The following is a 51,370-nucleotide window of genomic DNA, read 5'->3' on the forward strand; positions in this document are numbered from 1 at the left end:
GCCGGGCCGCGGCACGGGCCTCCCGGCGCATCCGCTCGAAGGCGTTGGCCCGTTCACGCTCGGGAAGATGGTCCGGTACGCGAGGCTCCTTGACGGCGACCTCACGATCCACCGTCTCGTCCTTCGCCCGCCACACCGTGCCCATGCCGCCATGGCCGAGCTTGGCGAGCAGCCGGTAGCGCCCGGCGATCAGGCGTCCGGTGCCGGGGTCCTGCGGGGGCTGCGAGGGCTGCGAGGGCGGCGCGGACTGTACTGGTGGCCGCACCGGCGGCTGTACCGGTGACGGCGATGCCGGCTGTGCCACCACCCCCGTCGGCTGCGCATACGGGTTGCCCGGGTACGGCACGCTCGGCTGCGGCGGTTGCAGTCCGAAACTCGTCGGCTCGTCCGACCCGTAGCCGGATCCGTAAGGGGCGCCCCCGTTGCTGCTCATACGGTCATCTGTATCGCGGCGAGCGCGTCGGCATCCACCCCCGTCGCTTTCCGGTCACAGACCCGTGACGCGGAACGCCGCATATATCCGGTTTGACACGAACGGACGTACTGGCCGGCAGCGTACGAGGACGCCGCCCGGCCACGCTCGGGGGCGGCGCGCCCAGCCGCGTGTCGAGGCGCGCCCAGCCACGCGTCGAGGCGCGCTCAGCCGCGTACCGGGACGCGCCCAGCCACGTACCGGGACGCGCCCAGCCACATACCGGCGCGCTCAGCCGCGGGCGAACGTGTCCACCGCCACGTCGAAGTACTCCTTCGCCTCGCTCACCTTCCCGACCGGCGCCGACACCCACACGTCGTACAGCCGCCCGTCCTGCTCCCAGCACAGGTCGTAGGTGTGCCGTGGCCCCTCCGTCGTGCTGAAGCCGTCCCAGGTGAACTCCCAGAGCGCGGCGGGGCGCCCGCCGTGCGTGGTCTCGGTGACCCTGCCGTCGCGGTAGCCGGGATTCGTCGAGGGCCCCTTCTCGTGGGCGCGCCGCATCACGCCGGCCGGTCCGCCCTCCTGCGGGTCGTCGAGCTTGACGCCGATACGGATCACCGCCCCCGGCGACATGTAGAAGACCCGCTCCCCCTGCGGGTCCCGTGTGAAGTCGTCCGGCACGGCGAGGCTGAAGCCCCGCTCGTCCTCGGCGAGCCGGTACCCCGAGGGCACGGCCGGCGCGGTCGCCGCCCGCGAGCGCGTCACCGTGGGCGTGACGTCGGACGATGTGCCCGGCGTGTCGTCCGTCGACGTACCGGGCGTGCCGGACGTGCCGGGCGCGCCGCCGGACGCGCCGGGCCGGCCCGAGGTGGCCGGCGCACCCGTCGTGCGCGACTCGTCCGGCGTCCGCGGTGCCGAACTGCTCGGCGTGCCGCCGCCTCCCCCGCCGCCCCCGTCCCGCATCAGCAGCGCCGCCGCCGAGACGCCCGCCCCGGCCATCGCCGCCACCAGCGCGGCCGCGACCAGCACGGTCCGGGCGGACTGCGGTTGCCGCTGCTGCGCGGGCTGCTCCCGCAGGGACGCCTCGGGGGCGACGGGCGGGGGCGGCCCCGACGGCGACGGTCCGGCCGCCGCCGGCCCGCGCTGGACGGCGTGCCCGGCCGCGGCCCTCCTCAGCGCGTCCCGCCCGGGGCGCGGCACGTCCCGCCGGGTCGGGGTGTAACCGGCCGACGTCCGCGGGGCCTTGGTCGTCCTCGGTGTCCGCCCGGTCTCCCGGAAGGCCCGCAGCAGCCGTTCCGCCTCCGCCGCGTCGAGGCGCCGGTCCGGGTCGCGCTCCAGCAGCCCCCGCACGACGGGGAGGAGCGGCGCGGCCTGCGCGGGGGGCCGGATCTCGTCGACGACGACCGCGTGCAGGATGCCGCCCAACGAGTCCCGCCGGAACGGCGATTCCCCGCTGAGCACGGCACACAGCAGCGCGCCCAGCGACCACAGGTCGGACTCCGGTCCGGTGCGGGTTCCGGACATCCGCTCCGGCGCGGTGTATTCGGGCGAGCCGACGAAGGACCCGCTCTCGGTGAGCGTGGTCGCGCCGGCGACCTGGGCGATGCCGAAGTCGGTGAGGACGACCCGGTCGGTGCCGGTCTCCATCAGGACGTTCGCCGGTTTGAGGTCGCGGTGCAGCACCCCGGCGTCGTGCGCCCGCCGCAGCGCGCCCAGCAGGGCGATCCCGATCCGCGCGGCCTCGCGCGCGTCCACGGGCCCCTCGGCCTCGATACGCTCCGCGAGCGAGCTGCCGTTGATCAACTCCATGACGATGTACGGACGTTCGTCCTGTTCGACGACGTCGTGCACGACGATGATGTGCGGGTGGCCGAGCCGGGCGACCGCCCGCGCCTCCCGCAGGGTGCGCTCGCGCCGCTGCCGGGACCGCTCCTCGGGGAGCGAGTCGTCGAGGGCCAGCTCCTTGACCGCCACCTGCCGGCCGAGGAGCTGGTCGGTGGCGCGCCACACGATCCCCATACCGCCGCGGCCGATCCTGGCCTCCAGCCGGTAGCGGCCGGCTATGAGACGGACGTTCTCCCCCTCGGTCCCCATACGCCCCATCATGCCGCACCGGACCGAAACCCTCCGGTGCCGCGGGACGGCCTGGCCGACAAGCGACGTACGCGCGGCCCGTGCGCGCCGCGTGCGAGGCTCACGCACACCACGGAACCGCTCGGCCCCGCTTCACTTCTGCGGCGGCCGCCAGCTGCGCAGCACCGTGTAGAACCGCTCCTTCGCCGTGTCCCAGTCCCCGGCGGGCGCGGACATGTAGATCGTGTACTCGACGCCGTCCCGGGAGAGGTACATCTGCTCGATCGCCCGGCGCGGCCCGGGGAACTTGGTGTCCTTCGCCGGCGCGGTCCAGGTGAAGTCCCACAGGGCGCCCGGCCGGTCGCGGAAGATGTTCTCCTCCAGACGCACCCGCCGGTACTCGGGCCGCGCCGTTCTCAGCTGCTCCTCCAGGTCGAGCTGGTGATGGTACGGGCTGTCGAAGTCCGGCGCGTCGTCCACGGCGATCCGCAGGAAGTGCTCACGGTCGTCGGGGGTGTAGTCGATCTGCGTGCCCATCACCTGCCGCTTCCACCCCTTGGGCAGGGCGAGGCTGAAACCCTCCGGGTCCTCGACCCGTTCCCACCCCTCGGGCACGCCGCCGTCCGCCTCGCCCGCGCCGTTCGCTCCGGCCGTGGAGCCGCTCCCCGCGCGCCAGGTGTCGGCGTAGTGCATCGCGACGGCACCGCCACCGCCGATCAGCGCGGCCAGCAGGAGTACGGCCACGACCGTACGACCCCGGCCGCGCCGCCCGGCGGTGGGCGTCGGGGCGGGGGCGGCCGGCGCGGGCGGGACGCCCACAGCCATCGGGGCGGCCGGTGTGCCGAAGCCACCGTCCGCGGCCAGGTGGCCTCCGGCAGCGGGCACGTGCCCCCCGGCGGAGCCCGCGCCCACGGTGGGACGCCCCGTCACCCGCGCACCACCACCCGTATGTGAACCGGGAGTGCCGGGCGCGCCGGACGCACCCTGCGCACCACGCGTGCCCCCACCCTCCGCACCGACCGGCGCGACGGCGGCTCCACCCGTGTCGTCCACCGCTCCCGCCGACTGCTGCCGGGTCGGCACATACGCCTGCGCCACCCGGGGCCGCCGCCCCTCCGCCGCCTCGGCGAGCATCTCCTCGATCTCGTCGGCGGGGGGCCGTGCGGCCGGGTCCTTGCGCAGCAGCGCGGTGATGACGGGCCCCAACGGCCCGGCCGCCACGGGTTCCGCGGCCTCCTCGCCCACCACGGCCTGCATCGTGGTGAGCGGTGTGGTGCGCCGGAAGGGCGACTTGCCCTCGACCGCCGTGTACAGCGTGGCGCCCAGCGACCACAGGTCGGAGGCGGGCCCGGGGTCGTGCCCGCGCACCCGCTCGGGCGCGATGTAGTCGACGGATCCGACGATCTCGCCGGTGCGGGTGATGGTCGTGTCGCCCTCGACCTGCGCGATACCGAAGTCGGTCAGCAAAACCCGGCCGTCCTCGGCGAGCAGGACGTTGCCCGGCTTCACATCGCGGTGCAGGACGCCGGCCCGGTGGGCGGCGCCCAGCGCGCGCAGCACCCACATCCCGATCCGCGCCGCCTCCCGCGCCTCGACGCGCCCCCGCTTTTTGACCGCGTCGGCCAGGGAGACGCCTTCGACCAGCTCCATGACGATCCACGGCCGGTTGTCGTGCTCCAGCACGTCGTGCACGGTGACGACGGCCGAGTGGTTGATCCGTGCCGCCGCGCGCGCCTCCGCCCGGGTCCGTTGCAGCAGGACGGCCTGGTCGCTCTCCGAGACATAGAGCGCGGCCGTCAACTCCTTGATCGCGACGGTCCGGTGCAGCACCTCATCGTGCGCACGCCAGACCCGTCCCATGCCCCCGCTGCCGATCGTGTCGACCAGCCGGTAGCGCTCCGCGAGGAGCAGCCCCTGCATCTGATTCACGTTGCCCCGCAATGTTCTTGACAGGGTCACATTAGGGAGCGGCTCGCGCCCCGGGGAACCGGCGGGGCCGCACAGGGACAGCACTGTGACGGTTCTCGCTTCCGCCACCGGAGCGCAACCTTCCGGAGCCCGCGCGACCAAGCACCCGTCCGCCCTCCCGAGGAGCCGGTTCGCCCGCGCGCGGCGCCCGTTCGGCCTGCCCGGGGAGCCGCTATCCGGTCACCTTGTACGTGGCCGCCGCCTGCTCGTACAGCCGAGTGACCTCGTCCCGCTCCGCCTCCGGCCCGCGCAACTGCACCACGTGGTACCGCCCGTCGAGGAGGATCGCGAGATTCCGTACGTAGACGCCGCGCCCCTCGGAGTCCTGCCAGGTGAACTGTCCCTCGGCCGAGGACACACCGCCGACCTCGATCAGTCGCATCCCGGTGGAGGTGGCCCAGGACGAGTCGCGGAACGGCTGCAACTCGCGCTCGTCCTCCCGCTGATACTTCAGCGGATCGCCGCCGTACGTCGCCCTGCTGTCCCGCCCCGGCACGAGTATCAGCTCGAAGTCGCCCTGGGTGTACACGATCTGACCGCGCCCGTTCTTGCCGCTGCGGTCCCAGCCGCTGGCGACCGCGACCTGGAACCCCTCGGGGTCCTTGCGCAGGGTGAACCCCTGGGCGACCTCGGGATCACCGGTCTGCGTCTGCGTCGAACCGGACGACTGCGACGGGCTCGCCTTGCTCTGGTCCTTCTCTCCGCCGTCGGGGGAGTTCGAGTTCCGGTCGGGCCGGGGCTCGTCGCTCGCCGTGGGCACCGAACTCCCCTGCCCGGCACTGTCCGTACGGGTGCCCGTGTCCCCGCCCTGGCTGCCCGGCGCGGCCTTCGGCATGAAGACCACGGCGTACGTGAGGGCCGCCACCAGCGCGAGCAGGATCAACAGGAGCAGGTTCCGGCCCAGTTTGCGGGGCTGCGGGGGCTTCTGGCGGGTGCGCTTGTGGCGGGCGTGCGCACTCGTCGCGGGCAGCCCCGCGCGGCGCCTGCGGACCAGTTCGCCGCGTCGCCGTACGATCGGCAGCCGGCTCGCGTCCACGGGTGGCGTCGGCACGACATGCGTACCGGCCTCGGGCTCGGGCGCCGACCGCACCAGTGAGCGCAGCCAGCCGCGCAGTTCCTCGAAGTCCAGCCGCTCGGTGGGGTCCTGGCGCAGCAGGGACTCCACGACCGGCCGCAGCGGCCCGCACTCCTCGGCGAACGCGGGCGGTTCGGCGCACACCAGCTGCACCAGCTCGGCGGTGTTCTCCTCCGGGTACGGCGCGTGTCCCTGCACGGCCCGGAACAGCAGCGCCCCGAGCGCCCACAGATCCGTCGACGGCCCGATCGGCGCCGCCAGCTGCCAGTTCTCGTGCACCGGCCCGGCCTGCTCCGGCGCCCACCGCTCCGTGACGGGCCCGACCACCGCCATCCGCGCCTGGCGCGCCCGCTCGGCGGCGAGCGCGGTCGCGGGCCCCCGCCGGGCAGCGGCCCCGCCGCCCACGCCGTCCCAGGCGACGCCGTCCTCGCCGCCCCCGGGATACGGACCGGCCGTGTCCCGCACGGAGTCGGTGTGCCCGCCGGCCACCAGGTGCGTGCCGGTGTCGCCGCCGTCGAAGGCGTCATCGGCCCGACCGCCCACGGCCGGGGCTCCGCCGAGCGAACTCGCGGCGTACGGCGAGGAGTTCCCGGCGGCCGGAACCACCCGGCCGTTGCCGCCGGGCGCGGCCGTCGTGCCGCGTGGCCCGGCACCGTGCCAGGCGCTCGTGGCGCCGCCGTTCGCGAGGACGCCGTAGGGGTCGGCTATCCGGCCCAGCGGCACCGGTCGTGTCCCCGCGCCGGAGGCGGGGTCGCCGTCGCGCCCCGGTCCCGTCGCCGAGGTGTCCTGCGGCGCCGGCCGCTGCGCGGGCAACCCGGCGCCCGGCCCGCCCCGTTGGTCGTCCTGCACCCGGGCCGCGGCCCGCGCGCCCGCCCGGTACGCGGCGATCGCGCCCGCCCGCGCCGCCCGGGCGTCCCCGCCCGCCTCCAGCGCGCGCTGCCCCCCGGAGGGATCGCCCGGGGCCGTCGCGCTTCCCGCTCGTGCCTCTATCGCCGCCCGCCGCGCGGCCTCGGGGTCCTCGACGGCGCCCCCGGGCACGCCGGCGCGGGCGCCGCCGAACGTACTCGCGCCGGTGCCCCCGGGCGCCGACGCCCCGCGCGCCGCGGGAAGTCCACCGGGCGGCACCGGGTCACGGTGTGCGAGCCGACCCCCGGCGGGTCCCACGGCAGGCACTCCCGCGCCACCGCCGGGAGCCCCGGGCGGCGTGTCCTCGAACTCCCGCACGGGCACCGGGTCGTACCCGCACAACGCCTCTTCGGCCGCCCCGGCGGCCAGCCCGGTCAGCATCACCCGGCCGTCGTCGCAGATCAGCACCGTACGGGCGGTGATGTTCCGGTGGACCCAGCCGTGGGCGTGCAGCGCCCGCAGCGCGGTGAGCACGTCGGAGGCGATCTCGGCCGCCCGGTACGGGGTCAGCGGCCGGTCCGCGAGCAGTGCGGCGAGGGGCCGCGCGGGCACCAGTTCGCTCACTATCCACAACGAGCCGCCCTCGGCGAACACGTCGAAGACCTGGTCGAGCCGCGGATGGTCGGGGATCTGGGCGGCGGCCTGCGCCGCCTCGATGGCCCGCCGTACGGCGGGGTCCGCGGACCGGCGCGTGGCCCGCCCCGCGCCCCGGCCTCCTCCGCCGTCCCGCGCCACATAGCCTTCGGGCAGCCCGTCCGCGTCGAGCATCTCCGCCTCGACGACCTCGGGCAACGGCACCTGGCGGACCAGGACTTCCTGTCCGCTGTAGGTGTCGAAGGCGCGGAGCTCCGAGGCGGGTTCGTACTCGTCGGAGGGCGGCAGCGGCAGGCGATAGCGGTCGGCGAGCACGCGCCCCGCGTATGCGTCCACAACGCCCTCCCCCGGCCGCCCGGTTGGTCAATTCCGTTCGCCTTGTGTCCCGTTCCGCTCTTGATGCGTACGGTCCGCAGCCCTACACGATACGTGCCGGAGGCAACTCACATTGACTCGATGCGATATCTCGTTCGTCTCGAATGTGCTCGAACGCATCCGATCTTCCCCGGAAGCAGCGCTCCCGAACTCACCAGGCGGGCACAAGTGCCGAAGCCGAGGTCACAGCGGGGAGGCTCACCCCCGGCCCCGAGCCCGCACGCCCCCGTACGGCACCCCGAGCCGAGGCACGAAACCGCACACGGCCCCGGCTCTGAACGCACCGGCGCACAACACCCCACCCGCGCACGCCCCCGCGCGCACCGTCACGGGCGGGGCACCCGGCGCCTCACGACTTCGGCTTGAACGTCTTCGTGAACGTCCGCCACGTGTCCTTGCGCAGCTCACCGCTCCACTTGGACGCCTTCGCGGTGTACATCAGCGCGTAGCCCTGCCGGGAGTCGACGACGAAACCGCGGTCGATCGACCGGTACTTCGTCCCGCTCTCCACGTAGGTGAACTCCCAGTCGGCCGCGTTCCAGCCCCGGTAGTTCACCGCCTCTATTCGGATCCGCTTGTACTGCGAGCGGACCATGTACTGCTCCTGGGTCTTCCAGTCCGCGACCGGGTCCGTCTTCGGCGTGCTCGTCCAGCCGACGAGCAGCCGCTGCCCGTCGGGGCCGGAGAAGCGGGCGCCCGCCGCGTCCGTCGACTGGTACTTCCACCCGTCGGGCAGCCCGATCGAGAACCCCTGACCGCTCTTGTACGTCTCGGTCGCGATGGTGCCCGAACCGGAGCCGCCCTCGCCCACCGAGCCGTTCGACCCGCCCGTGGGGTTCGGTGAACTGCCCCCGGCGCCGCCCGAACCGCCGGCCTCGTCCTTCGTGTCACCGTCCGGACTGGGGTCGGACCCCTTGTCCTTCCCCTTGTCCGCTTCCTTGCCGCCCTCGCCGTCCTTGGTGTCCGCGTCCTTGCCGTCGGCGTCGCTCCCCGACGCCGCCCCGCTGGACGCGGCCGCCTTGGTGTCGGCGCCCTTGCTGTTGTCGGAACCGCCGTCGTCGTTGCCGAGGGTGAGGGCGAGGACGGTCCCGAGGACGACCAGCACCACGGCCACGGCGATGACGGCCAGGGTCCGCCGCGACACCACGTCCGTGATCGGCGCCCGGGGCACCGGACGCGGCGGCAGATCCGGCGGCGGCACCTGGGGCCACCCGGAAGTCCGCTTCGCCGACACGGAGTTCCCCGCACCGTCGCCCGCGCTCGCGCCGGCCGCACGCGGTCCCGGCACCCCTGGCGCCGACGTGCCCGTGGGCTGCTTCGCGCCGCCGCCCTTCGCGGCATCGGCACCCGACGCCACCCCGACGGAGGCGGACCTCGTCGTCACGGCCGCCGAGGACGCCGCCGCAGACGCGGCACCCGCCTTGCCCGAAGCCCCGCCGGAGCGCGCGCCGGACGTCCCACCCGAGGCGGCGCCACCGACACCGCGCGCCACACCGGCACCCACACCGGCGGCAGCGGCCCCCGACGCGCCCTTCCGCATGGACCACCGGGGCGCCCGCGGCCGCTCGCCACCGCTCTCCTTGGCCCCGGCGCCCGCGGAACCACCCTTCTTCGGGCGCTCCTCCGGCACCGGCGGCAGCGGCACGACCCGCGTCGCGTCCACCGGATCGGCGTCCTTCGGATCGGGCGCGTGGATCACGGTGTTGAGCATCGCCCGCGCGCCGGCGTCGTCGAGCCGCCGCTCGGGGTCCTTGGTCAGCAGCCCGAAGATGACGTCCTTCAGGGGGCCGGCGCGCTTGGGCTCCGGCACCGGCTCGGTCATCACCGCGGTCAGCGTCGCTATGGCCGACCCCTTGTCGTAGGGCGGCACCCCCTCGACCGCCGCGTAGAGCAGACCGCCGAGCGACCACAGGTCGGCCGCGGGGCCGGGCTTGTGACCGCGGGCCCGCTCCGGCGAGATGTACGAGGGCGCGCCCACGAGCATGCCGGTCGAGGTGATGGAGGGGTCGCCCTCGACCTGGGCGATGCCGAAGTCGGTGAGGACGACCCGGCCGTCGTGCTTGTCGATGAGGACGTTCGACGGCTTCACGTCCCGGTGCAGGATGCCCTCGCGGTGCGCGGCGCGCAGCACGTCGAGAATGGCGAGCCCCACCTCGGCGGCCCGTTTGGGTTCCAGCACGCCGTCCTCACGGATGGCCTCGGCCAGCGACTTGCCCTCGACGAGTTCCATCACGATCCACGGACGGTCGTCCTCGTGCACGACGTCGAAGACCGTCACCGCGGCGTTGTTGCGGATCCTCGCGATCGCCTTGGCCTCGCGCAGGGTGCGCGTGATCAGGCGCCGCTTCTCGTCCGCGTCGATGCTCGACGGGAACCTCAGCTCCTTGACGGCGACCGTACGGCCCAACGTCTCGTCCTCGGCACGCCACACCGTGCCCATACCGCCGCGACCGAGCACCCCTCCCAGCCGGTACCGCCCGGCGAGGAGACGTGCGTCCTTGTCCTGACGGGATTCCCCAGCCCGCTCCGCCTCCGACATGCGTCCCCTCATACAACCCGCCCTGACAGAGCCTCCATTGTCACCCACCCGCCAACCGCCCCACGCCCAGGGCCCCCTCAACCAGCCACGGCGGCGGCTGAGAGGGCTTCAGAGGCGCATGGGTACGGGGCGGACAGGGACCGGCGGGGGCCGGCGAGGGGGGGCGGACACCGGCCGCCGTCCCCCGCGGCCCCGGCCGCGCGCGACTACAGCGGCACGATGTCCGGCGCCCCCAACCGGGCGGCGTCCGCCGTCAGATCGTCCGGCTGCCGCTGCGATTCCCGCTCCGCCTCCACCCTCTTCTCGTAGTGTTGGACCTCCCGCTCGATCTGGTCCTTGTCCCACCCGAGCACCGGGGCCATCAGCTCCGCCGCCTCCCGCGCGCTGCGCGTCCCGCGGTCGAAGGTCTCGATCGAGATCCGCGTCCGCCGCGTCAGCACGTCGTCGAGGTGCCGCGCCCCCTCGTGCGAGGCCGCGTACACCACCTCGGCCCGCAGATAGTCGTCGGCCGCGTGCAGCGGTTCACCCATCGACGGGTCGGCCGCGATCAGTTCGAGCACCTCCTCGGTCGCCGACCCGTACCGGTTCAGCAGGTGCTCCACCCGCACCACGTGCAGCCCGGTACGCGCCGCGATCCGCGCCCGCGCGTTCCACAGCGCCCGGTACCCCTCAGCGCCCAGCAGCGGCACGTCCTCGGTGACGCACTCCGCGACCCGCTGGTCCAGCCCGTGCACGGCGGCGTCCACCGCGTCCTTGGCCATGACCCGGTACGTCGTGTACTTCCCGCCGGCCACGACCACCAGTCCCGGCACCGGATGCGCCACGATGTGCTCGCGCGAGAGCTTGCTGGTGGCGTCCGACTCCCCGGCGAGCAAGGGCCGCAGCCCGGCATAGACCCCCTGCACGTCGTCCCTGGTCAGCGGCACGGCGAGGACCGAGTTCACATGCTCCAGCAGATAGTCGATGTCCGCGCTGGAGGCCGCCGGATGCGTCTTGTCGAGGTCCCAGTCGGTGTCGGTCGTCCCCACGATCCAGTGCCGCCCCCAGGGGATCACGAACAGCACGGACTTCTCGGTCCGCAGGATCAGCCCGGTCGTGGAGTGGATCCGGTCCTTGGGTACGACCAGATGGATGCCCTTGGAGGCCCGTACGTGGAACTGACCCCGCTCACCCACCATCGCCTGGGTGTCGTCGGTCCACACCCCGGTGGCGTTCACGACCTGCCGGGCGCGGATCTCGTACTCCCCGCCGGCCTCGACGTCCTGCACCCTGGCCCCGACCACGCGCTCGCCCTCGCGCAGGAACCCGGTGACCCGCGCGCGGTTGGCGACCTTCGCCCCGTACGACGCGGCCGTGCGCACCATCGTGGCCACATAGCGGGCGTCGTCCATCTGGGCGTCGTAGTACTGCAATGCCCCGACCAGCGCGTCCTTCTTCAGACAGGGCGCGACGCGCAGGGCGTGACCGCGGGTCAGATGACGGTGGACCGGCAGCCCCCGGCCGTGCCCGCGCGCCATCGACATCCCGTCGTACAGCGCGACGCCCGAGCCCGCGTACCACCGCTCCCAGCCCTTGTGCTGCAAGGGGTAGAGGAACGGCACGGGCTTCACCAGATGGGGCGCGAGCCGCTCCAGCAGCAACCCCCGCTCCTTCAAGGCCTCGCGCACGAGGGCGAAGTCGAGCATCTCCAGATAGCGCAGACCGCCGTGGATCAGTTTGCTGGACCGGCTGGACGTGCCCGACGCCCAGTCACGTGCCTCGACCAGGCCCGTGGACAGGCCGCGGGTCACGGCGTCCAGGGCCGTGCCCGCACCGACCACGCCACCACCCACGACCAGCACGTCCAGCTCGCGCTCGGCCATACCCGCCAGTGACTCGGCGCGCTGCGCCGGTCCCAGTGCCGCTGTCCTCACCGCTGCCTCCTGCTGTCGGTCGCGCCGGCCTCACCTGTCCATACCTCTCGGACGAGACCCGGTACATGTCCCCCTGCCCAAAATTCTGACCGCCCTGCCCGACTTCGGCCACCACCCGCCCGCGGCCTGTGGATAACTCCGCAGGACGCGCACAGAAAAACAACTCCACAATCCCGCATATCGGTCATATTTACGCCTAGTGTGACATTGCGCTCGCTCGTCCAGTCCACAGGGCTTGCGCGTCTGTCCCGCTTCGGTTATTGGGAAGGACGGCCCACGCCATGCCCGCAGATCTCGCCGTCATCGGACTCGGCCAGTTGGGGCTGCCGCTGGCCCAGGCCGCCGTCGCCGCCGGCATCCCCACGCTCGGTTACCGCACCGGCCCCGACTCCGGCTCCCTCACCCCCGGCGAACTGCGCCGCATGCTCGCCCGCGGCTTCAAGCCCACCACCAGCCCCGCCGAACTCGGCCGCGTCCGTACGGCGGTCATCTGCGCGCCCACCCCCCTCGGCGCCGACGGCTCGCTCGACCTCACGCAGGTCGAGGAGGCCGCCCGCACGCTGGCCGCCCGGCTGCGCCCGCACACCACGGTCATCCTGGAGTCACCGGTCCCCCCGGGCACCACCGGGGAACTCCTGCGCCCCCTCCTCGAAGAAGGCTCCGGCCTGCGCGCCGGTCGCGACTTCCACCTCGCCTACTCCCCCGCGCGCGTGGACCCGGGCAACCGCGACTTCGGCCCCGCCAACACCCCCAAGGTGATCGGCGGCCTCACCTCCGCCTGCACGGAGTCGGCGGCCGCCTTCTACGGCCGCCTCACCGACAAGGTGGTACGCGCGCGTGGCCTGCGCGAGGCGGAGACGGTCCACCTCCTGGAGACCAACTACCGCCACGTCAACATCGCCCTGGTCAACGAGATGGCCGCCCTCTGCAACGACCTGAACGTCGACCTCTGGGACGTCATCCGCTGCGCCGAGACCAAGCCTTTCGGCTTCCAGGCCTTCCGCCCCGGCCCCGGCGTCGGCGGCCACGCCCTCCCCCAGGACCTCTCGGGCCACGCCCCCCGCTCGCTCCGCATGGTCGAACTGGCCCAGCGCGTCAACAACCGCATGCCCCAGTACGTCGTCCAGCGCGCCGCCACGCTCCTCAACGAGCACGGCAAGTCGGCCCGTGGCGCCCGTGTCCTCCTGCTGGGCATCACCTACAAGCCCGACGTCCCCGACCAACAGGGCACCCCCGCCGACGAGATCGCCCGCCGCCTCATCGAACTCGGCGCCCACGTCAGCTACCACGACCCGCACGTCCCGACCTGGAGCGTCCTCGACCGCCCCATCCCCCGCGCCGACTCCCTCTACGAGGCCACCGCCGACGCCGACCTGACGATCCTCCTCCAGCAGCACCGCACGTACGACCTCCAGGGCCTGTCGGTGAAGGCCCAGCTCCTGCTGGACACCAGGGGGGCCACGCCCACGGGGGCGGCGCACAGGTTGTGAGAGGGGGCGCGCGCCACGGCCCCGGCCTCCAGGGCTGGTGGCAGACACCGCCCCGCCCCGGTACCGTACGAAAACAGGTGAAGCCCACCGCAGTTGGCCCTGCGGCAGGCTCCTGGATGGTTCACGGAGTGTCCGCCCCTATTTGGTGTGGGGGCGGCCGCTCACCATCCGAAAAGCCGCAAGATCCACCTCCTCCGGCACTTCACCATCCGAAGACGGAGTCGGTCCCAGCGGGTGGGCTTGCGGTGGCGTCCCATGGGAGCCCCCACCCCACAACTCACGCCCCCACCACCCCACTTGGGCACACAAAAGGGCCCGGTCACCCCAAGGCGACCGAGCCCTCAAACCCCGCTCAAGCCAAGCGCGGCGTCACGTCACCGCATGTGCTGCGAGTCCGCCACCGTGACCTCGACCCGCTGGAATTCCTTCAGCTCGCTGTACCCGGTCGTGGCCATCGCCCGCCGCAGCGCGCCGAAGAGGTTCATGGAGCCGTCGGGCGTGTGGGACGGCCCGGTGAGGACCTCCTCGATCGTGCCGACGGTGCCGAGGTCGACCTTCTTGCCGCGCGGCAGCTCCTCGTTCACCGCCTCCATGCCCCAGTGGTTGCCCTTGCCGGGCGCGTCCGTGGCGCGGGCCAGCGGGGAGCCCATCATCACCGCGTCGGCGCCGCAGGCGATCGCCTTCGGGATGTCGCCGGACCAGCCGACACCGCCGTCGGCGATGACGTGCACGTACCGGCCGCCGGACTCGTCCATGTAGTCCCGGCGGGCGGCGGCGACGTCGGCGACCGCCGTGGCCATCGGGACCCGGATGCCCAGCACGTTGCGCGTGGTGTGCGCGGCACCGCCGCCGAAGCCGACGAGGACGCCGGCCGCGCCGGTGCGCATCAGGTGCAGGGCGGCCGTGTAGGTGGCGCAGCCGCCGACGATCACGGGGACGTCCAGCTCGTAGATGAACTGCTTCAGGTTCAGCGGCTCGTGCGAACCGGAGACGTGCTCCGCCGACACGGTCGTACCGCGGATGACGAAGATGTCGACGCCCGCGTCCACGACGGCCTTGGAGAACTGGGCCGTGCGCTGCGGGGAGAGCGCGGCGGCGGTCACGACACCCGAGTCGCGCACCTCCTTGATGCGCTGCCCGATCAGCTCCTCCTTGATGGGAGCGGCGTAGATCTCCTGGAGGCGGCGGGTCGCGGCCTCGTCGGGCAGGCCGGTGACCTCGTCGAGCAGTGGCTGCGGGTCCTCGTACCGGGTCCACAGGCCTTCGAGGTTCAGGACGCCGAGGCCGCCCAGCTCACCGATGCGGATCGCGGTGGCCGGGGAGACGACCGAGTCCATGGGGGCGGCCAGGAACGGCAGCTCGAAGCGGTAGGCGTCGATCTGCCAGGCGATCGAGACCTCCTTCGGGTCCCGCGTACGGCGGCTGGGGACGACGGCGATGTCGTCGAAGGCGTACGCCCGGCGGCCGCGCTTGCCGCGCCCGATCTCGATCTCAGTCACGTCTGTGGCCTTTCCCTGATGCGTTCAGCGTCTACCAGTATCGCCGACGGGCACGACGAGGGCGGCCCCGGATGCCCCGGGGCCGCCCTCGCGAAGCCTGGCGACTACGTACGGCTACTTACGGCTGTAGTTCGGCGCCTCGACCGTCATCTGGATGTCGTGCGGGTGGCTCTCCTTGAGGCCCGCGGAGGTGATCCGTACGAAGCGGCCCTTGGTCTCCATCTCCGCGATGGTGGCCGCGCCCACATAGCCCATGGTCTGGCGCAGACCGCCGACGAGCTGGTGCAGCACATTGCCCAGCGGGCCGCGGTAGGGCACCTGGCCCTCGATGCCCTCGGGCACGAGCTTGTCGTCGGCGGCGACCTCGGCCTGGAAGTAGCGGTCCTTCGAGTACGACCTGCCCTGGCCACGGGACTGCATCGCGCCGAGCGAACCCATGCCCCGGTACGACTTGAACTGCTTGCCGTTGATGAACTGCAGCTCGCCGGGCGACTCCTCGCAGCCCGCGAGGAGGCTGCCCAGCATGACGGTGTCGGCGCCGGCGGCGAGCGCCTTGCCGATGTCGCCGGAGTACTGCAGGCCGCCGTCGCCGATGAGCGGGACGCCGGCCGGGCGGGCGGCGAGTGAGGCTTCGTAGATGGCGGTGACCTGCGGGACACCGATACCGGCCACCACCCGGGTCGTACAGATCGAGCCGGGACCCACGCCGACCTTGATGCCGTCGACACCGGCGTCGATCAGTGCCTGAGCGCCGTCGCGGGTGGCGACGTTGCCGCCGATCACGTCGACGGAGACGCTCGACTTGATCTTCGACATCCAGCTCAGGGCGTTGCTGTTGTGGCCGTGCGAGGTGTCGACGACCAGGAAGTCCACACCGGCCTCGGCGAGGGCCTGGGCGCGCTCCAGCGCCTCGGGACTGGCGCCCACGGCGGCACCGACGATCAGCCGGCCCTCGGAGTCCTTGGCGGCGTTCGGGTACTGCTCGGCCTTGACGAAGTCCTTGACCGTGATGAGGCCCTTGAGGATGCCCGCGTCGTCGACCAGGGGAAGCTTCTCGATCTTGTGGCGGCGCAGCAGCTCCATGGCGTCCGCGCCGGAGATGCCCACCTGGCCCGTGACCAGCGGCATGGGGGTCATGACCTCGCGCACCTGACGGGAGCGGTCGGTCTCGAAGGCCATGTCGCGGTTGGTGACGATGCCCAGCAGCTTCTTGTTGCCGTCGGTCACCGGGACACCGCTGATGCGGAACTTGGCGCACAGGGCGTCGGCCTCGCCGAGCGTGGCGTCCGGGTGCACGGTGATCGGGTCCGTGACCATGCCGGACTCGGAGCGCTTCACGAGGTCGACCTGGTTGACCTGGTCCTCGACGGAGAGGTTGCGGTGCAGTACGCCGACGCCGCCCTGGCGGGCCATCGCGATCGCCATGCGGGACTCGGTGACCTTGTCCATCGCCGCCGAGAGCAGCGGGATGTTGACACGGACGTTGCGGGAGATGCGGGACGAGGTGTCGACCGCGTTGGGGAGCACCTCGGATGCGCCCGGCAGCAGCAGCACGTCGTCGTAGGTGAGCCCGAGGGTCGCGAATTTTCCGGGCACTCCGTCGACGTTGGCAGTCATGACACCTTCCCCAAATGGCCTTGATCGGTGCGGATGTCCATGCTAACGGGAAGCGTGGGGCACACATTCCACGGTACGAAGTGATACCGGGCTTCGTATGTTCGTACGGAGAATACGGAGAACGCACCCCGCGTGTTCATGCGCGGCGTCCGGGGAGCCCGTACGAGCCCGCGCGGCTACTGCTCGGCCAGCGCCCGGAGCCTGCTCAGCGCACGGTGCTGTGCCACCCGGACCGCGCCCGGTGACATGCCCAGCATCTGTCCGGTCTCCTCGGCCGTGAGCCCCACCGCGATCCGCAGCAGCAGCAGCTCCCGCTGGTTCTCGGGGAGGTTGGCCAGGAGCTTCTTGGCCCACTCGGCATCGCTGCTGAGCAGGGCGCGCTCCTCGGGACCGAGCGAGTCGTCGGGGCGCTCGGGCATCTCGTCCGAGGGGACGGCCGTCGACCCGGGGTGCCGCATCGCGGCACGCTGGAGGTCGGCGACCTTGTGGCCGGCGATGGCGAAGACGAACGCCTCGAACGGCCGGCCGGTGTCCTTGTAGCGCGGCAGCGCCAGGAGTACGGCGACGCAGACCTCCTGCGCCAGGTCCTCCACGAAGTGCCGCGCGTCACCCGGGAGCCGGGACAGACGGGTGCGGCAGTAGCGCAGCGCCAAGGGGTGGACATGGGCGAGCAGATCGTGCGTGGCCTGCTCGTCCCCGTCGACGGCGCGATGCACGAGCGCACCGATCACTGTCGTCTCGTCGTCGCGCATCGGTCCATGGTGCCTTGCGGCCGTCCGGTCCGTGGCGCCACGTCCATGGTTGTGCACCGAAGCGTTATGAGCAGGTGCGCCGGAATCCATCTCCTGCGCCCTCCCCTCCCGCTCGTTCGACTGCTCCCCGAGAAGCTCCACACCTCAAGGATGCGGCATCCGCGGCGAAACGAGCAGCGGGCACCCGCGCGGCCCCGCTCACCTCGCGGTAAGCGCCCCCGCCCGCCTCATGGCAGGCGGGGTCTCCCGAACCCCCGTCGCGGCTCACCTAGCGGACCAGGCCCCAGCGGAAGCCGAGCGCCACCGCGTGCGCGCGGTCCGAGGCGCCGAGCTTCTTGAACAGACGCCGGGCGTGGGTCTTGACGGTGTCCTCGGAGAGGAACAGCTCACGACCGATCTCGGCGTTGGAGCGGCCGTGGCTCATGCCCTCCAGCACCTGGATCTCACGCGCGGTGAGCGTGGGCGCGGCGCCCATCTCGGCGGAGCGCAGCCGGCGCGGGGCCAGCCGCCAGGTCGGATCGGCGAGGGCCTGGGTCACCGTGGCGCGCAGTTCCGCGCGGGAGGCGTCCTTGTGCAGATAGCCCCGTGCCCCGGCGGCGACCGCGAGGGCCACGCCGTCCAGGTCCTCGGCGACGGTGAGCATGATGATGCGCGCCCCGGGGTCGGCGGACAGCAGCCGCCGTACGGTCTCGACGCCGCCCAGTCCGGGCATGCGTACGTCCATCAGAATCAGATCCGAGCGGTCGGCCCCCCAGCGGCGGAGGACTTCCTCGCCGTTGGCCGCCGTGGTCACGCGCTCGACGCCGGGCACGGTGGCCACCGCGCGGCGCAGCGCCTCTCGGGCGAGCGGGGAGTCGTCGCAGACGAGGACGGATGTCATGGCCGCCCTCCGCAGCTGATGCGCGTCACCTTGAGCCTCCAGGCTGGTACGAAATCGTCACCTGTGCGGTCGACACTCACGAGCGGACACGAACGCCTGCCCGAGCGCTTGTTCCTTCAACCGCCTCCGCCCGTCTCAACGACGGTCACTCGAAAGAGTTACGGGATGGCTGGCTACCTTCGGCACTCTACGTGAGGGCGCGCACACGGTGCAGACATGCACAACGGACCCTCAATGTTTCATCACAACCTATGCCCCATTCAGCCGTTTTTCTTCCCATTTCTTGGTGTCTGAGGCTAGATTCGCAATGAGTCATATTTTCATCTCCTTAGATAGTCGATGTACGGTCATGGGCAACATCTCCGCCCATAACGGCAACAAGGGGACACGTAATGGCAGATTTCTCCCGCCTTCCCGGACCGAACGCTGATCTGTGGGACTGGCAGCTCCTCGCGGCATGCCGCGGGGTCGACAGCTCACTCTTCTTCCACCCCGAAGGAGAACGCGGTGCGGCACGGAGTGCTCGTGAGAACTCGGCCAAGGAGGTCTGCATGCGGTGCCCCGTCCGCGCCCAGTGCGCGGCCCACGCCCTCGCGGTGCGCGAGCCGTACGGCGTGTGGGGCGGGCTGACCGAGGACGAGCGCGAGGAACTCATGGGCAGGGCGCGCCACCGGCTGGTGACGGCGTCCGCGTCGGCGCCGGGGAGCGACACCGCCTCGGACGACTGAAGGAACGTTTCTCTAGGATGTCGACGGCCTGGAGACCGTCCGGCGCCACCGTCCGGCGCTAGCGCGCGGCCGCTCCGGCCAGCCGGTCCAGCGTCGCCGCGACCGTGGGCACCTGGGCCAGGTCCGGCAGGGTGAGCGCCACGATCTCCCGGCGCACCACCGGCTCGACCGACACCATCCGCACACCCTTGGGGCGCACGGACTCGATGGCCAGCTCCGGCAGCACGGCGACCCCGAGGCCCGCGCCCACCAGGCCGACCACCGCCGGATAGTCGTCGGTCGCGAAATCGATGCGGGGCGTGAAACCCGCGCTCTCGCAGACCCGCACCAGCTGCCCCCGGCAGCGCGGGCAGCCGGCGATCCAGGGCTCCCCAGCGAGTTCCCCGATGCCGATGGACCGCGTACGGGCCAGCCGGTGCCCCTGCGGTACGAGGCCGACGAGCCGGTCCGTGAGCAGGGGCCGGACGACCAGGTCGGCCCACTCCCCCTCCTCCGCGCCCGGCGCGCCCTCGTACCGGAAGGCGAGCGCGATGTCGCAGTCGCCTTCGCGGAGCATCTCGACCGAGCGCGGCGGTTCGGCCTCTTCCAGGGAGACCCGGGTGCCGGGGTGGGCGGCGCGCAGGGCGGCCAGGGCCGTGGGGACGAGGGTGGAGCTGCCGCTGGGGAAGGAGACCAGGCGGACCCGGCCGGCACGCAGTCCGGCGATGGCGGCGACCTCCTCCTCGGCAGCCGTGAGCCCGGCGAGGATGCCGGCCGCGTGGCGCACCAGGGCCTCGCCCGCCTGGGTCAGCCGCGTCTCGCGGCCGCTGCGCACGAGCAGCGGTGTGCCGACGGAGGATTCGAGCGCCTTCATCTGCTGGCTGACGGCGGGCTGGGTGCAGCCGAGTTCGCGTCCGGCCGCCGAGAAGGAGCCGGTGGCGGCGACGGCGCGCAGGACACGGAGATGGCGGGCCTCGATCACGGGATCGAGCATAAGCGGAGCTTGGACAGCGTGCCGAATATCGCGTCGACGCTTTGACCCACGGCCGCATAGCGTGCCCCTATGAAGCTTCTGTCAGTCAACTTCTCTGCCCGAAGGACCGAGCCCCTTGACTCGGCCCGAAGGGCGTTGATTGCAAGTGGAGCGTGACTGGCTGCCACGTGGTCCCCTGCGTCCGGTGCGGCAAGCCGCACTGGGGCGATTGACTGCGCCCCGCTGCCACACGTCCCGAAGGACGAGGGAGTCGCCGCGAGCCGCCTATGGGCGACTCAAGTCTGTTCGGGCTGGTCCTGGCGTGGAAACCGTGTCCCCACCGGCGTGTGGTTCGTGCCTTCTCGCTCGCAGCCCGTGCGAGGCACGCTACCGCATCCGAGGGCGGTGTCCCGCCCTGGAGGCGAGAATCCCCGTTCCTTGCCCTGCTCCTCGGGGAGTTCGATGCCCTCCCGGGGTGAACGGCAGTGGGTCAAGCGCTTCACGCGCCAGGGCGCGCCCGGCGCGTATCTGCGGGTGATCCAGCCGGGCGAGATCCGTGCGGGCGACCCGATCGAGATCGTCCACCGTCCCGGCCACGACATCACCGTGGCCCTGTCGTTCCGCGCCACGATGAACGAACACAGCCTGCTGCCAAGGCTGTTGGCGGCGGGCGACGCGCTGCATCCGGAGCTGCTGGAGATCGCGCGGAAGTACGTGGCGGCACAGGGGTGACGGGCCGGCCCCGGGGCGGGGCGTCGGTGAAGGTGCCGCGCCGGGGCGGGTGTTCACCGAGGGGCCCGCGAAGCCGCTGGTGAACGTGCGGTGGAGCGAACGGGTCCGCACAGCCCCGGTCACTACGCTTGTGCCATGACAACGGCTCTGATTACGGGATCGACCGCGGGGATCGGTGCCGCGTTCGCGCGGCGCCTGGCGGCGGACGGGCACAACCTGGTGCTGGTGGCGCGTGACACCAAGCGGCTGCGGGAGCAGGCGACCGAACTGCACGACCGGCACGGCATCGAGGCGGAGGTGCTGACGGCGGACCTCGCGACGGACGACGGCATCGAGACGGTGGCGCGGCGGCTGTCGGACCGCAAGAACCCGGTCGACCTGCTGATCAACAACGCCGGCTTCGGCAACAAGGGCCGCTATCTCGATGTCTCCATGGCCGACGAGCTGAGAATGCTGAAGGTCCACTGCGAGGCGGTCCTGCGTCTCACCTCGGCGGCCGGCGAGGCCATGCGCGAGCGGGGCCGGGGTGGCGTGGTGAACGTGGCGTCCGTCGCCGCGTTCGTACCGCGGGGCACGTACGGGGCGTCGAAGGCCTGGGTCGTGCAGTTCACGCAGGGTGCCGCGCGGGACCTGGCCGGCACCGGGGTCCGGCTGATGGCCCTGTGCCCCGGCTTCGTCCGCACCGAGTTCCACGACCGGGCCGGCATGGGCACCGACAGCATCCCGTCCTGGATGTGGCTGGACGCCGACAAGCTGGTCACCGCCGCCCTCGCCGATCTGTCCCGGGGCCGGACCGTCTCCATCCCCGACCCGCGCTACAAGGCCCTGATGGGTGTGGTGAAGGTGGTGCCGCGGGGGCTGCTGGGCGGGATCAGCTCGAAGACGGGGCGGAAGTACGGGCCGCAGTAGCGGGGGCGGCGGCCGCATAGCGGTGGGCCCCGGCGGCGTCCGGGGGTGAGAGGCGACGGGTGCCGGGGGACAATGGAGCTGTTCACCCGGACGCAGGGGGGCCGGAGGCGGTCTCATGACATTCGTGCAGCTCATCGACTGCAGGACCAGCCGGTTCGACGAGATGAACCGGCTGATGGACACATGGGTCGAACAGACCAGGGGCAAGCGGACGGCGACGCACAGCGTGATCGGGAAGGACCGGTCGGACGGGTCGCACTTCGTGGAGATCGTGGAGTTCCCGTCGTACGAGGAGGCGATGCGGAACTCCGGGCTGCCGGAGACGGAGCGGATCTTCCAGGAGATGGTGGCGCTGTGCGAGGAGATGCCCACCTTCACGGATCTGGACGTGGTGCGTGACGAGCAGCTGTACGCCGGGACGGCCCGGCGGTTCCTCGCGACCATCGCCGCCGAGGGCGAGCTGCCGCCGCTGGACGGTCTGCTCGTGGAGGACTATCACGACCACGTTCCCTCGGAGGAGCCGGACGCCATCGGGATGGACGCGTTCCGGCGGACCGTCGAGGAGTGGCGGCGCGGCTTCGACTTCGCGTTCACCGTGGAGGACCAGATCGCCCAGGGTGACCGGGTGTGCACGCGGTGGACCTGGAACGCGACCCACAAGGGGGACTTCCTCGGGATCCCCGCCAGCGGCAGGGCGGTGCGGATGACGGGGACGATCGTGCACCGGTGCGCTTCCGACGGGAAGATCAGCGAGGGATGGTGGGAGTACGACCGGCTGGGGCTGATGGGGCAGTTGGGCGCGCTCGACGACCTGGAGAAGTAGGCGGGGCGACCGGAGCGGCCTGAGCAGCCTGAGCGGAACGGGCTGCGACGCGGGAAGGCCCGGCACCCCCCTCGTGCGGGGGTGCCGGGCCTCACCTGTCGCTGTGCCCTGCCGACGTGGCTGACGTCAGTGGGAGTGGCCGTGGCCGCCGTGGCCCGCGTCGGCCGGCTCCTCTTCCTTCTTCTCGACGACCAGGGTCTCGGTCGTCAGGAGGAGGGAGGCGATGGAGGCGGCGTTCTCCAGGGCGGAGCGGGTGACCTTGACCGGGTCGATGACGCCCTGCTTGACCAGGTCGCCGTACTCGCCGGTGGCGGCGTTGAAGCCCTGGCCCTTGTCGAGCTCGGCGACCTTGGAGGTGATGACGTAGCCCTCCAGGCCGGCGTTCTCCGCGATCCAGCGCAGCGGCTCGACGGCGGCCTTGCGGACGACCGCGACACCCGTGGCCTCGTCGCCGGTCTTGCCGAGGTTGCCCTCCAGGACCTTCACGGCGTGGACGAGCGCGGAGCCACCACCGGAGACGATGCCCTCCTCGACCGCGGCGCGGGTCGCGGAGATGGCGTCCTCCAGACGGTGCTTCTTCTCCTTCAGCTCCACCTCGGTGGCGGCGCCGACCTTGATCACGCACACGCCGCCGGCCAGCTTCGCGAGGCGCTCCTGGAGCTTCTCGCGGTCCCAGTCGGAGTCCGTGTTCTCGATCTCGGCCTTGATCTGGGCGACGCGGCCCTGCACGGCACCGGAGTCACCGGCGCCGTCGACGAGCGTGGTGTCGTCCTTGGTGACGGTGACGCGGCGGGCGGAGCCGAGCACGTCCAGGCCGACCTGGTCGAGCTTGAGGCCGACCTCCTCGGAGATGACCTCGGCGCCGGTCAGCGTCGCCATGTCCTGGAGCATCGCCTTGCGACGGTCGCCGAAGCCGGGGGCCTTGACGGCGACCGCGTTGAAGGTGCCGCGGATCTTGTTCACGACCAGGGTCGACAGGGCCTCGCCCTCGACGTCCTCGGCGATGATCAGCAGCGGCCGCGAGGCGTTGGACTGGATGACCTTCTCCAGCAGCGGCAGCAGGTCGGCGATGGCGCCGATCTTGCCCTGGTGGATGAGGATGTACGGGTCGTCGAGGACGGCCTCCATACGCTCCTGGTCCGTCACGAAGTACGGCGACAGGTAGCCCTTGTCGAAGGCCATGCCCTCGGTGAAGTCCAGCTCCAGACCGAAGGTGTTGGACTCCTCGACGGTGATGACACCGTCCTTGCCGACCTTGTCCATCGCCTCGGCGATGAGCTCGCCGACCTGGGTGTCCTGGGCGGACAGACCGGCGACGGCGGCGATGTCGGACTTCTCGTCGATCGGGCGGGCGGTCGCGAGGAGCTCCTCGGACACGGCCTTGACCGCGGCGTCGATGCCCTTCTTCAGGGCGGCCGGGGAGGCGCCCGCGGCGACGTTGCGCAGGCCCTCGCGGACGAGCGCCTGGGCCAGCACGGTGGCGGTGGTCGTACCGTCACCCGCCACGTCGTTGGTCTTGGTCGCCACCTCCTTCACCAGCTGGACGCCGAGGTTCTCGTACGGGTCCTCGACCTCGACCTCGCGGGCGATGGTCACACCGTCGTTGGTGATGGTGGGGGCGCCGAACTTCTTGTCGATGACGACGTTGCGGCCGCGGGGGCCGATCGTCACCTTGACCGTGTCGGCAAGCTTGTTGACGCCGCGCTCGAGGGCGCGACGGGCGTCCTCGTCGAACTTCAGGATCTTCGCCATGGGAGCGGTTCAGCCCTCTCGGAAAACGTGGGTGAAACGAACTGCGCCCCCAACGCCCGGCTGATTAGGTCGCGGGGGCCAGGGGCGCAGCTCAAAAAACGATGGGTGAATTACTTCTCGATGATCGCGAGCACGTCGCGAGCCGAGAGGACGAGGTACTCCTCGCCGTTGTACTTCACCTCGGTGCCGCCGTACTTGCTGTACAGCACGATGTCGCCGGTCTTGACGTCGAGCGGCAGGCGCTCGCCGTTCTCGAAGCGGCCCGGGCCCACGGCCAGGACGACGCCCTCCTGGGGCTTCTCCTTGGCGGTGTCCGGGATGACCAGGCCAGAGGCCGTGGTCTGCTCGGCGTCGAGCGGCTGGACCACAATGCGGTCCTCGAGCGGCTTGATGGCAACCTTGGAGCTGGTGGTCGTCACGATCCGACCTCCCCCTTCGGAGATCTCACGGGGTTAACTGTCTGAGGTGGCGACCAGGTGGATCCGTCGTCGCGGGTGCCGGACCTGCCCGTCGCTGTTTGGCACTCTCCAGGGGGGAGTGCCAGACCTGAGACTATGACCGCGATTAGCACTCGGTCAAGCGGACTGCTAATCGAGTGGGTCGCGGCGGGTCGGCGGGGGTGCCTCAGAGGTAGTCCTCCAGACGTGCGACCGTCAGGCCCTGGGCCTGGATCCGGCGCAGCAGCCGTGCCGTCATCTCCGTGAGGGTCGCGCCCTGGAGCTGGTCCGGGCCCCGGAACTGGGCCAGGACGATGTCGCCGGGGCGCAGGCGGTCGCCGACGGCGTAGCGGAGGTCGTTGATCTGCATGGACGCCCGCCACAGGACGACGGCCGCGATGCCGCAGTCGGCGGCGGCGCGGAGCGTGGTGGCGTCGTGGACGCCGTAGGGCGGGCGGAAGAGGGTCGGCCGGGTGCCGAAGCGCTGCTTGAGCTTGTCCTGCTGGCCGCAGATCTCGGCGCGCTGCCCGGCGTACGGCAGGCCGCGCAGGGCGGTGTGGTCGAGGGTGTGGTTCTGCACGGTCGCCCCGACGGCCCGCAGCCGCGCGAAGTGGCCGTATCCCGGCCCCACGACACTGTCCGTCAGGAACATGCTCACCGGCAGCCGCAGCTCGCGGACCATGTCGACGAACGCCGGGTCCTTCTCGGCCCCGTCGTCGTAGGTCAGGAAGACCACCTTGTCCCGCGTCGGAACCCGGTCCACGACGGGCGGCAGCCCCGGCCCGGCCGCGCGGAGTCGGGAAGGCCGGTCGGGACGCGTGGGCGGCGGAGCGAGGGGGGCGGTGAGGCCCCAGCGGCGGTACGGGGGCGCGTGCCCGGGAGCGTGGGGATCGGCCGGGGTACGGGGCGACGCGCCGCCCGCGCGGGGGTGGGGAGCGGCCGGGACCGGGGCACGGCCGCCCGGGGGCGCGGTGGCCGAGGCCGACGTCCGGGCGGCCGCCGGGGCGGAGGGCGGGCTCGTCCCGCGCGTCGGCGGGCGGCCGTTCGCCGTCGCTTCGGCTCCGGGCCCCTCGTCGCGGGCCGCGCGGCCGACGGGATCGGCCGCGCATCCGGCGAGGAGCAGGACGGCGAGGGCCAGGAGCGCGGAGAGGGCGGCCAGGGCGCGGGCGACCGGCGCACGGGGTGCCGTCGCGCACGCCCGCAGGGCCCCGCGCGCTCGCCCCTCCCGCGCCGCCCGCGCCCGGCGCCCTCCCTGCCCCGCGAGGCCCCCCGAGGTCTCATCGCCGACTCCCCCTCCCGCCGCGCCCCCGCTCCACACCGGTCGCCCCACCCACGCCCCGCGTTTCACGCGCCCCACACGGTTCTCCGAGGCATCACGGGTGGCCTTCCCTCCCGCCGCGCCCCCACCCCGCACCCGGCCCCCTCCCCTCCGATGTCGTCCGGCGCCCCTCACAGGTAGTCCTCCAGCCTCGCCACCGCGTAGCCCTCGGCGGTGACCAGGTTCAGGAAGCGGCGCATCATGTCGGACATGGTGCCGTTCCAGTCGGACCTGCCCCGGAAGTGGGTGAGGACGATGTCGCCGGGGCGGAGCGCGCGGTCCGCTTCGCGGTAGTCCCAGCGGTCGACGAAGACCTCCTCGTTCCAGAGGGGGACGGCCTCGATGCCGCAGGAGCCGGCGGCGCGGAGGGTGTCCCGGTCGTAGCTGCCGTACGGCGGCCGGAACAGCGTGGGCCGCTTGCCGTACCGCTTCTCGATCACGTCCTGCATGCCGCAGATCTCGCGCTTCTGGGCGGCGTAGGAGAGGGCGGGCAGATGGCGGTGGTGCAGGGTGTGGTTGTCGAGGGCGACGCCCCGGTCCCGCATCCGCGCGAAGTAGCCGTAGTCCTCCTTGATCAGGTAGTCGGTGAGGAAGGCGGTGTACGGGATGCGCAGCTCGCTCGTCATCCGCAGGAACTCGGGGTCCTTCTCGGCGCCGTCGTCGATCGTGAGGAAGAGGATCTTGTCGCGGGTGGGAACGGTCGTGAGGACCGGGGGGAGACCGTCCTCCTCGTGGCCGTCGACCTCGAACCCCGCGCGCGTCCTGAGCACCGGCTTGCGGGCCGGAGGCGCCGGCGCGAGCAAGGGCACCTCGGCCAGCCCCCAGCGTTTCGCGGCGGCGACCCGCGCGGCGTGCGCCCGGCGCAGCTTCCCGACGTACGCGTCGAGGGCACGGGCGCCCGGCGCCTCGAAGGGCCGCTGCCCGCGCTCCTGGCCGTGCACGGGCCCCGCGGTGCCCCACCGCCCGGGCGGGTCCCCCTCCGGGCCCTCCTCCCGGCCGCCCCCGGCGCACCCCGACACGATGACCGCGGCGGCGAGCACGGCGATGCCGCCCCGGACCCCGTCGGTCCCCCTCGCCCTCCCCTTCCAGAAACTCGCCCGTTTCGCACTCTTTACATCATTTTGTCGTACGAGTCGCATGGCGTCGCATCCTCGCAGGACGGCCCCTCCGCACGGCCCCGACACCGCCAACCGGCCCCCACCATCCACCGACTGGCCCACGCCCCCGCCCACTGACCGACAATGGCCCGGTGAACGACCTGGACCCCGCCGCCTTCCTCGCCCCCCTCCTCACCCCCGAGGGCCGTGCCCTCCTCGACGAGGTGCGCGACACCGAACCGGCGCGGGAGCTGGCCGTGGCGACCCGGCTGCGCCGTGACCACCCGGCGGCGCTCGTGTCGGCGGCCCTCGCCCAGGCACGGCTGCGGCAGCGCGCGGCCGCGAAGTTCGGCGCGGCGGACGCGGGGCGGATGTTCTTCACCCCGAACGGCGTCGAGCAGTCCACCAGGGCGACCGTGGCCACCTACCGGGCCGAGTGCTTCCGGGCGCTCGGCGTGCGCTCGGTCGCCGATCTGTGCTGCGGCATCGGCGGGGACGCGATCGCGATGGCGCGCGCCGGGATCCGGGTGCTGGCCGTCGACCACGATCCGCTGACGGCGGCGGTCGCCCGCGCCAACGCCGACGCCCTCGGCCTCGCCGAGCTGATCGAGGTGCGCGAGGCGGATGTGACGGAGGTGGACACCGCCGGGTACGACGCCGTGTTCGTCGACCCCGCCCGGCGTTCGTCCAGGCGCGGCCGGATCTTCGACCCGGAGGCCTACTCCCCGCCCCTGTCCTGGGCCGTGACGGCCGCGCTCAGGGCCCCGCTGGGCGCGCTGAAGATCGCGCCCGGCATCCCGCACGAGGCGATCCCCCCGGCCGCCGAGGCCGAGTGGATCTCGGACGGCGGCGATGTGAAGGAGGCCGTGCTCTGGTTCCGTGCGGACGGCACACCGGGGGCGCGGCGCGCGATGCTGCTGCCCTCGGAGGCCGGCATCCGCGCCTCCCCCGACACGATGCTGCCCGACCCCCCGGTCCGCCCGGTCGGCCGGTACCTGTACGAACCGGACGGCGCCGTCATCCGTGCCCACCTGGTCGCCGAGGTCGCACGGGACCTCGGGGGCGGGCTGATCGACCCCACGATCGCCTACGTCACCGCCGACGAGCACCATGTCACGCCGTACGCCACCGCCTACGAGATCACCGACCGACTCCCCTTCGGCGTCAAGAGGTTGAAGGCCCTGCTGCGGGAGCGCGAGATCGGCGTCCTGACGGTGAAGAAGCGGGGGTCGGCCGTCGAGCCGGAGGAACTGCGCAGGATGGTCAAGCCGCAGGGACGCAACTCGGCGACGGTCTTCCTGACCCGGGTCGCGGGAGCGCCGACGATGCTCATCGGCCACCCCGCCTGACCCCCGCGCACCACAGGAGACCCGCCTCGGGCGACTCCCCTCACGCGCCCTCCTCCGCCCGCGCCAGCAGCAACGCCCGCTCCCGCTCGTTGCGCGCCAGCCCGGCCGCCCGTACGAACTCGGCGCGCGCCTCCGCCGTGCGGCCGAGCCGCCGCAGCAGATCCCCGCGCACGCCGGGCAGCAGGTGGTAGTCGCGCAGGGCGGGTTCGGTGGCGAGGCCGTCCACGATCTCCAGGGCGGGGCCGGGGCCCTCGGCCATGGAGACGGCCACCGCGCGATTCAGCTCCACCACGGGGGACGGGGCGCGGGCGGCCAGCAGGGCGTACAGGGTGGCGATCTTCGGCCAGTCCGTCTCCTCGTAGGTGTACGCCTGGGCGTGGCAGGCGGCGATGGCGGCCTGGAGGGCGTACGGACCGGGCGTGCCCGGCGCGGCGGCGGTGGCGCGGCCCAGGGCGGTGAAGCCCCGGGCGATGAGCGGGCGGTTCCAGCGGCGGCGGTCCTGGTCGGCGAGCAGGACCGGCTCCCCGGAGGGCCCCGTGCGGGCGGCGGCCCGTGACGCCTGGAGCTCCAGCAGCGCGGCGAGACCGTGCACCTCGGGTTCCTTGGGCATCAACTGGGCCAGCACACGGGCCAGTCGGAGGGCGTCCTCGCACAGGGCCGGGCGCAGCAGGTCGTCGCCGGCGGTGGCCGCGTAGCCCTCGTTGAAGATCAGGTAGATCACCTCGAGGACGGAGTCGAGGCGGGCCTCGCGGTCGGGGCCGTACGGCACTTCGAAGGCGATGTCGCGCGTGGCCAGGGTGCGCTTGGCGCGGACGACGCGCTGGGCGATCGTCGGCTCGGGGACCAGGAAGGCGCGGGCGATCTCGGGCGTGGTCAGGCCGCCGAGGAGGCGGAGGGTGAGGGCGATGCGGGCCTCGGCGGAGAGCACGGGGTGGCAGGCCGTGAAGACGAGGCGGAGCAGGTCGTCGTCGATGTCGTCCGGGTCGGACGGCCGGTCGAGGTACGGTCCCGCCGCCTGATGGTCCCGGCCCACCTCGGCGAGCTTGCGCGCGTACCGCTCCCGGCGGCGCACGAGGTCGATCGCCCGGTGCTTGGCGGTGGCCGTCAGCCAGGCGCCGGGATTGTCGGGCACCCCGTCGCGCGGCCACTGCTCCAGGGCCGCGACCAGCGCGTCCTGTGCCAGTTCCTCCGCGATCCCGACGTCCCGCACGATGCGCGTGACCCCGGCGATGAGCCGGGGCGACTCCATGCGGAAGACGGTCTCGACGGCGACGCGGGGGTCGGGGGCGGGACCGGACGCGGGGCCGGGGCCGGATGCGGCGGTGGGCTGTGGAGTCACAGCCCACCATCAGACACCCGGACGGCACCCCGGCCAAGCGGGCTCAGGCCTCCATGATCTCCCGCACCTCGCAGGTGACCGTCCAGTGCTCCTCGTGCACCTTCAGGAACCGCTTGGTCCACTCGATCGCCTCGGCCATGTCCTTGGCCTGGACGATCGCGTACCCGCCCACGACCTCCTTGGACTCGGTGAACGGCCCGTCGGTGACGGAGAGCTTCCCGCCCTCCCAGTGCACCCGCGTGCCCTGCGCGGTCGGGGACAGACCGGCGGTGTCCAGCAGCACCCCGGCCTTGGTCATCTCCTCGATCAGGTCCCCCATGCGCTGCATCAGCTCGGGGCTCGGGCCCTCGGCGGGGGCGGTCGTCTCGTCGATCCGGACCATCGACAGATAGCGCGGCATGGTGACTCCAGGTGCGTCGGCGGCCGGGGCTTCTCCCCGACTCTCACCCATGCGTCGAAGGGCCGCACCCCGGATCGACACGACCGCCGGAATCTCCCGGAGAAGTTTTTCGCCGCCGCCCTGGCCGCGCTCGGGCCGCGCTGGGGCCACCCTCAGGTCGCGCTCGGGCCGCGCTGGGGCCACCCTCAGGTCGCGCTCGGGCAGCCCTCCGGCCGCGCTCGGGCGCAGCCGCTCCGGCCGCTACCGCAGCGACTCCCACAGCTTGCCCGCGTCCGGCTCCCGCGCCACCACCCGGTTGCCGTCGTAGGGGGCCGGCGCGACCGGCATCATCACGGTCGTGGTGGCGGCGGAGGACAGGCCTTCCAGGCTCCGGCCGAGGCGCACCAGCTCGGTGAGCGAGTCGAGGCCGGTGTCCGTCGTCAGACTCGCGGTGACCGCGTCGGCGGCCCGGTAGAGCCGGGCGGGGTTCGTCAGGAGCTCGGTCGAGGAGATCTGGTCCAGCAGGGCCTTCACCAGCTTCTGCTGCAGGCCGATACGGCCGAGGTCGCTGCCGTCGCCGATGCCGTGGCGGGTGCGGGCGAGGGCGAGGGCCTGCTCGCCGTCGAGGTGGTGGGTGCCGGCGGCCAGCTTCAGGTGGCTGTCCTCGTCGTCGATGTCCTCGTCCGTCGTGACCGTGACCCCGCCGAGCGCGTCGACGAGCTTTGCGAAGCCGGCGAAGTCGATCTCCATGTAGTGGTCCATGCGGACGTCCGTCATCGACTCGACGGTCTTGACCGCGCAGACCGGGCCGCCGACCGCGTACGCGCTGTTGAACATCACGTGGTACGCCACCGCCGTCGAACCGCCCGACTCCAGCGGGCAGGACGGGCGGGTGACCAGGGTGTCGCGGGGGATGCTGACGACGGTCGCCCCGGTGCGGCCCTCGTCGATGTGAACGACCATCGCCGTGTCCGAGCGGGCGCCCGCGCCCTCGTCGCCGCCGCCGAGCGCGGCGTTCTCCCTGCCGCTGCGGGAGTCGGAGCCGAGGACGAGGATGTTCAGCGCGCCGCTCGGCAGGGGCTCGGCTGTGGTGGCCGACGCCTCGGGTGACGCCGTCGGCCCGATCCTCGCGGGGCGGTCGTCGCCGAGCGCGCTGTTGATGTCGACGCCGGTGATGTTGTCGTTGAGCCGCCAGAACGCCCAGCCGGCCCCGCTCGCACCGAGTACGAGGACGCCGGCGAGAGCGAGGCCGGCGATCCTCAGCCGGCGCCGCCGTCTGCCCGCGTCCCCGTCGTTCTCGTCCCCGTCGTCCCCGTTTCCGCGCTCGTTTCCTTCACCAGTCACACACATGAACGTACGTCCGAATTGTTACGGCGAGGAACTACCTGCCGCATTTCCTTCGGAAATTCTCAGATTTCTCAGCCCAGGGTCACGGTCGGCACCGGGTTGGTGCCGCTCCAGGTGCCGTTGAAGCCGAAGCTCACCGAACCGCCGCTCGGTACGCCGCCGTTCCAGGAGGCGTTGGAGCAGCTGACGGCCGTGCCGGTCTGGGCGCAGGTCGCGTTCCAGGCCTGGGAGAGCTGTTGTCCGGCCCCGAAGGTCCAGTTGACCCGCCAGGAGGAGAGCGAGGAGCCGGCGGCGCAGCGGATCGTCACGTTGCCGGTGAAGCCGGTGTTCCACTGGTTGGCGACGGTGTACGCCGCCGAGCAGCCGGCCGGGACCGGGGGCTCGGTCACCGTGCCGCCGAGTGCCGTCACGATGCCCTGGTAGGCGGGTTTCGGTGCGTAGTTCTCGTCGTACGGGGTCGCCGCGCCCTCTCCCGGGAAGGTGTCCGGGATCCAGGAGTCGGAGTCGGTGAAGCCCCAGACGGTGAGGGCGGTGCAGCGGGTCACGGCCACGCAGGCCTTCACCACGGTCTCGTACTCGGTGCGTTGCTGGGCCAGCTTGGCCTGGGTGGCCGGGAGTTGCATCCGGATGTCGAGTTCCGTGATGGCCACGTCCACGCCCAGGTCGGCGAAGCGCTGGATGTTCTGCTGGAGGGTGGCGGGGACCTGGCCGAGGATCAGGTGGGCCTGGAGGCCGACGCCGTCGATGGGGACGCCGCGGGCCTTCAGGTCCCGGACCAGGTTGTAGAGGGCCGTGCTCTTGGCGTTGACGCCCTCGACGTTGTAGTCGTTGATGTAGAGCTTGGCGGCCGGGTCGGCGGCGCGGGCGGCGGTGAGGGCCTGGGCGATGTAGTCGGTGCCGAGGCCGTTGTACCAGAGGGTCTGGCGGTAGGTGCCGTCCTCGTTGAAGGGCTCGTTCACCACGTCCCAGGCGGCGAGGCGGCCCTTGTAGCGGCCGACCTCCAGCGCGATGTGGTCCTTCATCAGCTGGCCGAGCTGTGCGGGTGTCCAGGTGCCGTTCGCCAGCCAGTTCGGGTTCTGGCTGTGCCAGACCAGGGTGTGGCCGCGTACGTCCTGGTCGTGGGCCTCGGCGAAGTCGACGATCCGGTCGGCCTCGGTCCAGTCGAAGTTGCCCCGGGTGGGCTCCACCGAGCCCCATTTCATGGCGTTGCCGGGGGTGAGCCAGTTGAACTCGCGGGCCGCGATGTCGCCGTAGGTGCCGGTGAGTTTGGAGCCGGTCACCGCGGTGCCGATGCCCTTGCCCTTGGCGGCGGCGAGGTCCCGCAGGGACGGGTCGGCGGCGTGGGCGGTGGGGGCGGTGGCGAGCAGGGTGGCGGCGGTGAGAGCGGTGAGGCTGGTGAGCAGGGCGGTGAGACGTGCGCGCAGGGGGGTTCTGGGGGTTTGGGGGGTTCTCATTGCGGGTGCCTCCGAAAGTTTCGGTTGTGCATCCGATTGACTGCGGAGGAGTGTGGAGGGGGTTGCGCCACTCGTCAATACATCAACTTCCGGCCAGGGCGCTCCGCTGGGGGCGGGTGGGCGTGTGCGGGGTGCGGCTCGTGGCCGGCTGCCGCGCCGTCGTGGCTTGTCCGCGCAGTTCCCCGCGCCCCTGAGAAGCCGCTCGCGCGGCGGCGGGTACGCGCCTGCCGAATCGGGTTCGTCGCCGGCTGACTCGCCGTCGTGGCTTCTCGCGCAGTTCCCCGCGCCTCTGAGAAGCCGCTCGCGCGGCAAACGGGGCCGCGTCTGCCGGGGCAGGACCGTGACCGGCTGACTCGCCGTCGTGGCCTGTCGCGCAGTTCCCCGCGCCCTGAGAAGCCGCTCGCGCGGCAGCGGGTACGCGCCTGCCGGGACAGGACCGTGACCGGCTGACTCGCCGTCGTGGCCTGTCGCGCAGTTCCCCGCGCCCCTGAGAAGCCGCTTGTCGGGTCGTTCCCCGCGCCCTGAGAAGCCGCGCTTGTCGGGTCGGTGCCCGCGCCTCCTTCAGGGCGTCGGTGGTGGTGTTGCCGTGCTGCTTCGTATGACCAGGCTTGTCGCCAGTTCCACTCGGGTCGCTGTGGAGGAGGTGTCCTGGCGGCCCAGGTCCAGGACGAGGCGGGCGGCTGCTTCGGCCATCTTCATCAGGGGCTGGCGGACCGTCGTCAGAGGGGGGCCCACCCAGCGGGCGACCGGGAGGTCGTCGAAGCCGACCACGCTGAGGTCTTCCGGGATGCGCAGGCCCAGTTCGCGGGCGGCCTCGTAGAGGCCGAGGGCCTGGAGGTCGTTGCCGGCGAAGACGGCCGTGGGGCGGTCGGGGCGGCGCAGCAGGTCCAGGCCCAGCCGGTAGCCGGTCTCGTGATGGAAGTCCCCGGCCTTGATCAGATCCGCGGCGACCGGCAGTCCGGCGGTCTCCAGCGCGGCCCGGTAGCCGTCGACCCGGGCGCGGCTGCACATCATCCGCGAGGGCCCGCTGATGGCACCGATCCGCCGGTGGCCGAGTTCGATCAGATGACGGGTGGCGGCCAGGCCGCCCTGCCAGTTCGTGGCGCCGATCGAGGGCACGTCGTCACCGGGATCGCCCGCCGGGTCCATCACGACGAACGGGATGGAGCGGCTGGTCAGCAGCGCCCGCTGGGACTCGTCGAGCCCGGACAGCACGAGGACGACCCCGTGCGGGCGGCGCGCGGCGACCTGGTCGGCCCAGGTGCGGCCGGGGGTGAGGCGGCCCGCGCTCTCGGAGAGGACCACACTCAGGCCCTCCTCCCGCGCGATGTTCTCGACACCCCGGATGACCTCCATCGCCCACGCGCTCTCCAGCTCGTGGAAGACCAGGTCGATGAGGGGGGACCGGCTCGCCTCGGCACGCCGGCGGCGGTAGCCGTACTCGCGCAGGAGCTCCTCGACGCGGGTGCGGGTCGCGGGCGCGACGTCCGCGCGGCCGTTGAGCACCTTCGAAACAGTCGGAGCCGAGACGCCGGCCTGCCGGGCGATCTCGGCGAGCGTCGCGGTCTGCGTGGACTGGGACGCACGCGCTCTTGTCTGGATTTCCTCGGGCTTCGCGGGCTTCATGAGCGGGATCGTATCCCTGCGCGACCTCTTGACGAACCCTTTCGACGGCCATACGTTCCCGGAACATTCGAAGTACCAGCCGAAACATTCGCAGAGATTCATACGTCCGACCATGCGCGAAGGGTGCTCTCATGGAGTCGAGTAGAGGCCAGGTCACCGGCGACAGCGCGGCCACCAGGCCGTTCAGCAGGCGCTGGTTCCTCGGTGCCGGTTCCGCCTCGCTGCTCACCGCGGGACTGGGCACCGGCCTCACCGCCTGCGGCTCCGGCGGCGGAGCGGGCGGCGGGGACGGCAAGACGCTCACCGCGTTCGTGTACGGCGACGACGCGGTGAAGGTCCAGCAGGCGAGCGTCGACCGGTTCAACAAGTCGGCCGCGGCGAAGAAGGCCGGCGGGATCATCAAGCTGCAGAAGGTCCCCGGCTCCGACTACTCCCCCAAGCTCCGCACGGCGATGGGCTCGCCCAGCTCCCCGGACATCTTCTTCAACTGGGGCGGCGGCTCGATCAAGCCGTACGAGGACGCGGGCAAGATCGTGGACCTCACCGACATCATCGAGGGCGACCCGGTCCTCAAGGACGGCTTCCTGCCCTCGGTCCTCGCCGCCGGCGACCTGGGGGGCCGCCACTACGGCATCCCGATGCGCGGCATGCAGCCGGTGATCCTCTTCTACAACAAGGCCGTCTTCGCCGAGCACAAGCTCCAACCACCCACCACCTGGGACCAGTTGCTCGACAACAACGCCAAGCTCAAGAAGGCGAAGATCACGCCCTTCGCCCTCGGCGGCTCCGACCTCTGGCCGAATCTGATGTGGCTGGAGTACCTGGTCGACCGTATCGGCGGCCCCGAGGTCTTCAAGCGCATCCAGGACGGCGACGCCGAGGGCTGGGGCGACCCGGCCGTCCTGAAGGCCGCCGAGCTGGTCAGGGAACTCATCGACGACGGCGCCTTCGGCTCCAAGTTCACCTCGGTGTCGTACGTCAACGGCGGCGCACCCGCGGTCTTCGCCCGCGGCAAGGCCGCCATGCACCTGATGGGCTCCTGGGAGTACTCCACGCAGCTCGGCAAGTTCCCCGACTTCGCCAAGAGCGACCTGGGCTGGGCCCCCTTCCCGACCGTCGAGGGCGGCACGGGCGACGTCCGCAACGTCGTCGGCAACCCCACCAACTACTGGTCCGTCAACGCCCGTACGAAGAACAAGGACCTGGCCGTCGGCTTCCTGAAGGACTGCGCCTCGGAGGCGTACGCGAAGGCGCTGATCGACAACGGCGACGTGCCGACCACCTCGAACGCGGCCGCCCTCCTCTCCTCCGCGCCCAACCCCGAGTACGCCACGTTCCAGTACGACATGGTGCAGAAGGCTCCCGCGTTCACCCTCTCCTGGGATCAGGCACTCGGCGACGGCCTCGGCACCAAGATGCACACGGAGATCGGCAAGCTGTTCGCGGGCAAGTCCTCGCCCGGCGAGTTCGTGACGGCGTGCAAGGGGCTGAAGTGACCGTCACGGTCGAGAAGGCCCCGGCGGCGCGGAAGGGGCCGATACACCGCGCGAGCCGCGCCGGCCGTCCGCACGCCGCCTGGGCCCTTCCCGGTGTCCTCTTCTTCACGTTCTTCGCGGTCGTCCCGATGGCCCTGGCGCTCTATCTCTCCTTCACCAGCTGGGACGGCCTCGGCGACCCGCGGCCGGTCGGTCTCGACAACTGGCGGAAACTTTTCGACGACCCCCGGATGGCTCAGTCCCTGTGGCTGACCGTCGTCCTGACGGTCGCCAGCTGGGTCTTCCAGACGGTCGTCGCCCTGCTGCTCGGCGTCTGGGCCGCGGGCCGGCAGCGCAACCGCGCGATCCTCTCCGCGGTGTTCTTCGTGCCGTTCCTGCTCTCCTCCACCGCCATCGCGATCCTCTTCTACGCTCTCCTCGACCCGAACTTCGGCATCATCCAGGCGGACACCCTGGGCTCGCAGAGCGGCGCGTTCCTGGCGATCGTCTTCGTCGGCGGCTGGCAGTTCATCCCCTTCCACACCCTGATCTACCAGGGCGGGGCCCGCCAGATCCCCGAGGTCCTCTACCAGGCCGCCGCCATCGACGGCGCCGGCCGCTACCGCCAGTTCTTCTCGATCACGCTGCCGCAGCTGCGGCACACGATCACCACGTCCACGGTCCTGATGGTCGTCGGCTCACTGACGTACTTCGAGACGGTCCTGATCCTCACCAAGGGCGGCCCCGGCACGGACACCGCGATCCTGCCGTACCTGATGTACGAGGCGGGCTTCAAGACGTACGACTTCGGCTACGCGAGCGCCATCGCGTCGTTCCTGGTCATCGCCGCGACGGGCCTCTCGCTGGTCCTGGTCCGGCTGTCCGGGTTCGGCGCCATGCGCAGCACCCGCGAAGGGATGTGACGCAGTGTCACACGACACGTTGGCACGCCCCACGAGGACCGACGAGCCCTCGCGCGAGCGCGTGAGCACCCCCCGCCGCCGCCGTCACTGGACGAGGCGCGCCAACCCGGTCGCGGGTCTCGGCGCCTTCGTCTGGCTGGTCATCGTCCTGATCCCGATCTACGCGATGCTGTCGGCGTCCCTCACCGGCGCGGACAAGGCCCTGACCGGCAACCCCCTCAAGCCCCCCTCGGATCCGACGCTCGACAACTACAACACCGTCCTGACCAGCGGCTTCGGCCATCTGCTGAGCAACACGGCGATCGTCGCGGTCTCGGTGGTGGGCATCGTCCTGACCCTGTCCATCCCCCTCGCCTACGTCACCGTCCGCACCCGTGACCGCTGGTCGAACGCCGCCTTCCGCCTGTTCCTCCTCGGCGTGGCGATCCCGGCGCAGGCCGTGGTGGTGCCGTTGTATCTGCTCATCGCGAAGCTCGACCTCTACGACACCCTCCTGGCCGTCATCCTGCCGACGGCCGCCTTCGCGATGCCGGTCTCGGTCCTGGTCCTGGTCGGCACCCTGCGCGACGTCTCGGAGGACCTGTACGAGGCGATGGCCCTGGACGGCGCCTCGCCCCTGCGGACGCTCTTCCAGCTGACGATCCCGCTGGCCAAGGGCGGCATCAGCACGGTCGTCATCTTCTCGGCGCTCCAGGCCTGGAACGGTTTCCTCTTCCCGCTGATCTTCACGCAGTCCGACGGCCCGCGGGTGCTCACCCTCGGCCTGTTCAACTACGTCAGCCAGTTCGGCGTCAACATCCCCGCCCTGCTCGCCTCGGTCGTCCTGTCCGGCATCCCGATCTTCGCCGTGTACCTGGTGGCGCGACGGGCGCTGGTGGGCGGGCTGATGGGAGTGGGCGGCAAGTGACCCCTCATCGCAGCGTCGCGACTGAAACTCACCAACCCACCAAAGGAGTTTCATGACCACGGCCCCTTGGCGCGACCCCGCCCTGCCCGCAGCGGCCCGGGTCGACGATCTTCTCTCCCGGATGACCCTGGAGGAGAAGACCGCCCAGCTGTACGGCGTGTGGGTGAAAAGCGATTCGAACGGCGAGGACATCGCCCCCGACGAGCAGGGCATGACGGAGGCGTTCGACTTCGATGAGCTGATCACCCGGGGTCTCGGCCAGCTGACCCGGGTCTTCGGCACGACCCCCGTGGACCCGGTGCTGGGCGCGCGCGCACTGGCCCGTGCCCAGCGCCGCATCATGGCCGCGAACCGTTTCGGCATCCCCGCCGTCGCCCACGAGGAGTGCCTGGCCGGTTTCACGGCCTGGCACGCGACCGCGTACCCGGTCCCCCTGGCCTGGGGCGCGACCTTCGACCCGGTGCTGGTGGAGGAGATGGCCCGGCACATCGGCCACGACCTGGCCGCTGTCGGCGTCCACCAGGGTCTGTCTCCCGTCCTGGACGTCGTCCGCGACCCGCGCTGGGGGCGGGTCGAGGAGACGATCGGCGAGGACCCGTACCTCGTGAGCACGGTCGGCACGGCCTATGTCCGGGGCCTGGAGTCGGCCGGGATCGTGGCCACGCTGAAGCACTTCGCCGGGTACGCCGCCTCCGTCGGCGCCCGCAACCACGCGCCCGTACGCGCGGGGGTACGGGAGTTCGCGGACGTGACCCTGCCCCCGTTCGAGATGGCGGTGCGCGAGGGCGGTGCCCGCTCGGTGATGGCCGCGTACACGGAGACGGACGGCGTCCCGGTCTCGGCGGACCCCGAGCTGCTCACCGAACTCCTGCGCGATACCTGGGGTTTCACCGGCACGGTCGTCTCCGACTACTTCGCCGTCGGCTTCCTGGAGACGAACCACCGCGTGGCGGGAACCCGTGCGGAGGCCGCGCACGCGGCGCTGGCGGCCGGCCTCGACGTGGAACTGCCGTCCCTGCGCTGCTTCGGCGAGCCCCTGCTGGAGGCGGTCCGCGCGGGCGAGATCCCGGAGGCGCTGGTCGACCGGGCCGCCCACCGGGTCCTGCTCCAGAAGTGCGAGCTGGGCATGCTGGACGAGGACTGGACGCCGGAGCCCGCCGAGGACCGGATCAGGCTCGACTCGACGGCGAACCGCGCCCTGGCCCGCCGTCTGGCCGAGGAGTCGGTGGTGCTGCTGGACAACCCCGACGCCGTCCTCCCCCTGGCCCCCGACATCCGTATCGCCGTGGTCGGCCCCCGCGCCGACGACCCCCTCGCCATGCTCGGCTGCTACTCCTTCCCCTCCCACGTCCTGCCCGCCCACCCCGGCACCCCGCTGGGCATCGAGATCCCCACGGTCCTCGCCTCGCTGCGCACCGAACTCCCGGACGCGAAGATCACGTACGCGGCGGGCAGCGACGTGGACGGCGACGACACCGGCGGTTTCGCCGAGGCGGTCGCCCGCGCGTCCGAGGCGGACGTCTGCGTGGCGGTCCTCGGCGACCGGGCGGGCCTCTTCGGCCGGGGTACCTCCGGTGAGGGCTGCGACGCGGAGGATCTACGGCTCCCGGGCGTGCAGTCCGAACTGCTGGACGCTCTGCTCGCCACGGGCACGCCGGTGGTGGCGCTCCTGCTCACCGGACGCCCGTACGCGCTCGGCCGCTGGCACGGGCAACTGGCGGGCGTGGTGCAGGCGTTCTTCCCCGGGGAGGAGGGCGGCCCGGCGATGGCGGGCGTGCTGTCCGGCCGTGTCTCCCCGTCGGGCCGCCTCCCGGTCAGCGTCCCGCAACGGCCGGGGGGCCAGCCGTGGACGTACCTCCAGCCGCCGATGGGCCTGCTGGGCGGAGCGAGCAACATCGACCCGACCCCGCTGTACCCCTTCGGGCACGGCGGTTCGTACACGACGTTCGCGTGGACGGACTTCGCGGAGGAGAGCACCGGGATGACCACGGACGGGAACGGCACGTACGACGTGTCGCTGACCGTCCGCAACACGGGTGAGCGGGCGGGCGCGGAGGTCGTCCAGCTGTACCTGCACGATCCGGTGGCCTCGGTGACCCGCCCCGACGTCCGTCTGATCGCCTACCAGCGTGTGGAGTTGGAGCCGGGTGCCGCCCGCCGGGTCACCTTCCGCTTCCATCCCGACGTGTCGTCCTTCGCGGCCCGCTCGGGACGGCGCGTGGTGGAACCGGGCGACCTGGAACTGCGGTTGGGCGCGTCGAGCGTGGACATCCGCCACCGGGCGCGGCTGACCCTGTCGGGCCCGGTCCACGAGGTCGGCCCGGACCGCCGGCTGCACTGCGGGACGGAGGTCCGGGCCGTGGAGAACTGACGGCGGTCAGTCCGCCGGGGTGGGGGCGATCCACAGCGCTCCTCTGATCCGCGAGCCGTCGCCCCAACTCGCTCACGGTACTGTCCACCGAACAGCCGCGTACTCCCCGTTCCGTACGCGCGGTGGGCGTCCTTACCCCACGCTCACCGAGGCGGGCTATAACAGCGCGGTGAACGACGGCATAGAGCGGGAGTACCGAAGACGGCGGAAAGTACCGCCAGGGTTCCTCACCACGCTGGTCGCGGCGGCGCTGGTCAGCGCGGGCGCGCTGCACGCGATGGCGACGCTCGGCCCGTCGGGCTGGAACGTGCTGGCCGTGGCCGCCTGGGTGGCCACGGCCAGCCGGGTGGTGCTGGAGCAGTGGCGGGCGCGGACGTCGGTCACGGCCGACGGGGTCACCGTACGGGGACCGCTCCGCACGCGCCGCTGGGCGTGGCCGGACATCTACGGCATCCGGGTCGAGGACAACAGGGGCGGCGTCCCCCGCTGGTCGGCGTACCTCTACGCCTCCGACGGGCGCCGGGTCCGCCTCCCCCACCTCGACGAGTACCAGCTGCCCGACCCGATCGCCGAGGTCGCCGACCTGTACGCCACCGCCCTGCGGCTCGGACTCACCTCCGCCGAGGAGCGACCGGAGGTGGAGGCGCGCATCGCGCGAGGGGCGCGGCGGCGCACGGCCTTGCGGCGGGCGGGTCTCGCGAGCCTGGCCGTCGCGGCCGCCATGCTCGTCGTCGACATGGGGATGGCCTTCACCGACCGGCCGCCCCACACCTTGCTCCTGGTCGGGGGCGTCCCGCTGCTCTGTCTCGCCCTCTGCTTCCCCGCCCTGGACCGGCTCGGCGAACGCCGGTACCGCCGCCTCACCCGTCCAGCGACTCGAACCTCCACCGGTGGACCGTCCGACTGACCAACTCCCCGCCCGGCTCGGGCAGTTCCGGCAGCTCGGCGTCGTAGTCCGCGTCCCACCAGGTGATGACGAGCACCCGCTCACCGGGCGCGCGCAGGGTCTCGCGCCGCAGTGGCCGTACCGGAAGCTCCTGGGCCCGCGCCCAGGCGAGGAGTTCCCCGCCCCGGCCCTCCGCCGCCCGGGCCTCCCACATCAGCGTGACGGTCACGAGTAGAGGTTCTCCTTGCTCACCTCGTGCACGTGGTCGTGGTCGTGTCCCGGCACGTGTGGTTCGGTCACCGGGAGGGAGGAGTCCGCGGAGAGGTCCCAGCTGGAGGCGGCCCGCCCCCGCGCGACCATCTCGGCGCCCAGCGCGGCCACCATCGCCCCGTTGTCGGTGCACAACTTGGGCCGGGGCACCCGGAGTCGGATCCCGGCCGCCTCGCAGCGCTCCAGCGCCAGCGCCCGCAGCCGGGAGTTGGCGGCCACCCCGCCGCCGATCATCAGGTGGTCGACGCCCTCGTCCTTGCACGCGCGCACGGCCTTGCGCGTCAGCACGTCCACGACGGCCTCCTGGAAGGACGCCGACACGTCCCGCACCGGCACCTCCTCGCCGGCCGCCCGCTTCGCCTCGATCCAGCGGGCCACGGCGGTCTTCAGGCCGGAGAAGGAGAAGTCGTAGGCGGGGTCGCGGGGGCCGGTGAGCCCGCGCGGGAACGCGATCGCCGTCGGGTCGCCCTCGCGCGCGTACCGGTCGATGACGGGACCGCCCGGGAAGCCCAGGTTCAGCACACGGGCGATCTTGTCGAAGGCCTCGCCCGCCGCGTCGTCGATCGTCGCGCCCATCGGCCGTACGTCCGAGGTGATGTCCGTGGACAGCAGCAGCGACGAGTGCCCGCCCGACACCAGCAGCGCCATCGTCGGCTCGGGCAGCGCGCCGTGCTCCAGCTGGTCGACGCAGATGTGGGAGGCGAGGTGGTTGACGCCGTACAGCGGCTTGCCGAGCGCGTACGCGTACGCCTTGGCCGCCGAGACGCCCACCAGCAGGGCGCCCGCGAGGCCCGGCCCGGCGGTGACCGCGATGCCGTCGAGGTCCTTCGGGCTCACCCCCGCTTCCTTCAGCGCGCGGTCGATCGTCGGGACCATCGCCTCCAGGTGCGCGCGGGAGGCGACCTCGGGCACCACCCCGCCGAAGCGGGCGTGCTCGTCGACGCTCGACGCGATCGCGTCGGCCAGCAGGGTCGTACCGCGCACGACACCGACACCGGTCTCGTCGCAGGAGGTCTCGATCCCCAGAACCAGCGGTTCGTCAGCCATGGACCTAGCCATTGATCTCGGTTCCTTGTACGGATGCGGAAGGGTCGTTGAGGCGCATGACGAGGGCGTCCACGTTCCCCGGCTGGTAGTAGCCGCGGCGGAAGCCGATCGCCTCGAAGCCGAAGCGTTCGTAGAGCTTCTGGGCACGGACGTTGTCGACCCGGCATTCGAGCATCACCTGGGCGCACTCGAACGTGGTGGCGGCCCGCAGCAGCTCGGTGAGGATCAGCGCGCCGAGGCCGGTGCCCCAGTGTTCCCGGGCGACGGCGATGGTCTGTACGTCGGCGGTGTCCCCGGCGGAGGCCAGGCCCCCGTAGCCGATGATCCGTCCGTCGGCGTCCTCGGCGACGTAGTACCGCCGGGTCGCGTGGGGTCCGCGCGCGTGGGCGAGGTCCGACCAGAACATGCCGCGGGACCAGGCGTCCTCGGGGAAGAGGTCCTTCTCCAGCTCCAGGACGGGCTCGATGTCCCACCAGCGCATCTCGCGCAGCACCGGGGTCGTCACTTGGGGGTGACCACCTTGTAGTTCTTGGGCACCTGGGCGTCGGGCCGGCGCAGGTACAGCGGCCGGGGCGCCTCCAGTTCCCCGCCCGCCGCGAGCCGCTCGGCGGCCAGGGCCGCGAGGGCGGCGGCGGAGACGTGCTCGGGTCCGCGGGCGTCCGGGAAGGTGTCGGGGTAGAGGACCGCCCCGGCGCCGACCGCGGGCAGTCCGGCGACCGTGCCGACGATGTCGGCGGGCCGGTCGACGGCCGGCTCGGTGGTTCTCGTCCGCGCGTCCGCGTACCGCGCCCAGTACACCTCCTTGCGCCGGGCGTCGGTCGCCACCACGAACGGTCCCTCGACCGTGCCCTCGACGCCGGCCGCGTACGCGAGTCCGTCGAGGGTGCACAGGCCGTGGACGGGGACCCCGAGGGCGAGGCCGAAGGTGTCGGCGGTCATGAGGCCGACGCGCAGCCCGGTGTACGGGCCGGGGCCGATGCCCACGACGATGCCGGTGACGGCGTCGAGGCGGGTGCCCGCCTCGGCGAGAACCCGGTCGACGGCGGGCAGCAGCAGTTCCCCGTGGCGCCGGGCGTCCACCTGGCTCGACGCGGCGACGACGTCCGTCCCGTCGTGCAGCGCGACGGTGACGGCGGGGGTGGCGGTATCCAGAGCGAGCAAGAGCACGCAAACAGCCTACGGCGCTTCGGGCCGGGCCACGGCCGACCCGGTACACGTCCCCTCTGCTGCTACCGTCACAGCACAGACGTGCTTCAAAGGCGTACGTGGGTACGAGAGGTGGACGCAGAAGGTGGCCAGTAGCAGCTCGGTATTCGTGGCCGGGCTCACCGCGGCGGCCGTCGCCGCAGTCGGTTTCCTCGCCTATCAGGCGTCGGCGCACGTGCCCGACGACCTCGGGAAACCGTCCCCCTCCAAGTCCTCGGCGCTTCCGAAGTCCAAGACCCCCGGCGAGGGGAAGAAGGACACGGAGAAGGTCCTGCCCGACGACTCGGGCACCGGCGAACGCGTCGTCTACTCCCTGGACGACGACCGCGTCTGGCTGGTCGGCGCGAACGAGAAGGTCACCCGCACCTTCGAGGTCACCCCCAGCACGGTCGACCCCACCCCCGCGACCTACACGGTCACGTCCCGCTCGGCCGCCGTCACCGGCTCCGACGGCACCCCCATCGAGAACGTCGTCCGTTTCGCCACGGTCGACGGCGTCTCCATCGGCTTCAGCGCGGCGGTGGACGGCTCCACCCCCGAACCCGACCCCGCCACCAGGACGGGCGGCATCCGAGAGGCCCGCAAGGACGGCAAGGCGATGTGGCAGTTCGCGGGCATCGGCACGAAGGTGGTCGTGGTCGAGTAGGCGGGGGCTTTTCTAGTCACCGGTCAGGGGGATCGCCGGTCCGTTCAGGGGCGCGGGGAACTGCGCGACCAGCCCCCACCGGACCCGCAGCCGCGAGCCGCCCGAGACCACCCCTCCCGGAGCGCTACGCCGCAGCCCGGGGGCACCGATCCCCCACCCCGCGCCGCCCCTCCCCCTTGACCGGCGGAGCCACCGGCGGCGTGGAAATCACCTTCGCCGCCGCACACGAAGCCAGCAGGTCCCGCATCGACACCCCGCCCGCCCCGGAGGACGGCCTCGGCCTCTGTTCCGCTGTCGACATGGACGCCTCCTGGTGCCGGGCGAGCCAGGTTAGGTACACCTAACCAAGAACCGCCCCCATGTGACCACGCCGAGGACACCCCGCGCAACACTTGCCGACACCCCGTCGGAACCTACCGCCCCACCCAGCGGAGCGAGAACGCGGAGCGTCACGCCGCGAGCACGCCCAGCTCCACGGCCGCCCACCGTTCACCCAGCCCGGTGACGGTCACATGCCGTACCTCATCCGTGGTGTCCCCGACGGCCCGGTGGATGACGACGTTCAGCCGGTCGTCCGTCAGCTCCTCGACCTTCCCCTCGCCCCACTCGACCACGATCACCGAATCCGGCAGCGAGACGTCGAGATCGAGGTCCTCCATCTCGTCCAGCCCGCCGCCCAGGCGGTACGCGTCGACATGGACGAGCGGCGGCCCCTCCACCAGCGACGGATGCACCCGGGCGATGACGAAGGTCGGCGAGGTGACCGCACCCCGCACCCCGAGCCCCTCCCCGAGCCCCCGGGTCAGGGTCGTCTTCCCGGCGCCCAACTCCCCGTTGAGCATCACGAGATCGCCCGCGCGCAGGAGCTTGGCCAGGCGACGGCCCAGCTCCAGCATCCGGTCGGGCGAATGTACGGTGATCCGCAGAGAAGGCCCGGACTCACCCGGGACGTGCGGTGCTGCTGGCGCTTCCATAGCCACTTACCGTAGCCCCCGCCGGCACGGCCCCCGCACGGGTGAGCAGGTCCGCGAGCCGGTCGGTCACCACCTCGGGGTGCTCCAGCATCACCAGATGCCCCGCGTCGGGGACGAGCACCAGCTCCGCGTCCGGCAGCAGATCGGCGATCGCCTCGCTGTGCTCGCTCGGCGTGACGAGGTCCTTGACCCCGGCCAGCACGAGCACCGGCAGCTCCGCGAAGGCCGCGAGCGCCTCGGTCTTGTCGTGCTCGGTGAACGCCGGATAGAACTCGGCGACCACGTCGATCGGCGTGCCCTCGATCATCCGTTCGGCGAACCGCGCCACCGCCGGGTCGACGTCCCGCGAGGCGAACGAGTACCGCTTGATGATTCCGGCGAACAGATCGGCGGTCGCCCGCCGCCCCCGTTCCACCAGCGCGGCCTGCTGCCCCAGCGCCTTCAGCACCCCCGGCAGCACCCGCCGCACCACGTTCACGCCCGCGACCGGCAGCCCGAAGTTGACCTCGCCGAGCCGCCCCGACGACGTACCGACCAGGGCGACGGCGACGACCCGCTCGCGGATCAGCTCCGGGCAGTGCGCGGCCAGCGCCATGACGGTCATGCCGCCCATGGAGTGGCCGACGAGCACGATGGGCCCCTCGGGCACCGCCGCGTCGATGACGGCCCTGAGGTCGCGCCCCAACTGGTCGATGGTGACCGGCTGCCCGTCCTGCACCTGGGCCACGCCCCGGCCCGAGCGGCCGTGGCTGCGCTGGTCCCAGTGCACGGTCCGTACGACACCGCGCAGCGCGGCCCGCTGGAAGTGCCAGGAGTCCTGGTTGAGGCAGTAGCCGTGGCTGAAGACGACGGTGACCGGGGCCGGGGCCTTGCGGCCGAACAGCCGGCGTCTGCGGGGCGAGAGCCCGGCCTCGGGCTCGACGTCGTCGACCTCGTAGTACAGCTCGGTGCCGTCGTCGGCGTACGCCTTGCCAGGGGTGCCGCGCAGCCCCCCGTACGGGCCGGTGGAATCGAGCGCGAGCTGGGCCCTGCGGCGCATCCCGCGCCCGACGGTGAGCCGCTCTATGGCGACGCCGGCCGCCGCGCCCGCCGCGACCACGCCTATCGCCGCCCCGGCGACACCCGCTCTGCGCCAGATCCCGTCGCCGGACGCGGCCGAGGCGGCGGCCGCGCTCGCGACGGCCTCCACGGCCTCCGCGCTGCTCTCGCTCACGTCCCGCTCCTCTTCGCCGACGTCCGGTCCTGCTGCCGATCCCGCTATCGCTGGCGCTCCGCCCATCTGTACGGAGTTTCCAGTCCTTCGTCTTTCACTTACTCGTGTTCGGGCACCGACCGCTCATGCCCGCACCCGGACGTGCCCCGGATCACACCCCGGCGCACCCGCGCCGGACACCCGTGATCACATACTCGGGGGCCGCACGCGTGGCCGCACGTGCCCGCTCATTCACCCGTATCGACGTAGACGCGCGGCACGCGGGTTCCGATGCGCGTCACGATCTCGTAGGCGATGGTTCCGGCCGCCTGCGCCCAGTCCTCGGCGGTCGGCTCGCCCCTGTCACCGGCCCCGAACAGCACGACCTCGTCCCCGGCGACGGGTTCGTCCCCGCCGAGGTCGACGACGAACTGGTCCATGGCGACGCGGCCCGCGACCGTCCGCCACTTGCCGCCGACGAGTACCGGCCCGGCGCCGGAGGCGTGCCGGGGGATGCCGTCCGCGTAGCCGACGGGGACCAGGCCGAGGGTGGTGGCGCCCGGGGTGACGTAGTGGTGTCCGTAGCTGACGCCGTGGCCGCCGGGGACGTGCTTGACCAGCGCGAGCGAGGCGCTGAGCCGCATGACGGGGCGCAGCCCGAGGTCGGCCGCGCTGCCCAGCTCCGGGCTGGGCGAGATGCCGTAGACCGCGATGCCCGTCCGTACGAGGTCGAAGCGCGCGTCCGGGCGGGTGAGCGTGGCCGGTGAGTTGGCGATGTGCCGCACCTCGGGGCGGACGCCCTGTTCCTCGGCGTGGGCGACCATGTCGCGGAAGCGGGTGAGCTGGGCCTCGATGGAGGGGTGCCCCGGCTCGTCGGCGCAGGCGAAGTGCGACCAGAGTCCGGTGACCTTCACCAGCCCCTCGGCCTCGGCCCGCAGCGCCTCGGCGACGAGTTCCGGCCAGTCGCCGGGCGCGCAGCCGTTGCGGCCGAGCCCCGTGTCGGCCTTGAGCTGCACCCGTGCGCGCAGACCCGCGGCACGGGCGGCGTCGGTGACCTCCCGCAGCGCCCACATCCCGCTGACCGCGACGTCGAGATCCGCCTCGACCGCCTCGCGCCAGGGCCCGCCGGGCGCCCACAGCCAGCACATCAGCCGCCCGGACAGACCCGCCGCCCGCAGCGCCAGTGCCTCCTCGGGCGTTGCCGTCCCCAGCCAGGTCGCCCCCGCCTCGACGGCCGCCCGGGCACACCGCACCGCACCGTGGCCGTACGCGTCCGACTTGACCACGGCCATCAGTTCGGCACCCGCGGCCCGCGCACGCAACGTGCGCACATTGGCCCGCAGGGCATCCAGATCGATCTCGGCGCGGGCCCGCAGGGGCGCGCTCCGCGCAGGTGCTGTCTCACTCATGTCGGCCCCAGTGTCTCAGAGCCACGGAGGTCCCCTTCGAACGGGCGCGGCCCATGACGTACGAACGACCCCGCCGCCACCCGCCTCACTTCCCCGGCCGCTTCCCCCACACGAAGACCCGGTCCTTCGTCTTCAGCACCCCCCACAGCGCCCGCGCGTCCGCCAGCCGCAGGTTCACGCACCCCATGGACCCGATCTCCGTGTAGATGGACCCGTACACCGCGTGGAACGCCTGCCCGCCGCTGAAGAACTGGCTGTACGGCATAGGCGTGTTGTAGAGCGTCGACCAGTGGTTCTTGTGCTTCCAGTAGACCTTGTGCCACCCCGCACGGGTCGGGTACGCCTTCCGCCCGCTGCGCATCGGCACCGGCCCGAAGACCACCTTCTTGCCCTTCTGCACCCACGTCAGCTGCCGCGACAGATCCACACACGCCACGCGGTACGTCCGCACCGGGCACTTCCCGGCCGCGTTGGGGTTCTTGCGGGCGGCGAGCAACTGCATCCGCGCCCAGGTCACCGGCCCCGCGAAGCCGATCGCCGGCTTGATGCGCTGCTTGATCTGGAACGCCCGGATCGCCAGGCAGTCGGCCCGCGACTGCTTCCCGTCCACCTTCCGCCGCAGATACCGCTCGACCTGCCGCTGGTACGGGCCCGTCAGCTTCGTGCAGGTCACCTTGGCCCCGGCGAACGCCTGGGCCTCGCTCAGGGGCACGTACTCGATGAGGTCGTACGTCCCGGCCGCCGCGCGCCTCGGCTCCACCGCCTCCTCCGCCGCGCCGGGCGCGTACACCCGCGGCGGCAGCGCCTGGTCCGGCGTGTCGATCTGCCAGGGCTGGTGCGGGCCGGGCGGCACGCCGGGGACGAGGGGGCCGTCGCCGGACGGGGCGGCCGGCTCGCGCGCGACGCGTCCGGCCGCGGCGGCGTCGACGGCGCCGGCGGGAAGGGCGGTCACCAGGGCCGCCAGGAACACGGCGAGGGCGCGGAACCTCAGAGGCCTGAACCTCATGGGCCCGAACCTCATGGGCCTTCTCGTCACTTGTCGGCTCGTCACTTGCCGGCTCGTCATATGTCGGCTCGTCGTTCGTCGGCTCGTCATGTGATCAGCGATACGTGCCGTACTCGCGCGGAAGGGGGCGCCGCGCGTACGGTCACCCGATATGCGCGTGCGAAGTCACCCGATATGCGGGCTGACCGGACGCCACCGGCGTCACGTACAGTCACACGAGGCACACGACAGGTCGCGAACGGTACGACACAGGGGTTGATATGTGCGGAATCGTGGGATACGTCGGCGCGCAGTCCGCGCTCGACGTGGTCCTGGCCGGGCTGAAGCGGCTGGAGTACCGGGGGTACGACTCCGCGGGCGTGGCGGTCCTGGCCGACGGGGGCCTGGCCGCCGCGAAGAAGGCCGGAAAGCTGGTCAATCTGGAGAAGGAGCTGGTCGGGCGGCCGCTGCCGACCGGTTCGACCGGCCTCGGCCACACCCGCTGGGCCACCCACGGCGGTCCCACGGACGCCAACGCCCACCCGCACCTCGACAACGCGGGCCGCGTGGCCGTCGTCCACAACGGCATCATCGAGAACTTCGCCGCGCTGCGCGCCGAACTCACCGAGCGCGGGCACGAGCTGGTCTCCGAGACGGACACCGAGGTCGTCGCCCACCTGCTCGCCGAGGAGTTCTCCTCGTGCGACGACCTCGCGGAGGCGATGCGGCTGGTGTGCCGCCGCCTGGAGGGAGCGTTCACGCTCGTCGCGGTGCACGCCGACGCACCGGACGTGGTCGTGGGCGCCCGCCGGAACTCGCCGCTGGTGGTCGGGGTCGGCGAGGGCGAGGCCTTCCTCGCCTCGGACGTGGCCGCCTTCATCGCCCACACGCGCTCGGCGATCGAGCTGGGCCAGGACCAGGTGGTCGAACTTCGCCGCGACGGCGTGACGGTGACGACCTTCGACGGCCGCCCCGCCGAGGTCCGCTCGTACCACGTCGACTGGGACGCGTCGGCGGCCGAGAAGGGCGGCTACGACTACTTCATGCTCAAGGAGATCGCCGAGCAGCCCAAGGCGGTCGCGGACACGCTCCTCGGCCGTATCGACGCGGCGGGCACGCTGAGTCTGGACGAGGTCCGCATCCGCGACGCGGAGCTGCGCGAGCTGGACAAGGTGGTCATCGTCGCGTGCGGTACGGCGTTCCACGCGGGCCTCATCGCCAAGTACGCCATCGAGCACTGGACCCGTATCCCCTGCGAGGTGGAGCTGGCGAGCGAGTTCCGCTACCGGGACCCGATCCTCGGCCCGCACACCCTGGTCATCGCCATCTCCCAGTCCGGCGAGACCATGGACACGCTGATGGCGCTGCGGCACGCCCGTGAACAGGGCGCCCGTGTTCTCGCCATCTGCAACACCAACGGCTCGACGATCCCCCGCGAGTCCGACGCGGTCCTCTACACCCACGCCGGCCCGGAGGTGGCCGTCGCCTCCACCAAGGCGTTCCTGACCCAGCTGGTGGCCTGTTACCTCGTCGCCCTCTACCTCGGCCAGGTGCGCGGCACGAAGTGGGGCGACGAGATCCGGGCGGTGGTCCGCGACCTCTCCCGCATCTCCCGCGAGGTGGAGCGGGTCCTCGAAACGATGGAACCGGTACGGGAGTTGGCGCGCACCCTCGCCGACAAGAACACGGTGCTGTTCCTGGGGCGGCACGTGGGCTATCCGGTGGCCCTGGAAGGCGCCCTGAAGCTCAAGGAGCTGGCCTACATGCACGCGGAGGGCTTCGCGGCGGGAGAACTGAAGCACGGGCCGATCGCCCTGATCGAGCAGGACCTGCCGGTGGTCGTCGTGGTCCCCTCCCCGGCGGGCCGCTCCCTGCTCCACGACAAGATCGTCTCCAACATCCAGGAGATCCGCGCGCGCGGCGCCCGCACGATCGTCATCGCCGAGGAGGGCGACGAGGCGGTCGTCCCGTACGCCGACCATCTGATCCGCATCCCGGTGACCCCGACCCTGCTCCAGCCGCTGGTCGCCACGGTTCCCCTCCAGGTCTTCGCGTGCGAACTGGCCACGGCGAGGGGGAACGAGGTGGACCAGCCGCGGAACCTGGCGAAGTCCGTGACCGTGGAGTGAGGCCTCGGGGGCACCGTAGGGTGCGGATCATGCCCATCATCGGAGTCGGCATCGACGTCGCCGAGATCGACCGTTTCCGCGCCTCGCTGGAGCGCACGCCCAGTCTGGCCGACCGTCTCTTCCTCCCGAGCGAGCTTCTGCTGCCCAGCGGGGAACGCCGGGGCCCCGCCTCCCTCGCGGCCCGCTTCGCCGCGAAGGAGGCCCTCGCCAAGGCCCTCGGCGCCCCCAGCGGCCTGCGCTGGACCGACGCCGAGGTCTACGTCGAGCCCTCCGGCCAGCCCCGCCTCCGAGTAACCGGCACGGTCGCGTCCCGCGCCTCCGCGCTCGGCGTCAAGTCCTGGCACATCTCGCTGAGCCACGACGCGGGGGTGGCGTCAGCGGTGGTGATCGCGGAGGGCTGAGGGGGCGTGAGGCGGGCGCGGGTGCGGGTGCGTGGTCGGGCGCGAGTGCGTGACCGGGCGCGAGTGCGTGACCGGGCGCGAGTGCGTGACCGGATGCGGGTGCGTGACCGGGCGCGAGTGCGTGACCGGGCGCGAGTGCGTGACCGGGCGCGAGTGCGTGACCGGGCGCGAGTGCGTGACCGGGCGCGAGTGCGTGACCGGGCGCGAGTGCGTC

At 72.3% G+C, this 51,370-nt stretch carries 41 protein-coding genes and 1 pseudogene (1 of these 42 cut by a window edge); 14 read left to right on the forward strand and 28 right to left on the reverse strand.

Features of this window, described 5'->3' with window-relative positions:
* The 6 genes from ACWCRJ_RS08280 to ACWCRJ_RS08305 form a co-directional block, all read right to left on the reverse strand.
* Positions 1–433, reverse strand: the 5' portion of a protein-coding gene (locus ACWCRJ_RS08280) for a serine/threonine-protein kinase (RefSeq protein ID WP_450938548.1). It extends 1,295 nt beyond the left edge of the window; 433 of the gene's 1,728 nt are visible here — the first part of the coding sequence; its start codon is at positions 431–433; the stop codon falls past the left edge of the window.
* 270 nt (positions 434–703) lie between these two features.
* Positions 704–2,506 carry a protein kinase domain-containing protein gene (locus tag ACWCRJ_RS08285; protein WP_450938549.1) on the reverse strand — a complete coding sequence of 601 codons (1,803 nt, stop codon included), beginning with the start codon at positions 2,504–2,506 and terminating at the stop codon, positions 704–706.
* Positions 2,507–2,638: 132 nt separating this feature from the next.
* Positions 2,639–4,405, reverse strand: coding sequence for a protein kinase domain-containing protein (locus ACWCRJ_RS08290; protein ID WP_450938677.1), 1,767 nt, complete (start codon positions 4,403–4,405; stop codon positions 2,639–2,641).
* Positions 4,406–4,625: 220 nt separating this feature from the next.
* Complete coding sequence (locus ACWCRJ_RS08295) at positions 4,626–7,364, reverse strand: protein kinase domain-containing protein (RefSeq protein ID WP_450938550.1); 2,739 nt, start codon at positions 7,362–7,364, stop codon at positions 4,626–4,628.
* A 388-nt stretch (positions 7,365–7,752) separates the two neighbouring features.
* A complete protein-coding gene (locus ACWCRJ_RS08300) occupies positions 7,753–9,942 on the reverse strand; it encodes a serine/threonine-protein kinase (RefSeq protein ID WP_450938551.1) in 2,190 nt (729 codons plus the stop codon).
* Positions 9,943–10,148: 206 nt separating this feature from the next.
* Positions 10,149–11,855: a glycerol-3-phosphate dehydrogenase/oxidase gene (locus ACWCRJ_RS08305; protein WP_450938552.1), complete on the reverse strand. Its 1,707-nt coding sequence runs from the start codon at positions 11,853–11,855 to the stop codon at positions 10,149–10,151.
* A 281-nt stretch (positions 11,856–12,136) separates the two neighbouring features.
* On the opposite strand from ACWCRJ_RS08305, the gene ACWCRJ_RS08310 reads away from it, so the two are divergent.
* A complete protein-coding gene (locus ACWCRJ_RS08310) occupies positions 12,137–13,345 on the forward strand; it encodes a nucleotide sugar dehydrogenase (RefSeq protein WP_450938553.1) in 1,209 nt (402 codons plus the stop codon).
* Positions 13,346–13,719: 374 nt separating this feature from the next.
* Here the strand turns inward: ACWCRJ_RS08310 and ACWCRJ_RS08315 are convergent, their stop codons facing one another.
* The 4 genes from ACWCRJ_RS08315 to ACWCRJ_RS08330 all read right to left on the reverse strand — a co-directional run bounded on the left by ACWCRJ_RS08315 (position 13,720) and on the right by ACWCRJ_RS08330 (position 18,093).
* Complete coding sequence (locus tag ACWCRJ_RS08315) at positions 13,720–14,844, reverse strand: GuaB3 family IMP dehydrogenase-related protein (RefSeq protein WP_013001359.1); 1,125 nt, start codon at positions 14,842–14,844, stop codon at positions 13,720–13,722.
* Between the two features lie 114 nt (positions 14,845–14,958).
* The gene (gene guaB / locus ACWCRJ_RS08320) at positions 14,959–16,461 is read right to left on the reverse strand and encodes an IMP dehydrogenase (RefSeq protein ID WP_005481140.1); all 1,503 of its coding nucleotides are present in this window, start codon (positions 16,459–16,461) and stop codon (positions 14,959–14,961) included.
* Between the two features lie 176 nt (positions 16,462–16,637).
* Positions 16,638–17,213, reverse strand: a complete 576-nt coding sequence (locus ACWCRJ_RS08325) for a sigma-70 family RNA polymerase sigma factor (RefSeq protein ID WP_005481141.1) — start codon at positions 17,211–17,213, stop codon at positions 16,638–16,640.
* Between the two features lie 268 nt (positions 17,214–17,481).
* Entirely contained in the window at positions 17,482–18,093 is a 612-nt protein-coding gene (locus ACWCRJ_RS08330; RefSeq protein ID WP_003948568.1) for a response regulator transcription factor, read from the reverse strand.
* A 392-nt stretch (positions 18,094–18,485) separates the two neighbouring features.
* Here ACWCRJ_RS08330 and ACWCRJ_RS08335 point away from each other — a divergent pair, with 392 nt between their 5' ends.
* Entirely contained in the window at positions 18,486–18,821 is a 336-nt protein-coding gene (locus ACWCRJ_RS08335) for a WhiB family transcriptional regulator (protein ID WP_450938554.1), read from the forward strand.
* A 58-nt stretch (positions 18,822–18,879) separates the two neighbouring features.
* Here the strand turns inward: ACWCRJ_RS08335 and ACWCRJ_RS08340 are convergent, their stop codons facing one another.
* Positions 18,880–19,782 carry a LysR family transcriptional regulator gene (locus ACWCRJ_RS08340; protein ID WP_450938678.1) on the reverse strand — a complete coding sequence of 301 codons (903 nt, stop codon included), beginning with the start codon at positions 19,780–19,782 and terminating at the stop codon, positions 18,880–18,882.
* A gap of 465 nt (positions 19,783–20,247) precedes the next feature.
* On the opposite strand from ACWCRJ_RS08340, the pseudogene ACWCRJ_RS08345 reads away from it, so the two are divergent.
* The 3 genes and pseudogenes from ACWCRJ_RS08345 to ACWCRJ_RS08355 all read left to right on the forward strand — a co-directional run.
* A pseudogene (locus ACWCRJ_RS08345) lies at positions 20,248–20,505 on the forward strand (MOSC domain-containing protein); the annotation flags it as partial.
* Between the two features lie 135 nt (positions 20,506–20,640).
* A complete protein-coding gene (locus tag ACWCRJ_RS08350) occupies positions 20,641–21,414 on the forward strand; it encodes an SDR family NAD(P)-dependent oxidoreductase (RefSeq protein ID WP_450938555.1) in 774 nt (257 codons plus the stop codon).
* Between the two features lie 115 nt (positions 21,415–21,529).
* On the forward strand, positions 21,530–22,237 hold the full coding sequence (locus tag ACWCRJ_RS08355) for an ester cyclase (protein ID WP_450938556.1): 708 nt from the start codon (positions 21,530–21,532) through the stop codon (positions 22,235–22,237).
* A gap of 126 nt (positions 22,238–22,363) precedes the next feature.
* Here ACWCRJ_RS08355 and groL read toward each other — a convergent pair whose 3' ends face one another.
* The 4 genes from groL to ACWCRJ_RS08375 form a co-directional block, all read right to left on the reverse strand.
* Positions 22,364–23,989, reverse strand: coding sequence for a chaperonin GroEL (gene groL / locus ACWCRJ_RS08360; protein ID WP_351402925.1), 1,626 nt, complete (start codon positions 23,987–23,989; stop codon positions 22,364–22,366).
* A 110-nt stretch (positions 23,990–24,099) separates the two neighbouring features.
* Positions 24,100–24,408: a co-chaperone GroES gene (gene groES / locus ACWCRJ_RS08365; protein ID WP_003998759.1), complete on the reverse strand. Its 309-nt coding sequence runs from the start codon at positions 24,406–24,408 to the stop codon at positions 24,100–24,102.
* 205 nt (positions 24,409–24,613) lie between these two features.
* Entirely contained in the window at positions 24,614–25,585 is a 972-nt protein-coding gene (locus ACWCRJ_RS08370; protein ID WP_450938679.1) for a polysaccharide deacetylase family protein, read from the reverse strand.
* A gap of 290 nt (positions 25,586–25,875) precedes the next feature.
* On the reverse strand, positions 25,876–26,883 hold the full coding sequence (locus ACWCRJ_RS08375; protein ID WP_450938557.1) for a polysaccharide deacetylase family protein: 1,008 nt from the start codon (positions 26,881–26,883) through the stop codon (positions 25,876–25,878).
* 110 nt (positions 26,884–26,993) lie between these two features.
* On the opposite strand from ACWCRJ_RS08375, the gene ACWCRJ_RS08380 reads away from it, so the two are divergent.
* Positions 26,994–28,190 (forward strand): class I SAM-dependent methyltransferase, encoded by a 1,197-nt coding sequence (locus ACWCRJ_RS08380; RefSeq protein ID WP_450938558.1) that lies wholly within the window; start codon positions 26,994–26,996, stop codon positions 28,188–28,190.
* A gap of 40 nt (positions 28,191–28,230) precedes the next feature.
* Here ACWCRJ_RS08380 and ACWCRJ_RS08385 read toward each other — a convergent pair whose 3' ends face one another.
* From ACWCRJ_RS08385 to ACWCRJ_RS08405, 5 genes are all read right to left on the reverse strand, one after another.
* Entirely contained in the window at positions 28,231–29,529 is a 1,299-nt protein-coding gene (locus ACWCRJ_RS08385) for an RNA polymerase sigma factor (RefSeq protein ID WP_450938559.1), read from the reverse strand.
* Between the two features lie 43 nt (positions 29,530–29,572).
* Positions 29,573–29,929, reverse strand: a complete 357-nt coding sequence (locus ACWCRJ_RS08390; protein WP_450938560.1) for a YciI family protein — start codon at positions 29,927–29,929, stop codon at positions 29,573–29,575.
* A 240-nt stretch (positions 29,930–30,169) separates the two neighbouring features.
* A complete protein-coding gene (locus tag ACWCRJ_RS08395) occupies positions 30,170–31,258 on the reverse strand; it encodes an LCP family protein (protein WP_450938561.1) in 1,089 nt (362 codons plus the stop codon).
* Between the two features lie 68 nt (positions 31,259–31,326).
* Entirely contained in the window at positions 31,327–32,709 is a 1,383-nt protein-coding gene (locus ACWCRJ_RS08400; RefSeq protein ID WP_450938562.1) for an endo-1,4-beta-xylanase, read from the reverse strand.
* Between the two features lie 561 nt (positions 32,710–33,270).
* Positions 33,271–34,335 (reverse strand): LacI family DNA-binding transcriptional regulator, encoded by a 1,065-nt coding sequence (locus ACWCRJ_RS08405; RefSeq protein ID WP_450938563.1) that lies wholly within the window; start codon positions 34,333–34,335, stop codon positions 33,271–33,273.
* A 131-nt stretch (positions 34,336–34,466) separates the two neighbouring features.
* Between ACWCRJ_RS08405 and ACWCRJ_RS08410 the strand changes: the two genes are divergently transcribed.
* From ACWCRJ_RS08410 to ACWCRJ_RS08430, 5 genes are all read left to right on the forward strand, one after another.
* Complete coding sequence (locus tag ACWCRJ_RS08410) at positions 34,467–35,831, forward strand: ABC transporter substrate-binding protein (protein ID WP_450938564.1); 1,365 nt, start codon at positions 34,467–34,469, stop codon at positions 35,829–35,831.
* Entirely contained in the window at positions 35,828–36,733 is a 906-nt protein-coding gene (locus tag ACWCRJ_RS08415; protein WP_450938565.1) for a carbohydrate ABC transporter permease, read from the forward strand. Before ACWCRJ_RS08410 ends, ACWCRJ_RS08415 begins: the two co-directional genes overlap by 4 nt.
* Before the next feature lie 61 nt (positions 36,734–36,794).
* Entirely contained in the window at positions 36,795–37,640 is an 846-nt protein-coding gene (locus tag ACWCRJ_RS08420; protein WP_450938566.1) for a carbohydrate ABC transporter permease, read from the forward strand.
* A 52-nt stretch (positions 37,641–37,692) separates the two neighbouring features.
* Positions 37,693–40,011: a beta-xylosidase/alpha-l-arabinosidase gene (locus tag ACWCRJ_RS08425; RefSeq protein WP_450938567.1), complete on the forward strand. Its 2,319-nt coding sequence runs from the start codon at positions 37,693–37,695 to the stop codon at positions 40,009–40,011.
* Between the two features lie 169 nt (positions 40,012–40,180).
* Entirely contained in the window at positions 40,181–40,918 is a 738-nt protein-coding gene (locus ACWCRJ_RS08430; protein ID WP_450938568.1) for a PH domain-containing protein, read from the forward strand.
* Here ACWCRJ_RS08430 and ACWCRJ_RS08435 read toward each other — a convergent pair.
* Genes ACWCRJ_RS08435 through tsaB form a run of 4 tightly spaced genes read right to left on the reverse strand, consistent with a single transcriptional unit; the run spans position 40,872 to position 43,381 of the window.
* Entirely contained in the window at positions 40,872–41,126 is a 255-nt protein-coding gene (locus ACWCRJ_RS08435; protein WP_450938569.1) for a hypothetical protein, read from the reverse strand. The two genes, ACWCRJ_RS08430 and ACWCRJ_RS08435, sit on opposite strands and share 47 nt — an antisense overlap.
* On the reverse strand, positions 41,123–42,214 hold the full coding sequence (gene tsaD / locus ACWCRJ_RS08440) for a tRNA (adenosine(37)-N6)-threonylcarbamoyltransferase complex transferase subunit TsaD (protein WP_450938570.1): 1,092 nt from the start codon (positions 42,212–42,214) through the stop codon (positions 41,123–41,125). Before tsaD ends, ACWCRJ_RS08435 begins: the two co-directional genes overlap by 4 nt.
* Before the next feature lie 4 nt (positions 42,215–42,218).
* The gene (gene rimI / locus ACWCRJ_RS08445) at positions 42,219–42,719 is read right to left on the reverse strand and encodes a ribosomal protein S18-alanine N-acetyltransferase (protein WP_020113860.1); all 501 of its coding nucleotides are present in this window, start codon (positions 42,717–42,719) and stop codon (positions 42,219–42,221) included.
* Positions 42,716–43,381 (reverse strand): tRNA (adenosine(37)-N6)-threonylcarbamoyltransferase complex dimerization subunit type 1 TsaB, encoded by a 666-nt coding sequence (gene tsaB / locus ACWCRJ_RS08450; protein WP_450938571.1) that lies wholly within the window; start codon positions 43,379–43,381, stop codon positions 42,716–42,718. The genes rimI and tsaB overlap by 4 nt, the downstream gene beginning before the upstream one ends.
* 124 nt (positions 43,382–43,505) lie before the next feature.
* Here tsaB and ACWCRJ_RS08455 point away from each other — a divergent pair, with 124 nt between their 5' ends.
* Positions 43,506–44,066 (forward strand): L,D-transpeptidase, encoded by a 561-nt coding sequence (locus tag ACWCRJ_RS08455; RefSeq protein WP_450938572.1) that lies wholly within the window; start codon positions 43,506–43,508, stop codon positions 44,064–44,066.
* Between the two features lie 449 nt (positions 44,067–44,515).
* On the opposite strand, the gene tsaE is transcribed toward ACWCRJ_RS08455, so the two are convergent.
* The 4 genes from tsaE to ACWCRJ_RS08475 form a co-directional block, all read right to left on the reverse strand.
* Positions 44,516–45,040, reverse strand: a complete 525-nt coding sequence (gene tsaE / locus ACWCRJ_RS08460) for a tRNA (adenosine(37)-N6)-threonylcarbamoyltransferase complex ATPase subunit type 1 TsaE (protein WP_450938573.1) — start codon at positions 45,038–45,040, stop codon at positions 44,516–44,518.
* On the reverse strand, positions 45,006–46,253 hold the full coding sequence (locus ACWCRJ_RS08465) for an alpha/beta fold hydrolase (RefSeq protein ID WP_046912740.1): 1,248 nt from the start codon (positions 46,251–46,253) through the stop codon (positions 45,006–45,008). Before ACWCRJ_RS08465 ends, tsaE begins: the two co-directional genes overlap by 35 nt.
* A 227-nt stretch (positions 46,254–46,480) precedes the next feature.
* Positions 46,481–47,641, reverse strand: a complete 1,161-nt coding sequence (gene alr / locus ACWCRJ_RS08470; protein ID WP_450938574.1) for an alanine racemase — start codon at positions 47,639–47,641, stop codon at positions 46,481–46,483.
* An 85-nt stretch (positions 47,642–47,726) separates the two neighbouring features.
* A complete protein-coding gene (locus tag ACWCRJ_RS08475; RefSeq protein WP_450938575.1) occupies positions 47,727–48,647 on the reverse strand; it encodes a L,D-transpeptidase in 921 nt (306 codons plus the stop codon).
* A 260-nt stretch (positions 48,648–48,907) separates the two neighbouring features.
* Here ACWCRJ_RS08475 and glmS point away from each other — a divergent pair, with 260 nt between their 5' ends.
* Both glmS and ACWCRJ_RS08485 read left to right on the forward strand, forming a co-directional pair.
* The gene (gene glmS / locus ACWCRJ_RS08480) at positions 48,908–50,755 is read left to right on the forward strand and encodes a glutamine--fructose-6-phosphate transaminase (isomerizing) (RefSeq protein ID WP_450938576.1); all 1,848 of its coding nucleotides are present in this window, start codon (positions 48,908–48,910) and stop codon (positions 50,753–50,755) included.
* Positions 50,756–50,784: 29 nt separating this feature from the next.
* Positions 50,785–51,156: a holo-ACP synthase gene (locus ACWCRJ_RS08485; RefSeq protein ID WP_028796463.1), complete on the forward strand. Its 372-nt coding sequence runs from the start codon at positions 50,785–50,787 to the stop codon at positions 51,154–51,156.
* Positions 51,157–51,370: the final 214 nt, after the last annotated feature.

Source organism: Streptomyces sp. NPDC002324 (assembly GCF_053593335.1).

What these genes read in the sequence shown, in the direction of transcription:
- ACWCRJ_RS08390 (WP_450938560.1), bottom strand. Translation starts at nt 29,929, where the DNA reads ATGCCGCGCTATCTGTCGATGGTCCGGATCGACGAGACGACCGCCCCC.
- ACWCRJ_RS08425 (WP_450938567.1), top strand. Translation starts at nt 37,693, where the DNA reads ATGACCACGGCCCCTTGGCGCGACCCCGCCCTGCCCGCAGCGGCCCGG.
- tsaE (WP_450938573.1), bottom strand. Translation starts at nt 45,040, where the DNA reads ATGGAAGCGCCAGCAGCACCGCACGTCCCGGGTGAGTCCGGGCCTTCT.
- ACWCRJ_RS08335 (WP_450938554.1), top strand. Translation starts at nt 18,486, where the DNA reads ATGGCAGATTTCTCCCGCCTTCCCGGACCGAACGCTGATCTGTGGGAC.
- ACWCRJ_RS08325 (WP_005481141.1), bottom strand. Translation starts at nt 17,213, where the DNA reads ATGCGCGACGACGAGACGACAGTGATCGGTGCGCTCGTGCATCGCGCC.
- ACWCRJ_RS08285 (WP_450938549.1), bottom strand. Translation starts at nt 2,506, where the DNA reads ATGGGGACCGAGGGGGAGAACGTCCGTCTCATAGCCGGCCGCTACCGG.
- ACWCRJ_RS08300 (WP_450938551.1), bottom strand. Translation starts at nt 9,942, where the DNA reads ATGTCGGAGGCGGAGCGGGCTGGGGAATCCCGTCAGGACAAGGACGCA.
- alr (WP_450938574.1), bottom strand. Translation starts at nt 47,641, where the DNA reads ATGAGTGAGACAGCACCTGCGCGGAGCGCGCCCCTGCGGGCCCGCGCC.
- ACWCRJ_RS08485 (WP_028796463.1), top strand. Translation starts at nt 50,785, where the DNA reads ATGCCCATCATCGGAGTCGGCATCGACGTCGCCGAGATCGACCGTTTC.
- guaB (WP_005481140.1), bottom strand. Translation starts at nt 16,461, where the DNA reads ATGACTGCCAACGTCGACGGAGTGCCCGGAAAATTCGCGACCCTCGGG.
- groL (WP_351402925.1), bottom strand. Translation starts at nt 23,989, where the DNA reads ATGGCGAAGATCCTGAAGTTCGACGAGGACGCCCGTCGCGCCCTCGAG.
- ACWCRJ_RS08400 (WP_450938562.1), bottom strand. Translation starts at nt 32,709, where the DNA reads ATGAGAACCCCCCAAACCCCCAGAACCCCCCTGCGCGCACGTCTCACC.
- ACWCRJ_RS08290 (WP_450938677.1), bottom strand. Translation starts at nt 4,405, where the DNA reads ATGCAGGGGCTGCTCCTCGCGGAGCGCTACCGGCTGGTCGACACGATC.
- ACWCRJ_RS08350 (WP_450938555.1), top strand. Translation starts at nt 20,641, where the DNA reads ATGACAACGGCTCTGATTACGGGATCGACCGCGGGGATCGGTGCCGCG.
- ACWCRJ_RS08375 (WP_450938557.1), bottom strand. Translation starts at nt 26,883, where the DNA reads ATGCGACTCGTACGACAAAATGATGTAAAGAGTGCGAAACGGGCGAGT.
- ACWCRJ_RS08475 (WP_450938575.1), bottom strand. Translation starts at nt 48,647, where the DNA reads ATGAGGTTCAGGCCTCTGAGGTTCCGCGCCCTCGCCGTGTTCCTGGCG.
- ACWCRJ_RS08355 (WP_450938556.1), top strand. Translation starts at nt 21,530, where the DNA reads ATGACATTCGTGCAGCTCATCGACTGCAGGACCAGCCGGTTCGACGAG.
- ACWCRJ_RS08405 (WP_450938563.1), bottom strand. Translation starts at nt 34,335, where the DNA reads ATGAAGCCCGCGAAGCCCGAGGAAATCCAGACAAGAGCGCGTGCGTCC.
- ACWCRJ_RS08310 (WP_450938553.1), top strand. Translation starts at nt 12,137, where the DNA reads ATGCCCGCAGATCTCGCCGTCATCGGACTCGGCCAGTTGGGGCTGCCG.
- ACWCRJ_RS08410 (WP_450938564.1), top strand. Translation starts at nt 34,467, where the DNA reads ATGGAGTCGAGTAGAGGCCAGGTCACCGGCGACAGCGCGGCCACCAGG.
- ACWCRJ_RS08330 (WP_003948568.1), bottom strand. Translation starts at nt 18,093, where the DNA reads ATGACATCCGTCCTCGTCTGCGACGACTCCCCGCTCGCCCGAGAGGCG.
- tsaD (WP_450938570.1), bottom strand. Translation starts at nt 42,214, where the DNA reads ATGGCTGACGAACCGCTGGTTCTGGGGATCGAGACCTCCTGCGACGAG.
- glmS (WP_450938576.1), top strand. Translation starts at nt 48,908, where the DNA reads ATGTGCGGAATCGTGGGATACGTCGGCGCGCAGTCCGCGCTCGACGTG.
- ACWCRJ_RS08395 (WP_450938561.1), bottom strand. Translation starts at nt 31,258, where the DNA reads ATGTGTGTGACTGGTGAAGGAAACGAGCGCGGAAACGGGGACGACGGG.